General features: G+C 44.1%; 56 protein-coding genes (2 of these 56 running past the window's edge). 16 read left to right on the top strand and 40 right to left on the bottom strand.

Annotated features, from left to right (window positions below; genetic code table 11):
* On the top strand, window positions 1-213 hold the final stretch of the coding sequence (locus FGT79_RS02745) for a LysR family transcriptional regulator (RefSeq protein WP_138751250.1). It extends 669 nt beyond the left edge of the window; only the last 213 of its 882 coding nucleotides appear in the window; its start codon lies beyond the left edge, outside the window; the stop codon is at window positions 211-213.
* Window positions 214-376: 163 nt separating this feature from the next.
* Window positions 377-1,276, top strand: a complete 900-nt coding sequence (gene trhO / locus FGT79_RS02740) for an oxygen-dependent tRNA uridine(34) hydroxylase TrhO (RefSeq protein ID WP_138751249.1) — start codon at window positions 377-379, stop codon at window positions 1,274-1,276.
* Window positions 1,277-1,322: 46 nt separating this feature from the next.
* Here the strand turns inward: trhO and FGT79_RS02735 are convergent, their stop codons facing one another.
* From FGT79_RS02735 to FGT79_RS02720, 4 genes are read right to left on the bottom strand one after another with little or no spacing between them, the layout of a single operon-like run.
* Window positions 1,323-2,429 carry a GerAB/ArcD/ProY family transporter gene (locus FGT79_RS02735; protein WP_138751248.1) on the bottom strand — a complete coding sequence of 369 codons (1,107 nt, stop codon included), beginning with the start codon at window positions 2,427-2,429 and terminating at the stop codon, window positions 1,323-1,325.
* 58 nt (window positions 2,430-2,487) lie between these two features.
* Window positions 2,488-2,712: a hypothetical protein gene (locus FGT79_RS02730; protein WP_138751247.1), complete on the bottom strand. Its 225-nt coding sequence runs from the start codon at window positions 2,710-2,712 to the stop codon at window positions 2,488-2,490.
* A 1-nt stretch (window position 2,713) separates the two neighbouring features.
* A complete protein-coding gene (locus FGT79_RS02725) occupies window positions 2,714-3,934 on the bottom strand; it encodes a Ger(x)C family spore germination protein (RefSeq protein WP_138751246.1) in 1,221 nt (406 codons plus the stop codon).
* Window positions 3,935-3,944: 10 nt separating this feature from the next.
* Window positions 3,945-5,456: a spore germination protein gene (locus tag FGT79_RS02720; protein WP_138751245.1), complete on the bottom strand. Its 1,512-nt coding sequence runs from the start codon at window positions 5,454-5,456 to the stop codon at window positions 3,945-3,947.
* A gap of 167 nt (window positions 5,457-5,623) precedes the next feature.
* Here FGT79_RS02720 and FGT79_RS30920 point away from each other — a divergent pair, with 167 nt between their 5' ends.
* Window positions 5,624-5,770: a hypothetical protein gene (locus FGT79_RS30920; RefSeq protein ID WP_171056050.1), complete on the top strand. Its 147-nt coding sequence runs from the start codon at window positions 5,624-5,626 to the stop codon at window positions 5,768-5,770.
* 47 nt (window positions 5,771-5,817) lie between these two features.
* On the opposite strand, the gene FGT79_RS02715 is transcribed toward FGT79_RS30920, so the two are convergent.
* The 3 genes from FGT79_RS02715 to FGT79_RS02705 form a co-directional block, all read right to left on the bottom strand.
* On the bottom strand, window positions 5,818-6,345 hold the full coding sequence (locus tag FGT79_RS02715; protein WP_138751244.1) for a hypothetical protein: 528 nt from the start codon (window positions 6,343-6,345) through the stop codon (window positions 5,818-5,820).
* A gap of 77 nt (window positions 6,346-6,422) precedes the next feature.
* The gene (locus FGT79_RS02710; protein ID WP_138751243.1) at window positions 6,423-7,532 is read right to left on the bottom strand and encodes a glucosaminidase domain-containing protein; all 1,110 of its coding nucleotides are present in this window, start codon (window positions 7,530-7,532) and stop codon (window positions 6,423-6,425) included.
* A 394-nt stretch (window positions 7,533-7,926) separates the two neighbouring features.
* A complete protein-coding gene (locus tag FGT79_RS02705) occupies window positions 7,927-8,934 on the bottom strand; it encodes an SDR family oxidoreductase (RefSeq protein WP_138751242.1) in 1,008 nt (335 codons plus the stop codon).
* Window positions 8,935-9,187: 253 nt separating this feature from the next.
* On the opposite strand from FGT79_RS02705, the gene FGT79_RS02700 reads away from it, so the two are divergent.
* Genes FGT79_RS02700 through FGT79_RS02690 form a run of 3 tightly spaced genes read left to right on the top strand, consistent with a single transcriptional unit; the run spans window position 9,188 to window position 12,210 of the window.
* Window positions 9,188-9,967, top strand: a complete 780-nt coding sequence (locus FGT79_RS02700) for an SDR family NAD(P)-dependent oxidoreductase (RefSeq protein WP_138751241.1) — start codon at window positions 9,188-9,190, stop codon at window positions 9,965-9,967.
* 20 nt (window positions 9,968-9,987) lie between these two features.
* The gene (locus FGT79_RS02695) at window positions 9,988-10,773 is read left to right on the top strand and encodes an SDR family NAD(P)-dependent oxidoreductase (protein WP_138751240.1); all 786 of its coding nucleotides are present in this window, start codon (window positions 9,988-9,990) and stop codon (window positions 10,771-10,773) included.
* A gap of 48 nt (window positions 10,774-10,821) precedes the next feature.
* Window positions 10,822-12,210: a mandelate racemase/muconate lactonizing enzyme family protein gene (locus FGT79_RS02690; protein WP_138751239.1), complete on the top strand. Its 1,389-nt coding sequence runs from the start codon at window positions 10,822-10,824 to the stop codon at window positions 12,208-12,210.
* 47 nt (window positions 12,211-12,257) lie between these two features.
* On the opposite strand, the gene FGT79_RS02685 is transcribed toward FGT79_RS02690, so the two are convergent.
* The 6 genes from FGT79_RS02685 to FGT79_RS02660 form a co-directional block, all read right to left on the bottom strand.
* Window positions 12,258-12,653 carry a group-specific protein gene (locus FGT79_RS02685; protein ID WP_138751238.1) on the bottom strand — a complete coding sequence of 132 codons (396 nt, stop codon included), beginning with the start codon at window positions 12,651-12,653 and terminating at the stop codon, window positions 12,258-12,260.
* Between the two features lie 57 nt (window positions 12,654-12,710).
* Complete coding sequence (locus tag FGT79_RS02680; RefSeq protein WP_138751237.1) at window positions 12,711-13,352, bottom strand: hypothetical protein; 642 nt, start codon at window positions 13,350-13,352, stop codon at window positions 12,711-12,713.
* 870 nt (window positions 13,353-14,222) lie between these two features.
* Complete coding sequence (locus FGT79_RS02675; RefSeq protein ID WP_138751236.1) at window positions 14,223-15,218, bottom strand: mannonate dehydratase; 996 nt, start codon at window positions 15,216-15,218, stop codon at window positions 14,223-14,225.
* Window positions 15,219-15,244: 26 nt separating this feature from the next.
* Window positions 15,245-16,570: an ABC transporter substrate-binding protein gene (locus FGT79_RS02670; protein ID WP_138751235.1), complete on the bottom strand. Its 1,326-nt coding sequence runs from the start codon at window positions 16,568-16,570 to the stop codon at window positions 15,245-15,247.
* 39 nt (window positions 16,571-16,609) lie between these two features.
* A complete protein-coding gene (locus FGT79_RS02665) occupies window positions 16,610-17,440 on the bottom strand; it encodes a carbohydrate ABC transporter permease (protein WP_138751234.1) in 831 nt (276 codons plus the stop codon).
* Window positions 17,437-18,363, bottom strand: coding sequence for a carbohydrate ABC transporter permease (locus FGT79_RS02660; protein ID WP_138752900.1), 927 nt, complete (start codon window positions 18,361-18,363; stop codon window positions 17,437-17,439). Before FGT79_RS02660 ends, FGT79_RS02665 begins: the two co-directional genes overlap by 4 nt.
* Before the next feature lie 266 nt (window positions 18,364-18,629).
* Here FGT79_RS02660 and FGT79_RS02655 point away from each other — a divergent pair, with 266 nt between their 5' ends.
* Window positions 18,630-19,535 carry an RraA family protein gene (locus FGT79_RS02655; protein WP_138751233.1) on the top strand — a complete coding sequence of 302 codons (906 nt, stop codon included), beginning with the start codon at window positions 18,630-18,632 and terminating at the stop codon, window positions 19,533-19,535.
* A gap of 161 nt (window positions 19,536-19,696) precedes the next feature.
* Here the strand turns inward: FGT79_RS02655 and FGT79_RS02650 are convergent, their stop codons facing one another.
* Both FGT79_RS02650 and FGT79_RS02645 read right to left on the bottom strand, forming a co-directional pair.
* Window positions 19,697-20,866 carry a helix-turn-helix domain-containing protein gene (locus FGT79_RS02650; RefSeq protein ID WP_138751232.1) on the bottom strand — a complete coding sequence of 390 codons (1,170 nt, stop codon included), beginning with the start codon at window positions 20,864-20,866 and terminating at the stop codon, window positions 19,697-19,699.
* A 45-nt stretch (window positions 20,867-20,911) separates the two neighbouring features.
* Window positions 20,912-21,559 (bottom strand): GntR family transcriptional regulator, encoded by a 648-nt coding sequence (locus FGT79_RS02645; protein ID WP_138751231.1) that lies wholly within the window; start codon window positions 21,557-21,559, stop codon window positions 20,912-20,914.
* Between the two features lie 349 nt (window positions 21,560-21,908).
* Here FGT79_RS02645 and FGT79_RS02640 point away from each other — a divergent pair, with 349 nt between their 5' ends.
* On the top strand, window positions 21,909-23,096 hold the full coding sequence (locus FGT79_RS02640) for an ROK family protein (protein ID WP_138751230.1): 1,188 nt from the start codon (window positions 21,909-21,911) through the stop codon (window positions 23,094-23,096).
* A gap of 102 nt (window positions 23,097-23,198) precedes the next feature.
* Here the strand turns inward: FGT79_RS02640 and FGT79_RS02635 are convergent, their stop codons facing one another.
* Window positions 23,199-23,645 (bottom strand): DUF1801 domain-containing protein, encoded by a 447-nt coding sequence (locus FGT79_RS02635; RefSeq protein ID WP_138751229.1) that lies wholly within the window; start codon window positions 23,643-23,645, stop codon window positions 23,199-23,201.
* A 447-nt stretch (window positions 23,646-24,092) separates the two neighbouring features.
* Entirely contained in the window at window positions 24,093-25,097 is a 1,005-nt protein-coding gene (locus FGT79_RS02630; protein WP_138751228.1) for an aldo/keto reductase, read from the bottom strand.
* A gap of 180 nt (window positions 25,098-25,277) precedes the next feature.
* On the opposite strand from FGT79_RS02630, the gene FGT79_RS02625 reads away from it, so the two are divergent.
* Window positions 25,278-26,078, top strand: a complete 801-nt coding sequence (locus tag FGT79_RS02625) for an AraC family transcriptional regulator (RefSeq protein ID WP_246096110.1) — start codon at window positions 25,278-25,280, stop codon at window positions 26,076-26,078.
* 139 nt (window positions 26,079-26,217) lie between these two features.
* Here FGT79_RS02625 and FGT79_RS02620 read toward each other — a convergent pair whose 3' ends face one another.
* A complete protein-coding gene (locus FGT79_RS02620; RefSeq protein ID WP_138751227.1) occupies window positions 26,218-26,640 on the bottom strand; it encodes a GNAT family N-acetyltransferase in 423 nt (140 codons plus the stop codon).
* Window positions 26,641-26,865: 225 nt separating this feature from the next.
* Here FGT79_RS02620 and FGT79_RS02615 point away from each other — a divergent pair, with 225 nt between their 5' ends.
* Entirely contained in the window at window positions 26,866-27,705 is an 840-nt protein-coding gene (locus FGT79_RS02615) for a sugar phosphate isomerase/epimerase family protein (protein WP_138751226.1), read from the top strand.
* A gap of 102 nt (window positions 27,706-27,807) precedes the next feature.
* Entirely contained in the window at window positions 27,808-28,608 is an 801-nt protein-coding gene (locus FGT79_RS02610) for an IucA/IucC family C-terminal-domain containing protein (RefSeq protein WP_138751225.1), read from the top strand.
* A gap of 768 nt (window positions 28,609-29,376) precedes the next feature.
* Here the strand turns inward: FGT79_RS02610 and FGT79_RS02605 are convergent.
* The 3 genes from FGT79_RS02605 to FGT79_RS02595 form a co-directional block, all read right to left on the bottom strand.
* Complete coding sequence (locus FGT79_RS02605; protein ID WP_138751224.1) at window positions 29,377-30,306, bottom strand: tyrosine-type recombinase/integrase; 930 nt, start codon at window positions 30,304-30,306, stop codon at window positions 29,377-29,379.
* Window positions 30,307-30,546: 240 nt separating this feature from the next.
* Window positions 30,547-32,487, bottom strand: coding sequence for an ATP-dependent DNA helicase (locus FGT79_RS02600; protein WP_138751223.1), 1,941 nt, complete (start codon window positions 32,485-32,487; stop codon window positions 30,547-30,549).
* A gap of 139 nt (window positions 32,488-32,626) precedes the next feature.
* Window positions 32,627-34,198, bottom strand: a complete 1,572-nt coding sequence (locus tag FGT79_RS02595) for a glycosyltransferase (protein WP_138751222.1) — start codon at window positions 34,196-34,198, stop codon at window positions 32,627-32,629.
* Between the two features lie 50 nt (window positions 34,199-34,248).
* On the opposite strand from FGT79_RS02595, the gene FGT79_RS02590 reads away from it, so the two are divergent.
* Both FGT79_RS02590 and FGT79_RS02585 read left to right on the top strand, forming a co-directional pair.
* On the top strand, window positions 34,249-34,617 hold the full coding sequence (locus FGT79_RS02590) for a DUF5658 family protein (protein WP_138751221.1): 369 nt from the start codon (window positions 34,249-34,251) through the stop codon (window positions 34,615-34,617).
* 104 nt (window positions 34,618-34,721) lie between these two features.
* Window positions 34,722-35,951, top strand: coding sequence for a voltage-gated chloride channel family protein (locus FGT79_RS02585; protein WP_138751220.1), 1,230 nt, complete (start codon window positions 34,722-34,724; stop codon window positions 35,949-35,951).
* Window positions 35,952-35,991: 40 nt separating this feature from the next.
* Here the strand turns inward: FGT79_RS02585 and FGT79_RS02580 are convergent, their stop codons facing one another.
* The 14 genes from FGT79_RS02580 to FGT79_RS02515 form a co-directional block, all read right to left on the bottom strand.
* Window positions 35,992-36,834: an undecaprenyl-diphosphate phosphatase gene (locus FGT79_RS02580; RefSeq protein WP_138751219.1), complete on the bottom strand. Its 843-nt coding sequence runs from the start codon at window positions 36,832-36,834 to the stop codon at window positions 35,992-35,994.
* A gap of 213 nt (window positions 36,835-37,047) precedes the next feature.
* Complete coding sequence (locus FGT79_RS02575; protein ID WP_138751218.1) at window positions 37,048-37,923, bottom strand: radical SAM/SPASM domain-containing protein; 876 nt, start codon at window positions 37,921-37,923, stop codon at window positions 37,048-37,050.
* 130 nt (window positions 37,924-38,053) lie between these two features.
* On the bottom strand, window positions 38,054-38,731 hold the full coding sequence (locus FGT79_RS02570) for a DUF4166 domain-containing protein (RefSeq protein WP_138751217.1): 678 nt from the start codon (window positions 38,729-38,731) through the stop codon (window positions 38,054-38,056).
* Between the two features lie 2 nt (window positions 38,732-38,733).
* Window positions 38,734-39,663, bottom strand: a complete 930-nt coding sequence (locus tag FGT79_RS02565) for a DoxX-like family protein (protein WP_138751216.1) — start codon at window positions 39,661-39,663, stop codon at window positions 38,734-38,736.
* A complete protein-coding gene (locus FGT79_RS02560; RefSeq protein ID WP_171056049.1) occupies window positions 39,660-40,118 on the bottom strand; it encodes a thiol-disulfide oxidoreductase DCC family protein in 459 nt (152 codons plus the stop codon). The genes FGT79_RS02565 and FGT79_RS02560 overlap by 4 nt, the downstream gene beginning before the upstream one ends.
* Window positions 40,119-40,249: 131 nt before the next feature.
* Window positions 40,250-40,891: a response regulator transcription factor gene (locus FGT79_RS02555; RefSeq protein WP_138751214.1), complete on the bottom strand. Its 642-nt coding sequence runs from the start codon at window positions 40,889-40,891 to the stop codon at window positions 40,250-40,252.
* Complete coding sequence (locus FGT79_RS02550) at window positions 40,878-42,227, bottom strand: sensor histidine kinase (RefSeq protein ID WP_138751213.1); 1,350 nt, start codon at window positions 42,225-42,227, stop codon at window positions 40,878-40,880. The genes FGT79_RS02555 and FGT79_RS02550 overlap by 14 nt, the downstream gene beginning before the upstream one ends.
* Before the next feature lie 140 nt (window positions 42,228-42,367).
* Entirely contained in the window at window positions 42,368-42,583 is a 216-nt protein-coding gene (locus FGT79_RS02545; RefSeq protein WP_138751212.1) for a cold-inducible protein YdjO-related protein, read from the bottom strand.
* Window positions 42,584-42,629: 46 nt separating this feature from the next.
* Window positions 42,630-43,718 (bottom strand): lactonase family protein, encoded by a 1,089-nt coding sequence (locus FGT79_RS02540; RefSeq protein WP_138751211.1) that lies wholly within the window; start codon window positions 43,716-43,718, stop codon window positions 42,630-42,632.
* Between the two features lie 110 nt (window positions 43,719-43,828).
* Window positions 43,829-44,242, bottom strand: a complete 414-nt coding sequence (locus FGT79_RS02535) for a VOC family protein (RefSeq protein ID WP_138751210.1) — start codon at window positions 44,240-44,242, stop codon at window positions 43,829-43,831.
* Between the two features lie 52 nt (window positions 44,243-44,294).
* The gene (locus FGT79_RS02530) at window positions 44,295-45,014 is read right to left on the bottom strand and encodes a DsbA family oxidoreductase (protein ID WP_138751209.1); all 720 of its coding nucleotides are present in this window, start codon (window positions 45,012-45,014) and stop codon (window positions 44,295-44,297) included.
* 157 nt (window positions 45,015-45,171) lie between these two features.
* Window positions 45,172-45,828 (bottom strand): cell wall hydrolase, encoded by a 657-nt coding sequence (locus FGT79_RS02525; RefSeq protein WP_246096108.1) that lies wholly within the window; start codon window positions 45,826-45,828, stop codon window positions 45,172-45,174.
* A gap of 166 nt (window positions 45,829-45,994) precedes the next feature.
* On the bottom strand, window positions 45,995-47,608 hold the full coding sequence (locus FGT79_RS02520) for an AraC family transcriptional regulator (protein WP_171056048.1): 1,614 nt from the start codon (window positions 47,606-47,608) through the stop codon (window positions 45,995-45,997).
* Between the two features lie 100 nt (window positions 47,609-47,708).
* Window positions 47,709-48,731, bottom strand: coding sequence for an ABC transporter substrate-binding protein (locus tag FGT79_RS02515; RefSeq protein ID WP_171056047.1), 1,023 nt, complete (start codon window positions 48,729-48,731; stop codon window positions 47,709-47,711).
* A 291-nt stretch (window positions 48,732-49,022) separates the two neighbouring features.
* Between FGT79_RS02515 and FGT79_RS02510 the strand changes: the two genes are divergently transcribed.
* Both FGT79_RS02510 and xerS read left to right on the top strand, forming a co-directional pair.
* Window positions 49,023-49,652, top strand: coding sequence for an NAD(P)-dependent oxidoreductase (locus FGT79_RS02510; RefSeq protein WP_138751206.1), 630 nt, complete (start codon window positions 49,023-49,025; stop codon window positions 49,650-49,652).
* 219 nt (window positions 49,653-49,871) lie between these two features.
* Window positions 49,872-50,966, top strand: coding sequence for a tyrosine recombinase XerS (xerS, locus tag FGT79_RS02505; protein WP_138751205.1), 1,095 nt, complete (start codon window positions 49,872-49,874; stop codon window positions 50,964-50,966).
* A gap of 84 nt (window positions 50,967-51,050) precedes the next feature.
* Here the strand turns inward: xerS and FGT79_RS02500 are convergent, their stop codons facing one another.
* Window positions 51,051-51,593, bottom strand: a complete 543-nt coding sequence (locus FGT79_RS02500) for an ADP-heptose synthase (protein ID WP_138751204.1) — start codon at window positions 51,591-51,593, stop codon at window positions 51,051-51,053.
* Between the two features lie 216 nt (window positions 51,594-51,809).
* On the opposite strand from FGT79_RS02500, the gene FGT79_RS02495 reads away from it, so the two are divergent.
* A complete protein-coding gene (locus FGT79_RS02495) occupies window positions 51,810-52,784 on the top strand; it encodes a YpdA family putative bacillithiol disulfide reductase (RefSeq protein WP_138751203.1) in 975 nt (324 codons plus the stop codon).
* A 68-nt stretch (window positions 52,785-52,852) separates the two neighbouring features.
* Here the strand turns inward: FGT79_RS02495 and FGT79_RS02490 are convergent, their stop codons facing one another.
* From FGT79_RS02490 to FGT79_RS02475, 4 genes are all read right to left on the bottom strand, one after another.
* Complete coding sequence (locus tag FGT79_RS02490; protein ID WP_138751202.1) at window positions 52,853-53,995, bottom strand: SGNH/GDSL hydrolase family protein; 1,143 nt, start codon at window positions 53,993-53,995, stop codon at window positions 52,853-52,855.
* A gap of 300 nt (window positions 53,996-54,295) precedes the next feature.
* Window positions 54,296-55,513: an acyl-CoA dehydrogenase family protein gene (locus FGT79_RS02485; RefSeq protein ID WP_171056046.1), complete on the bottom strand. Its 1,218-nt coding sequence runs from the start codon at window positions 55,511-55,513 to the stop codon at window positions 54,296-54,298.
* Window positions 55,503-56,879 carry an LLM class flavin-dependent oxidoreductase gene (locus FGT79_RS02480; protein WP_138751200.1) on the bottom strand — a complete coding sequence of 459 codons (1,377 nt, stop codon included), beginning with the start codon at window positions 56,877-56,879 and terminating at the stop codon, window positions 55,503-55,505. The genes FGT79_RS02485 and FGT79_RS02480 overlap by 11 nt, the downstream gene beginning before the upstream one ends.
* Before the next feature lie 21 nt (window positions 56,880-56,900).
* Window positions 56,901-57,671, bottom strand: the 3' portion of a protein-coding gene (locus tag FGT79_RS02475) for an ABC transporter ATP-binding protein (protein WP_138751199.1). Its footprint extends 216 nt past the window's final position; only the last 771 of its 987 coding nucleotides appear in the window; the start codon falls outside the window, past its right edge — the gene reads right to left on this strand; it ends in the stop codon at window positions 56,901-56,903.

Raw genomic sequence — 57,671 nt, 5'->3', positions numbered from 1 at the left:
AGCAGTATGGACATGCTTGTTGAGGTTGCAATGAGAGGTTATGGCGCAGCATTTGTAACACAAGCTTTCATTCAACAGTTTGTAGACGAGGAGAAACTATTTATCTTGCAGCTAAGTGAAGCTGTCCCGTTCCGCTCCGTGGGCTTTGCTGTTCAGCGAGATGCTGCACAATCAATTGCGGCGAACCGATTCATCGAACTGCTGGAACATTGAGGAAGGGGCTATCTGTCTATCGGATCGAATGGGTGATTATCGTTTCCTAGAAGCTGTTTTTGTACTATAATGAAGTTCATTGTTGATATACATTGTATTTATGACATGATTCAACTATAATGTAGTATGATTTTTATTTGTTTACCGGAAAGGAACGACTATGATGAGCGAAGTTAAACCATACCGCGTGTTGTTGTATTATAAATTCGTAGCTGTGCCTGATGCCGAGCAATTTGCAGCCGAGCATCTTGCATATTGTAAGGAACTAAACGTGAAGGGGCGCATCCTGATTGCTGACGAAGGCATCAACGGTACGCTTTCTGGAACGGTAGAGCAAACGGAACAATATATCGAACATATGCGTGCTAACCCACTATTCTCGGATATGGTGTTCAAAATCGACGACGTCGATCAGCATGCCTTCAAAAAAATATTCGTTCGCTACAAGAAGGAGCTTGTTACGCTGCGTTACGACAAGCCTCTTGACCCGAACACATTAAGCGGAACCAGGCTATCACCAAAAGATTTCCACGATTACTTGCAAAGAGAAGATGTCATCGTACTTGACGGGCGCAGCGACTATGAATATGACCTCGGTCATTTCCGTAATGCGATCCGTCCTAGCCTTGAAACATTCAAGGAATTCCCAGAGTGGCTTCGTGAGAATATGGCTGAGTTCAAGGACAAGCCTATTCTAACCTATTGCACAGGCGGTATACGCTGCGAGAAGCTGACAGGCGTTATGCTTAGTGAGGGCTTCAAAGATGTTTACCAGCTTGAAGGCGGCATTGTTACGTATGGTAAAGACGAAGAAGTGCAAGGAAAGCTGTTCGATGGCAAATGTTACGTATTCGACGAGCGTACCTCAGTCGTCATCAACCAAACCGATGAGGCTGTTGTCGTAGGCAAATGCCACCATTGCAGCGAGCCTGCCGATACGTATATCAATTGCGCCGATGATTCCTGTCATCGCCAGCACATCGTATGTAGGGATTGTCTAGATACGAAGGATGGCTTCTGCTCTACAGCATGTGAAGAGCATGTCATTAGTATTCAAGCATAGCACAGCAATGATAAAGACCAGACAAAGCCTGACTTCTTCATTGAAGTCAGGCTTTGTTTTGAGCTTGTCCAGATCCTATCTTTCTCTTTATCCGCGCTATGCAATAAACGAGGAATGGGAAGATCACGTTTCCTGTTATGATATAAAGGGTTCCAGCATTGCTGATAAACTCCCCTATCATTCGGAAGTCTCTGGCGAGCCAGAAGGTCGAAGTAAACAACAGCAGGCCTACCGGCACAACCAATATCGCTGGCTTTGTAACCGTAAAGGTCTCTGCGATGCCTTTCTGTATGACAAAATAGTAAAAACTGATTTTGAAAAACTCCCCCAGCACCCACACCATCATGACAACAGCCTCTACATGTTCAAAAAATTCAGCATATGCAATATAACGCGAAGCGGTAAACAGCGGATAGTTGAAAAAAGCTGTGCTCTCCCCCATCAGCATAAAAACAGTTAAATTTGCAATGAGCATCATCACCGTAATTGCCGTTACCGTAAGATATCCCCATTTCCGGAATACCTTCACATCTTTCACAAGTGGCAAAATAAACAGGATGAGCGTGACTTGGCAAAACCAGCCTCCAACGACAATTGTACCTTTCATTATAGGCTGCACGCCTCGCTCAAACATCGGCAGAATTTCAGAAGGATTCAGCTCAGGAAAAAGCAATATGCAAATAATCAACGTGCAAAACGTGATAATTGGAATAAAAATTTGTCCCGTGCGGGCCATCACTTCGATTCCACCTTTTACAACCCAAGCGCAAAGCAGCAGCATGGCGCCGATAATCACTTGAATCGGCGTCTTCAAGTAAAAATTGGTTACGATAAATTCGCCATAATCTCTAGTCGTAATAGCTAGAATGTGAATTTGGAAAATGATAAAGGCAACGCTCATGCTTAATCCGATCCATTTCCCAAATGTCCCCACCAGCAGTTTGATAAACGAGCCGTTTGGTGATAGGTGGTGGAGCTTAAGAACAAGCCATATCGTCAAATATCCTGTCACAGATCCTAGTATAGGTGTCATCCACATATCCTTGCCTGACAAGGTTGTCGAGATCGAAGGCATTAACAGAACGGATGAGCTTAGGATGATCTGAAACATCAGAATCGCTAATTGAAACGCAGAAATTCTACCCTGTACCATAAGCTGCTGCGCCTCCCTCGTAAAGTTCTGTATGCCGGGTCATCTTGTACTCATGTCTTTAGGGTGCAAGCAAGCTTCTGAATGGACGATACAAACCATTAATAAGCTCAGTCAACCCTGGCAGCTCTGGATTTATCCCAAGACCAACGGATAACAACAATGCGATAACTAGGATAGTGAACATGAGTACTTTGTCTCTTGGAGCATATGACATCCATGAGCGGTCCAGTAAACCATACACGAAGGTTGTACCCCATACTACCGCAATGGTTGTCCAAGGCATGTTAATGGTTCCCTCCTTTCATTTGTCTGATCGTTTGGTTAAGCACGCCTGGGCGAGGAATGGATACTTGTACATCAAACTCGAGCTGTACCTGCTGAAATGTCTCATTCCAATTGGTTTTCACATTATTCCATTGTTTCGGATATTTTTTGCGAAAGGAATTGCCGAAATCGACAGCATCCACCTTAATCTTTTTCTGAAGCTCTCGCATTGTATTCTTGATACTTATTTGAACCTCTTCACTTACTAGCTCCACGAGCTCAGCATGTTCCTTAGGATTCATAAAATCGATTTCGGTCGTATTTTGCATCATATTTCCTTGACTTCGCACGATGATCTTCATAATCCACTTCCCACCGGGTGTGATGTGAGGGACAAGTTTTGTTTTGCTGTTAGTAAGTTGTACTGCAACGGTTTCGTTATGGGGATGATGACCTACTGCAATAATCGTATTGGCTTTAATTCGGTTCGTTATCCAGAAATAGCCCCAAGTTAGATCATTGTTCATCCAGCCGACCATCTTTGTTTTATTGAATATACTCATCCCCTGAAAATAGGAAACGTTCGGTTTGCGAATATGACTTTCACCCGTAAGCAAGCTGCCTGGATTAAGGTAGGGTACGCAAAATGTTTCTTCAGGCGTTTCGACGATACGCTCAATCACTTGTTTCAAATCGACGGTTGTGCTGATTTCTGTTTTGGAGAGTTCGCTTAGCGCCTCCATCGAATTAGGCTCCAAACGGGGGTTAATTCCTAAAATATCAACGGCTCTGCCCTCCGCTACGTACACGTTTGCTCTCTCCCGCATCCGCACATATCTCATAATAAAATCGAGATCATCATCTATGCCTTGTGCAGCTCTTTTCTGGCCAAAAACAAATATGTCATTATGTCCCCAATACAGCTTTCGCGATAGACGTTCTTGCAGCTTATACATCGCTTCGGACATGGATGAACCAGAAGCGCTGGAAACGAACGTTTTTCCATTACCGCTGGCGCTTTTGCTTCCTCCGCTCTGAGTTTCCGCATTGCTCTCTTCAGGTATATAAATTTCAGCTGAAAGCTTCACTTGATTCGCACTCACTTGATCGATGCCAGCACCAACAATAATCGCTATATCATTTACTTCGACGCGATCCCAGCACCCTGTCAACTGCAATACACTGATTACAGATAAGCCGCATAAAATCAAACGAGATCGAATAGATCGGGAACGATTCAATGCTGATCACTCACTCTCTCCTGTTGGAAGTGCCGACGTTTTTGCGCCTTTCGCCTTTGCGAAAGCCTCCCCCGCTTCTTGTAAGACGAGGCCGTTGACGCGATAACCAGCCTTGTGGTCGCATCACTACATCTTTCCATTCTCCAACCATCATCGGGGCGATAGGCGATAAGTAAGGCACCCCGAAGGAGCGCAGTCCACTCAAATGGATGACAATGCCAATAACGCCTATTAATAACCCCAGCAGACCAAGCATGCCTGCCATGAGCATAATTGGAAATCGGAGCAGCCGAATGGAAATACCAATCGAATAATGAGGCAGCAGAAATGATGCGATGCCCGTTATCGCCACGACCATGACCATTGGCGAGGAGACCAGTCCTGCCGACGTAGCTGCTTGCCCGATGACCAAAGCGCCTACGATACTAACCGCTGCGCCGACCTGTTTGGGAAGCCTTACGCCTGCTTCTCTAAGCGCCTCGAACATGGTCTCCATAATAAATGCTTCGACTAATGCAGGAAATGGGATCGACTCTCGCGATTTAGCAATACTAAGCAGCAATGCCGAAGGAATCATCTCTTGATGGTAGGTTAACAGCGCCACGTAAGCAGATGGTGCAAGTAAGGCAACTAGGAAAAACAAATAACGAAGCCAACGAATAAAGGTAGAAATCATAAAGCGTTGATAATAGTCTTCTGGTGATTGCATTAGGGAAAACAAGCTAATCGGCGCGATTAAAGCAAACGGTGTATGGTCTGTGAAGATGACCGCACGTCCTTCTAGCAAGTTGCCCGCTACCGTATCAGGCCGTTCCGTAGATATTAATTGAGGAAACGGTGAGTAAGGCTGATCCTCAATATATTCCTCGATATTACCGCTCTCAAGCACGCCATCTATCACAATCGCTGACAGACGCTCTTCAATCTCCTGAATCAATTCGGGAGCAGCAAGTCCTTCAATAAAGCCAATGACTACGCGTGTTTTCGTATATTCTCCGATTTCGATCCCTTTCATCTTCAAGGAAGACTTACGAATTCTACGGCGAAGCATGGCGATGTTGTCATCAAGTGATTCTGTAAAGCCTTCTCTTGGTCCACGAATGACCGATTCGGCAACGGGGTCCTCAATCGCACGTTTCCGCCATTCGGAGAGCGAGAATACATAGCCGAAATCATTGCCGTCTACGAGAAGAATTGCATTGCCTAGTGTCATTTGATCCATCATATCTGTGAATGAATCCGTTCTTGAACAATTGAAGGCTGTCACTTCTTGAGCAATAGATTCCAACCACTCTGATCCTTCGTCAATGTTCCAATCCGCAATGTCGTACCTAATTTCATTCAACCGCTCTTCATTCGTTAAGCCATTGAAATAGTAAAAAAAGCCCTTCACTTTTTTGCCTATCATGCATTCGAGATAAGCAGCATCGCTGCAGTCTGCAAGCAGTGCTTCCATCTGAGCACGAACTTGATCGATATGTGGTGAAATAGCTTGGTCATGTGAATGGAAAGCTGCTGTCATATCATAGGTCCCTTTCTTTAGAAGCAGGGTAAAAGGTTTGTTTATTATTTTCCAATGTTTCGTTTTCTATCCAATGAAGGACACTCGCAAATGAATTCATACGAACATGGATAACCTATATGAGCTCGCGCATGAGCTAGGCAATTGAATATCTGGAGGGATAAACGATGGGAAAGCACAAAAATCAATCCATACCCGCAAAAAATAAAGCGTTCAAAGCGAGCTCAAGCGAAGCAGAGAACAACGTAGCGGCTTCCACAGAGGAGAACCGTAATCAGAAAGGCCATGTACCAAACAGCCCTTCTACAGGCTAGCATTTCAAAAAAAGAGCCGCTCACGAGTTTTCGTGAACGGCTCTCTTCTATGTATGAACGATGGATTCCCATCTATGCCTGTTTGCAATAAGTTTAGGATGCAAGCCAGCCGATTCGTTTGTAAGCAACAACCTGACTTTGACAATCCACTCGTCGAACGAGGAGTAGGATGCGAATAGGTTAGCCAGCTCACCGGTCATAAGGATAAACAAGGGTTTGGGGTACGTCTCAGATAAATGACGAAGTGCCGAGTCAATCGGCGTATATTTTTTACGTTTAATTTCCAATCTCTCTACGATAACCTCTGTGGCACCTCGTTCCCGCTTCCAATCATGAAGCCGGTCCTCCCGCTTATAGAAAGGCTTAACCTCCTCCTTGGACATTCGTCTTATACTTTGCTCGTGCAGCGGATATAGAACCAGCTTGCGGAAAGAACGAGCCTTGGTGATGGCGTACGCAAGATCCAGTTCTCGGTCAGTCGTATGCTCGAACGAATCATAATAAACAATTGTCCCTTTGAGCTCGTCTACTGGCGGTTCATAGCCGAACGGCACTTTTTGAACGATATCGCTCATCGCAGGCAACCTCCTTTAGCTTGTTATCATCAGCTTCTTTGAAATTGAAAATAACATAATCTAAAACAAATTGCCATCTAGAGCTTTCGATAATCGCTTTTCATAATGTTTTTAACCAAGCTCGACCACTTCGAATTGGCAGGACAATATTTCCTTGCTACCTTCTCTATGGTCGTAAGCCCTTTGCCTACATAGTTTTTGGATAGAAGCTGGCCGAACTTACGGACACTGTCACTTTTGGTTTCGAAGCTGAACGCTTTATTATATTTATCTCCATCGATGGCGTTTAAACCGAATAAATTATTTTTCCTCTTTGCGAGGCTGCTTTTACCGTTCCCGCTTTCTAGCTTCATAACAGCAATTGTGAAATAAGCGTTAATTCCGTATTCATCTTCGATTTCGAGGATAGCTTGTTCCAAATCATGTCCGGATAACGCCGTGTTTTCGAATATTTTAGAGATGTGCTCTACGGTTAGACCTGAATCAGATTTAACCAGTGAGGTCGGAGCTTGAAGCTCTTCCACTTCACTTATTTCAAGATCAGGTATAGTGATCTCTTCTTCTATATGTTCAGATTGCTGCGCGATCTCTGCGCCGCGATCAACGATTGCGTTGGTAGGCTGACGATTATTATCGAGTGCGCTGGAAAGTATGGTCACCTCTCTTTTCACCCTCTCAGCGTAGCCGCCATGCACATAACCGCGGTCTTTTAGCTGTAGCCAGCCATTTTCTGTTTCCGCTGCAACGGTCAATAAGGTGCCTTGCTTAACTACTTTGATGATTTCGGATTTTGCATTTGGTTCCGTACGTATGTTTAAGTAAAAAGCGGTAACTTCATATGTAGGCAAAGGAATTTCACTGATTTCCGGCAGGGCTTCAGGCTGCTGCTCGGATAAAGAATCTGTTTTGGAATCGGATGAAATAGGTTGATCGATGAGGCTGAGAGTTGCTTTGAGTTGAGGTGATTCAGGCGCAGACGCAGGTGTTGAAGTAGGTGACGGAGCCGGATGAAAGCTTGTTGCGGCAAGCACGGGATGAGCTGAAGGAAGTGAAACAACCGTAAGCGGCGAGTCTGTTGCAGGAGCTTCCGGTTCATTATTTAAAGGTTGAACATACATACCCAATGTGACGACCAACGATAAAATAAGCAAATAAAAAAATAGATGCTGACTCAACTTTTTTCGCATGATTATACCTCTCCCTTTAAGTTAATGAAGTATACCTGTTACGATATAAGTTAGAATGCGATTATAAGCAGGCACCAGGAAAAAACGACTGTCGCCCTCCTTCGGCGGCGCGGCGCGTGCCATTCGGAGAAATATAGAGAAGGTATAGCCTAAAGATATACTTTCCTATATTTCAATAAAAAGTGGACGGTCTGTGATGAGTATATGTCGGTCATTCCACCAAAAGACGAGTTTCCTTCCCCTTTTTTCGGGTAACTGCTATTTCTGAGAATATTTTCAGACAATGCTATATGACGATCTTCGCTTGATTTATGGGTGGAACGAACGAAAAAAGCTCCTATCCCGTAAGGAATAAGAGCTTTTTCATTTATTGTTAGCTGTTAGAGTATGGAGCTTAACGTTTGAACCCCGATTCATGTGCGGCAATGATCAAATCCATTTGTTCATTCCACTCTAGATCCTCTGTACAGCGGTCGGGATGGGCTTCAAACCATGCAACGGTACGCTTAATGCCTTCCGCGAATGATAGTGATGCCTCGAAATCCGGAACCAATGCTTTGATTTTGCTGTTGTCAAACACGCTGGTGACCGATTTGTCCCCGAGCAGGCCGCCTTCAAGCTCCGGATCATGAGAAATAAGGAACGATGTTGAAATATGAGCCAGCTTTGGTGGTGTACCCGCAGCAGCACCAATCGCTTCATAGATTTGATTCCAGGTAAGCACTTCATCCGATGTAATATGGTAAGCTTGTCCGATTGTCTCTTTTTGGCCTAGAAGACCGATGAATCCTTTAGCAAAATCGGAGTTATGCGTCATCGTCCATAAAGACGATCCATCGCCATGTACGATGACAGGTTTGCCGGCCCTAATTCTAGCGATCAGCGACCAAGGATGATTCCAGCTATTAAGCGCAGCAGGAATCATCGTATCTCCGTAAGTGAATGATGGCCTGACGATCGTTACAGGGAATCCGCTCCTCGCATACTCGTCTAGCAGCAGCTTCTCGCATGCAATTTTGTCTTGTGAATAAGGCCAGTATGGATTGTCGAGTGGAGTCGTATCTTCTTTGATCATGTAATGCTGAGGTGGTTTTTGATAGGCAGACGCAGAGCTGATAAATATGAATTGCTTGGTTTTACCTCGGAACAGCTCGATGTCTACACGGACATGCTCAGGTGTGAATGAAATCCAATCTACGACTACGTCGAATTGCTTATCAGCCAGAACGGCCGCAGCGCTTTCAGGATCTCTTATATCTCCTTGAATAACATGTGCACCTTCAGGCACAAACTCATCGCGATAACCCCTATTAAATAAATAAAGCTCAACGCCGCGCGATATTGCCAGCTTGGAAACCGCTTGACTAATGACTCCTGTTCCACCTATAAACAACACCTTCATCGTTATCACTCCTATTCGCACGAATACTGTCTATCACTTATTCATAGTAGCATAAGTTTTGCTATTTTTATATTTTCGAATGCATTGCCTTTCCATTCAGGATGATGCGAATAATAGAATGGCATAGCCGCCCTACGGTTTGCAAAAAAACAAACAAAATCATAACTTTACGGCATCCCTTCAAAGCAACAAACTCACTACTATTAAACTATGCGTACACCTGTTATTGAAGTCTTCTGTGTGGAGGGGATCTATGTCAGTGCATAACCAGGTTGTTTTTATTACAGACGCAGATTGCGCAAGCGGAAAAGCGATCATCCGGAGGTTTGTTTCCGAAGGTAGCCATTTCATATTAAACAGCGAATCTGGCGGTCTTGCATTATGGGAGGAGCGCAGGCTCATTGAGAATTCAGGAAAGCTAGCAATCATTGTGAATATTGATTTATGCAGCTTCGATGAGGTTTGGGACATGCTTCAATCTACCGAGCAGCAAATCGGCACGGTCAGTGTGCTTGTCCATAATAACAATGTCGTATATCCGAGTACAATCGAGTCCTGTGACGAAGCTATATTCGCAAAGAGTATAGCCATCAACGCCAAATCCGCTTTTATCTGTACGCAAGCGGCGGGAAAACACATGATGAAGAGCCAGCACGGCAGCATCATTTATGTCTCTTCTATTCACGCAGAGAAACCGACTGGCAGTGCATTCACCTACAGCATCGCCAAAGGAGCGGTCAGCATGCTTGCGAAGGAAGCCGCACTTGTGCTCGGGCGTTCCAGCATACGCGTGAATTCGATTGAACGAGGTCCGCTTGAAGGTGATGACGTGTTGTTCGAAAGCACTTTAACTCCCCTTTATGATCATTACAATTACAAGGTACCTAATGCCGAACTTGGCACCTATGAGGACCTTGCCGAATTGGTTCTCTTCCTTGCTTCGGATAGCTCGAAGTATATCAATGGTGCAGACATCAGATTCGATGGCGGTTTTTTGCTCCATTATATGAACTTCAGGATGAAACAGCCCTAATGCCATAATGGAGGTGTAGCATGAGTATTGCAGGAAAAGTTGCAATCATTACTGGCGCAGGTACTGGGATTGGCAAAGGTGTTGCCATTGAACTCGCAAATCGCGGCGTCCATGTTGCTGTCCACTACAATCAAAGCGATGCAGGTGCACTTCACACGAAGGAGCAGATTGATGAGCTCGGTGGAAGCTCCTTTCTCGTACAAGCCGATGTGTCGAAGAAGACTGACATCGAGCGAATGGTCAACTCTGTTGCTGAGAAGTATGGCGGAATTGATATTTTGGTTAATAATGCTGCACTTCAGCTCAATTTCGATTTTTTCGATTATGATGAAACAGCTTTTGATCGTATGTTCAACATCAATCTCAAGGGCTATTGGCAATGCATACAGGCTGTAGTCCCTTATATGAAAGCAAAGCAATCAGGGCGCATCATTAATATGTCATCTGTGCATAGCAAGCGTCCTACTGATTTCGATGCGGTGTATGCCATGACCAAGGGCGGCATACGAATGCTTGGCAGAGAAAGTGCGATCGAGTTAGCCCACTACGGGATTACCGTCAATACGATTGAGCCTGGAGAAATTCAGGTCGGCAAGCAAAGCTCCCGTGAATCTAAGCCAATCTTGACAGAAGAAGAAATACAAAAATATAAGCGGTTTTCGCGTACCGAACGCGAAAAATTCCCAGTTGGGCGCGTAGGTCGTCCACTCGATGTTGCACAGCTCGTTTGTTTTCTCGCATCCGATGAGAGCGAATTCATGACTGGCTCGGCCATTAGACTAGATGGTGGCAGCATGCTGATCTAGTCCCTTCTCTCTCACATTTTCCACACTACTAACCAAGGAGTGACCATCATGTCCAACAATCCATCCTATGAGGAAACACTTGCCCATGTCAGCACCTATTCCAGCCCCTCGACGCTGCGTATTACCGATATCCGGTTCACAGACATTGTAGGCGGCCCGTTCCACAGCAGCTTGATCAAAGTGTATACTAATCAGGGCTTGATCGGGTTCGGTGAAGTACGTGACGGTGCGGATAAGGTTTATGCGCAAATGCTGAAAGGACGTCTACTAGGTGAGAATCCTTGCAATATCGATAAAATTTTTCGGCGTATCAAGCAGTTTGGCGGTCATGCCAGACAAGGAGGCGGGGTAAGCGGCCTTGAGATTGCGCTGTGGGATTTGGCTGGAAAAGCTTATGGCATCCCCATCTATCAAATGCTGGGTGGCAAATTCCGCGAAAAAATCCGAATGTATTGCGATACTGAAGTTGTCGGCAAGGACACTGGAACTGCTATGGGGCAAGCGCTGAAGAAACGCATGGAGCAAGGCTTCACGTTTCTCAAAATGGATCTAGGCATCGGACAAATTATAAACGAGCCTGGTACATTAAGTGCACCGGTCGGCTTCATAGACGAGATGCGCAATGCATCTAAGAATCGATACAGCAACAACCATGATACGCTGACTGAGGAAGAGATCCGAAATATCCGTAACCAGCATTACGATATTCACAACATCCCTCACCCTTTTACCGCAATTCACGTTACGGAGAAAGGTCTCGATATGCTGGAGCAATACGTCGCTGACGTTCGCGCGGTAATCGGCTATGAAGTGCCGCTGGCTGTGGATCATTTCGGACATATCGGACTAGAGGATTGTATTAAGCTGGGAAGACGTGTCGATAAGTTCAATCTCGCTTGGATGGAGGATATGCTCCCATGGCAATACACGGAACAATACGCGAAACTCGCGCGAGCCGTCGCTACTCCGATCTGCACGGGTGAGGATATTTATTTGAAAGAAAACTTCCGTCCACTTCTGCAAGCAGGCGGTGTTTCCGTTATTCACCCCGATGTACTTACAACAGGAGGTATTCTGGAGACGAAAAAAATCGGTGACATGGCGCAGGAGTACGGCGTAGCAATGGCCATTCATATGGCTGAGAGCCCCATTGCATGCCTTGCTGCCGCTCATGTTGCAGCTGCTACGGAAAATTTTCTTGCACTTGAATACCACTCCTGTGAAGTGCCTTGGTGGGATGATATTATCATTAGCAGCAAGCTGCCTAACAAGCTAGTTCAAGATGGCTTCATTCACATTAGTGATGCACCAGGACTTGGCATTGACGATCTGAATGATGAGGTGCTAGCGCAGCATCTGCATCCCCAAATCCCAGGCCTATGGGAATCGACCGACAATTGGAACCATTTTCATTCGAATGACCGGTTATGGAGCTAACGGTATAACAAGCAGTAAGCGGGGGCGCTAATGCGCCCCCGCTTTGCTTAATGATGCTTGTAATCAAAACAGACCGAATTGATTAAATCATCTATGGATCCAATCCTCTGCTTAACGGAATCTATATGATAGAATGTACATGTGTTTTCGATCTCATTCATTTCATTTGTTGAGGAATACAAATAAAGGTCCTTCCCAGCCCCCAGAGCAATTCCGAGTTCAACATGACTCCCTTTCCCTGCTGGAATCATGACGATTACAACATCTGCATCCAAAACCCCGGATACTTCTTCATGGCCAATCTCTCCAAGCTTAGATATCGAATCTATCTCCGAATGTATTGTCCAATCGTAAGTTTGTTGAAAACCACGAGCTATTAATTCGTCTGAAACTTGTCTTACATTGTCTATATTTTTGCGACTAGACGCTATATAAAATTTCATACTTTTCCCCCGATATAGTCAAAAAGAAATTGTGATTCAACACTCGTTCCATGCTAATCAGAGATATATGATTTCATCAACGGTATTTTCAATATAGCGTGCACTATCTGTAGGAATAATCATTATTTTATTATTTGCTCTTAAAACATCTGCACAATATTTCAGCCGAAAATGGATTATACTCTTCCAATCTGTATTGAACCATGGAAAACAGTATACATGCTTTGAATGTGCTAAACCTATAGCGACTGATGCATTCCATCGTTCATTACTAATATATTTTATGGAACGGTCCAGCCTTGAAGGAGCAAGATCTAATAACGCTATTAGATCATTAATTGAATAGGAGCTATCCCCTTCTTCTAATTGTTGCCTTATCGTTTTTTTACTATCAACTATTAACCATCGTTTAGGATTAAGCCCCTCACCAATATGGATGCTATTGGATCCCAGTAATTTAGAGTTGGCTATCTCACCATTTATTTTGATAATGCCCGAATATTTTTTGACCCTGCCTGCTAATAAATAGGATATCGCCCAAGCCCCGTTACCCGGTTGGCTTATGACTCCATATACATGGCCTTCTTTAAATGTGTAGCTAAATGAATTAATCTCATCTCTCATAGCTTTGATATTCAGAATATATGGTTTACAATGAACTGAAATATTCTCAAGAGACACTTCGCTTAACTTATCCATGCTTATTCAATCTCCTTATTAAGGTGAAATGCCTATATTGCGAAAATACCACCATTCTTTCTTTACTGTATTCAAGTAAGATTCTACGTTATCCTGCCTGAATCACATCCAGGCAGCGGTTTCGTGGCAGCAGCCTGGTATAGGTACTAGGTAATACACTCAAATCCACGTTTGAAACGATTTGTTGACCATCTTTACATTATTTATTTTTGCCCAACTCTTTAGATCCGAGATACCTCTATCTTCATCTTTTAAATATCTAAATGCCATATTCATTGGGACGATTCTCCTACTGTAAGGTAATAACCCGATCACAGGTTTAAAGTAGCCTCTGATCATGATTACTTTGATATCTCTAGAATTAATAATATTCCCATCTAATACAATTTGCTCTTTAGAGAGGCATAACTCGATTGGTTCCATGAAAAATCTTCTGTACAATGCGAGTAACAGTCCAACTAAACATAGCAGTATAACCGTTAACGAAGCGTAAAACACACCACTCTGATCCCATGATCTAAATACAAGAATAGATTGACTCATTATAATAGCAGTCATGCCTATAATGGTTCTGATCCTTGCAGCACTCTTTACTGGATGCTTTATTTCCCTCAACATTTCCCCCCCTGGTAAAATTACTTTTCTAAATATACCACATATTGGAACTGACCTGTCTTTTCGTATATTGAGGTCACTAGATCTTTCTGGTGAACCACTGCTCTTTGTAGAAATGGTTCATGCACTTTAGCTAAGGATTCATAGAAAAGTTGAAAAGCAAAAAAAGAAAAGCATCTCCCCGCCGCAAAAGTCTACATGCGGCTAGGGAGATACTCTTCTATATTCAGCTCCAAGATTATAATGTGCCTTGACTCAAAAGCTCGTGTTTGCCAAAGTTCCTTTTGCCGTTTTAGCCGCTGCTGCCTCCATTAAGCCTCGAATGTAACCAATGCCATATAATCGACCTAGCAGCTCATAACCTGGATTTGCATTATCCTCGCCTTCAAGCGTTGGAACGTGATCTGGTCTTGCTGGACCATCAAAGCCGACATCATAATACGTTCGCATTGCTTCCAGCATATTCGTTTTTCCGTCGTCATGGAACGTTTCTTCAAACTTCTCCGGCGTTCCCTGTACATCGCGGAAATGGACGAAAAACAATTTGTTTTGCTTAGCAAATTGACTAATTACGCTTGGTATATCATCCCCTGCGGTTGCTAAAGTTCCTTGACATAATGTAATGCCGCTATATTCACTAGGAACAAGATCGATAGCCCTCTGCAATGCAGAAGCGCTAGTAAGAATACGGGAGATACCGCGAATAGGCGTAATTGGCGGATCATCCGGATGAAGGGCTAGCTTCACTTTTGCCTTCTCTGCAACGGGAACGATGCGTTCCAAGAAATAATGGAGATTATCCCACAGCTGTTCTTCACTTACTAATCCTGCTTCCGTGAGAGGAGCGTCCTTCATTAAGCTGTGGTCGTAGCTGGACACGAGTGCCCCGCCACGTGCGCGTGTCGTTGTAGAAGTACGAAACCAATTGAACTGTGCCATGAAATTATAGCAAAGTACAGGAATACCCGCTGCTCCCATGTTGATAATGAATTGCTCGAACACTTCAAGCTCCGCATCACGCCCCGCTGTTCCGAGCTTGATTTCGTTGCTCGGCGGCATGGATTCAATGACTCTAAGCGAAAGTCCTGCATCTGCGAATCGCTGCTTCATACGAATAAGCGGCATGAGGTCCCAAGGCTTTTCAACCTTTTCCTCCCATGGTAGTCCTCCAACAGCATCGTTTACACCAAGCTGTTTGGCTAATGTCCACAGCTGGTTAGGCTGAGAGGAGAAAAATTCAGCTAGCTGCATCTCTTGTGCCCCTCTTTCTATAATTGTTATTTGCTGCCTACTTTCGCTGCTAGCTCCTTGCCCATTTTGTCGAGCTTATTGTAGGCTTCTTCAATTGATTGTTGACCGAATGTGACGGCTTCCATTTCCTTCTTGTACGTATCGACCCATTCCGCGAAGCCAGCAGCTGTCGGAAAGAAAGGCAGCGCCTTATCCAGTGATAGATCATAAATTTCTTTGCCTAGCTTATCTTTATTCTCAAGGGTCGGCTCAAGCTCTTTGTAGATGTCCGGGTTAATCGGAATGCCGCGTGTCAGACCAAGTGCCTTGCCAGCTTCTTTATCCGTTATAAACCATCTTAGAAACTTCTTCGCTTCGGCCTTATTCTTCGAATTAGCGCTTACACTGAGGAAAATAGTAGATTGCGCCCAGCCGCCGCCAGCAGGACCTACCGGCATATTAACGACGCCGACATTACCAGGCATTAGCTGTTCTAATGCGCTGACAGAGCCCGTTGTCGCACCACGCGTCATGACGACACCTGAAGCCATAGGATCTGCTTGGGGATCGTTCTCCAGGAAAGCAGCTGCTTTCTCGGCTGGCGGAACGATTTTGGCTTTGCGGAATTCCTCATACGTTTGGTAGAACGCCATAAAGGATTCCTTATCGAGCGTGAAGATTTTGCCGCCATCTGACATAATAGAAGGCTTGCCCATCGCGGTTTGATAAGCGTTATAGAAATCCCAGGTAGTAGTGTCGCCAATTGGATATTTTCCTTCTGGCAGCTTAGCTTTCGCATCTCTCGCCCATTGGAAATACTCCTCGTAGGTCCAATCCTTATGCGGAAGCGGGATACTGAGTTTTTCCAGCTCGGTTTTGTTGAACGCAATGCCTTGCGCATTCTGACTAAGCGGAATGCCGTAGAGCTTCCCGTCTATTTGCAAGTTGGAAATAACAGTCGGATCGACAATGCCGCTAAGATCAATATCAGTGAGATCCTCTAATTGTCCGCGAGAAACATACTCTTGGATATAGGCTGCATCCATCTGCAGTACGTCTGTTATGGATTTGGAGGCAGCAAGCGTCGGCAGCTTCTGCCAGAAGGCATCCCATGCCATAAATTCCGGCTTGAACGTTACGTTCGTATTCTGCTTGGAATAGATATCGAGCGCTTGCTTCGTAGCCTCATGACGCGCGTCAGGACCCCACCACATGATGCTAAGTGTTGTTGCTGTGCTGCTATCCGATCCTTGATTGTCCGTTCCTACGCTAGCCGGCTTGTTATTCCCGCCTCCCCCATTGCTGCAAGCCGTCATTACCAAAATCAAAGCCAACATTACCAAACTAGCGCCTTTGGACCAACCTTTGATCATAGCCATTCATCCCCTTTATATGGTTGAAATAGAATGCCGTTATCCTTTTAACCCGGTTGTCGCAATACCTTCTACAAAGTGCTTTTGCGCTAGAAAAAAGATGATTACCGAAGGCATAATCGAGAGCAATGACATAGCAAGCAGCTGCCCCCATTGGATATCAAACTGGTCAATGAACATGCGCAGCGCAAGACCTACCGTAAACTTATCTACTGAGCTCAAATAAAGCACTTGAGCGAAGAAATCATCCCAACTCCATATGAATGTAAAGATGGCTACCGTAACTAGAGCAGGCTTGAGCAAAGGCAAGATAACGCGCCCAAATATGCCATAAACACTTGCTCCGTCAATTGTCGCTGCCTCGTCAAGATCTCGTGGGATACTGCGAATGAATTGCACGAGCAGGAAGATGAAAAAGGCTCCTCCCCCGAAAAAATGCGGCAGCACGAGCGGAACGTAGCTGTCTACAAAACCAAGCTTATTAAACAAAATGTATTGTGGAACAACGGTTACTTGTCCAGGCAGCATCATGGTCAACAGCAAAATCGAAAACCAAACGCCGCGAAACTTAAAATTTAATCTTCCAAAGCCATAGGCAACGATTGCCGCGGTTGCAACTCCCCCAATGACGTTGCCAAGTTCCATCAGCAGCGTATTGCCAAAGAAATGCGCGAAAGTATATTCGGATGAGAAGTGCCAGCCATCCCAATAATTGCTCCACATTGGCTTGGAAGGCCAGATGGTCGGCAGACTAAGCTCCTCCGTTTTTTTGAGCGAAGCACCTGCCCACCAAATAACCGGATATAGCATGAGGAAGGAGAACAGAGTCAAATACAAATGAGTTGACAGCTTGTAGCGCAGCGCATTCATTTGGTTTTCCCCCCATCCGACTCATAGAAAACCCAGTACTTCGAAGCCATGAAATTAATGATTGTCAGAATAGCGACAATGGTGAGCAATATCCAGGCAAGTGCCGATGCATAGCCCATTTGATAATGCTTGAATGCTTTCTCATATAGGAACATGGCGTACATATAAGTGGAATTAATCGGCCCTCCCTTTGTAATGATGAATGCCGAGGTGAAGGTTTGGAAGGAACCAATCATGCCAAGCACAAGATTGAAGAACATAACTGGTGAGAGCATGGGCAATGTAATACTAATAAACTTCCTTACTTTTCCTGCCCCGTCTACAGAAGCGGATTCGTAAAGCTCCTGCGGCACCTGCTTGAGCCCCGCAAGGAAAATAACCATTGTGGAACCGAACTGCCATGTGTTCAACAGAATTAATGTACCGAGCGACGTATCGGGATTGGAAATCCAACCAATGCCCTCTACACCGAACCAAGCAAGCACTTGGTTGATATAGCCGTCAATACCGAACATATTCCGCCAAAGCGCTGCGACCGCAATACTGCCCCCGATTAGTGATGGGAAATAAATCGCTGTTCGATAGAGGTTCATGCCTCTTATGCTTTTGTTAAGCGCCAAAGCGACCATGAGCGAGAAAAATAGCTTTAATGGTACCGAGAACAAGACAAACATGAATGTGACGCTAAGCGATTTCGTAAAGGTCGTGTCGTTTGTGAATATTTTTGTATAATTGTCGGCACCAGTCCATACAGGTTCCTCTAGCAAGGAATAATCGGTAAAGGATAAATAAAACGATTGTGCGATAGGCCACAGCGTCAAGAGCAAAAACCCGATTAGCCATGGTGAAATGAACACATAGCCCGCTAAGTGAAGAGATCCCTTCAGCTTTCGTTTTGGCTTCGTCCGTTTCTCTGTTTGCATGGAAGATATCGCGCGCTCCGTTTTCACCTAAATCATCTCCTCCCCTTTCTTACATAATGTTCTCTAACTTTATACGAAAGCGGTTACATTGTTGTAGGAGAATATCTTATGAAATGGTTTGATTTTATATAGGGTGAATATTTCATAGACTAGCGAAAAATGCCGTAAGAAAGTCGCATCGACAAAAAGACCGATGTCCTCAACAATAGATATATGATGGAAGTCAACATGGACTTCAATACTACAATGCGAAAGAGGTGCTCCTGATGAAATTTGATAATCCAGAAGACATCATCCAGCTTACGCCGCTATGGGAGGGCGAACGGTTTCCGAATGGACGTCCCAAAGTAGCTGAGGATGTTCTTAGACGCATGCGAAAGATTACGCTCGAGGAAGCCTGGGGTCCGCTATGGAACAGAGGTTATGCTTTTCAATTCGAAGGTGATTTCAAAATCATCCATCCCAATAAAGTGATGGTCGGAAGAGCCGTCACAGCCGTCATGGTGCCTAAGCGGCCTGATTTGCATGACACGCTGCTAAAGCATGGCCATGAGCATGAAGGTCGTAAAGGTTTTTTCAATCAATGGGTCATTGACGAGCTCGTTGAAGATGATGTTGCAGTCGTAGATATGTTCGATAAGGTTCATCTCGGAACCTATGTAGGCGGTAATTTGTCGACTGCTATTTCTACACGAACAAAGCGCGGCGGAGCAGTCATTTGGGGCGGCGTTCGCGACAATCAACAGATCGTCGAGATCGACAATATTAACGTTTTCTATCGCGGAAGTGATCCGACTGCCATTGCTGATGTAACGATGGTTGGCATGAACGTACCTACTCGCATCGGCAAAGCAATCTGCATGCCTGGCGATGTCGTGCTCGGAACACCTTCAGGTGTTATATTTATCCCGCCTCATCTTGCTGAATTGACGGTTGTTCAGGCGGAGAAATCACAGGTTCGAGACGTATTCGGCTTCGTTCGGCTTCGTGACAGCGTCTATACGACAGCACAAATCGATGCAGCCTGGGATGTTGCGCTTTGGTCAGATTTCTTGGACTGGTTCGAGCATGATCCTGCCGCGTCGGAATACCGTCATCTGTCTTGGGAAACCGAGCTGGCTGATGCGAAGAAGAACGAGCGCAATGGCCCGCAAAGCGACGTTCGCTTATAAAGATGTTCAAAGTGAAACGGCTGTCGCCGTCCTTTTGCGGCGCGTCGCGTTTCATTCCGAGAAATATAGTGAAAGAATGGTGAAATCCTATCCGTTCCTATAGTTCAAAAAAAGGACTCTGATGGCGCTTGCTGGCCGCTAGAGTCCTTCTTTATGATCTGCTATTTCACGATGGATTCTCGGTACTCACTGGGCGAGAGTCCAACTTTCTTCTTGAAGATTTGGCTGAAATAACGCGGGTCCTGGTATCCCACTCTCTCCGCAACCTCGTAATTTTTGAAATGCGTGCTCTTGAGCATATGCTTGGCCTTATCGATGCGAATATCGGTCAAATGCTCGATAAACGTTTTCCCCGTATTCATTTTGAACAGCAGACTCAAATAGGTCGGTGTCATATAAACCTTCTGTGCCACACTTTGCAACGAAGCATATTGGCATTCCTGCTCCATATGAAGAATTGTCTTTTTAATAATGCTGCGATGGCTCTCTTTCTGACTGCGTGAGAGTACCTCTCTCAGCCCAATAAAGAAACGAATCACATATTGCTTTGTCTCCTCAAGCGTTTCAAGCTTAATAATCGACATGACGTCAAACTTCTCATAAGCTGTGACATTCTCTGTTTCCGACAGCACTCGCTTCTCAATACCGACTAGCAGTCTGATTGTCAGATCAAAGATGCTTTGAGTATCCAGCGGACCACTCAGCAGCATACACGCATAGAAATGCTCAACAGCTTGCTCAATTTCATCAATCGTCTCCGACGCTTTGAAGGTATCATACAGCTCCTTTTCCTTATTGGAAGGATACTGCTTCAATGATTCCAATCGTCCAAGCTCGTTGTCATAAATAATCGTGCCTGTACCGCGGTAGAATTTGAATTGCAGCGCGCGTGCAGCTTGACGGTAGGATTGAACGACATCGCACAAATGGCTGCAGGGCTTGCCAACCCCAATGTTTACCTGTATCTGCAGCTTCTCTTTCAGCATAATCTGTATCTTTTGGAGCTGATCCTTGGTAGCCCATGAGAATAACAGCCCGATTCTACCCTCTTCACCGACAAATGCGACACTGCCATCCGATATATTTTTTTGCAAATAATCACGCATACGCTCCAAATAAAGTACCTTCTCATGCTCATCCTCGAAGCACGCGTTAGGCTCCAGCAGCGCCATCGCTGGGAAGGTGTAATAAGGATTCAATTGCAAAAGGGACAAGCTTTCCTTCAGATCCTCTTTCACTAATCCAGAACCTGCCACCAAATTTTGAAAGAATCGGTCTCTCATCCACGTTAGAATAACATCTTCTTTAAAAAGTAATCCTTCGCTCAGCATACTCCACTTCCCCTTTTGTAAGGTTATCTTGCGAGATGCATGAAACTAGTTAAGATGAATACTTTTGTAGGAATGCATATGTTCGATGAAAATTTGCTCGGCCAGCTCGGTATCACCTGTGCGAAGCACGTCAACGAGTCTAAGATGCCAATCAGCTAGCCCTTCTGTTGAGTAATGGCGGTTAGAGATAGCCATGAAGCGCATCACCTTCATTCGCATGCGTGTCCATAGCTCCATAATCATATGATTGTCGCACCGTTTGTAGAAAAAACCATGGAACTCCATATCTAGCTCCAGAATGGCAAGAATGTCCTCCTGCTCATGTGCAGCGTGCATCTGACGAGTAATACGTTCCAAGTATTGAAAGTCATCCTCGTTTAATCGCTCCATCGACTTCCTTACTGCAAACCCTTCAATAATTTCACGCAGTTCAAAAATATCTTTGATTTCCTTAGACGTTATCGTAGACACAACTGAGCCTTTGTTCGGTACACCCGTTATGTAGCCGTCAGATTTCAGACGTTCGAGTGCTTCTCGAACCGGCGCTTGGCTGATGTTGAATTTTTTAGCAATTTCAAGCACTAACAGCCTAGCACCTGGCTGCAGCTCTCCAGACAGAATTTCTTTTTTAATCGCTGTACTTACTTGTTCGCTGATTGAGTTTACTGGTGATATCGGAATGTTTCCGAGCATCCTACTCACGTCCCCGTTTCATTATCGATTATCGATAATATCTAACAAAAAAGAAAGCGTTATCAATAACTGTTCCAAAAAGAGTCCATTACGAGCCTCCCTCATATAGATTATCGATAATGCAGCTCATAAGGTCATTATAGAACGGATTTCTTCATCTGACAACGGGATTATTTGTCGAAATTTAACAACAATGATCGCATTCAGCAAAAGTTCACGGGGCTGACTATTTCATCCCCTTCATTTTGCTGAAAATTCGTTCTTTAACTAGTTATTCAGCTGTCAAAAGCATATAATAGAGATTGGTTTATATCCGATATAATTACTTGGACAAAATGGAGATCACATAATGAATATGAAGCATCCTACAATAAAAAAACAAGTTTTTGATTTTATTATGCGCTATGGCTTAGTATCCAAAGCTTCTTTGATGGAGAAAATGACCGTCACGAGTACTAGCTTATCCCGTCTGCTCGAGGAGCTGCTGAATGATGGCTTGATTCTCGCATCAGAACTCGGACGTTCCACTGGCGGGCGAAAACCGATTCTCTACAGAGTTAACCCGGCTCATCGAGCGGTGTTCGGCTTGGAAATATCACGTTTCTCCTCCTCCATCGGTTTATATGACTTGAATCTGAAGCCGCTGGCTTTCGAACGCTGGAAGATGGATGAACGGATGACGCCTGAAGCTCTTCTAACCAAAATTACTAATCTGGTCGAGAAAATGCTGAAGGACTGCGATGTGGAAAAGAGCAAGGTGATTGGAATCGGCATTGGTGCAGTTGGCCCACTTAGCCGCGAGGATGGCATTATCGTTAAACCTCGTTATTTCCCGGCAGAAGGCTGGAGCGACGTACCAATATGCGAATGGCTGGAGCATCAAACTGGTCTGCCCGCCAAGCTTGATAATGGTGCCAACACTGCAATCATTGGTGAGCATTGGGCACTTCGCAATGAAGAGGTTAAGCATATGCTCTATGTGCATGTAGGCGTAGGTATTAGAACCGCGATGATTGCAAGCGGCCAGATTGTAAGAGGGGCCGTTGATATGGAAGGCTCATTCGGACAAATGATTATTCAAACCGACGGACCCAGGCTTGGTGACGAAGGCAACTATGGCGCGCTTGAGGCACTTGTATCTATTCCGGCGCTTGAGAAAAAAATCCGCTCGCAGCTCAAACTTGGCCGTTCAAGCTCGCTATCTGGCATACCACCGGAAGAAATTCAGTTCGATGCGTTGCAGAAAGCTTATCGATCAAAGGATGCCTTTATTACGGAGCAATTTTTACAAACTGCGTCCTATTTGGGAATCGGGATTGCCAATCTCATCAATATTTTGCATCCAGAAGCTGTTATTCTAGGCGGACCTCTAGTGAATGCGCATAAGTCGATATATGAAACCGTCATTCAGGTTGCACGCAGCAATATTTATTATTCACCGCAGTATGAGCCAAAGTTCACACAAGGTCAGCTGACCGAAGACGCGGTTACCGCAGGTGCCGCTATTATGCTTTTGCAGGAATGGGAACTTAATTAACGATATTCGTTAAGACGATGCAGACCGCTGCATCGTCTTTTTGTGTTAATGCCAAACCTTAACGATAAGAGCAGCTTGCCTTCATCAGCTATATAAGCTCAATTATTCGAAAGATGTATTTGTCGCTTCAAGCCACTTTGCAGCAATCTCCCATATTCTCTCTTTTTTGGATTGCACATCATTCATATCAGTCAACTTAATAACGGCTCTATCGTTAGTGATCCACTCCAATATTCCGGTTTGGTCACTGATTATACGTTCGTTCTCAGCATGCTCCTTCACCTTCGACCCACAATGAAATATCAAACGAAAAAAGCCCTTACCTTGCAAATTAAAAGTGATCCGATCCTCATTATGGTAACAAAAGCTTGGCGCATTCCATTTCAAATGCTCCGTTATATGCTCATTAACGCTTAATATGATGGTTCGAACCTCCTCTATCTCACTCTTTAGGGGATGCTCCAAAGCCTGCATAAATGCATTTACTTGCTGCTTGCCAGACTGTTTGATCTTTGTACTCTTTTCAGGTTTTTTTCGATTCTCTGCCATAGCTGTTTCACTCACTCCTTCATCATCTCTATCATGATCTACCATCATTTAACCATTAAGGATTAGTATGTCTTGTCCTATTTAATTCGCTGGACGTTTTGTATTCCCTTTCTAAGCAAACCACTGTAAATTAAAAAAGGGCAAAACACCCATTTGGATGCTTTGCCTTCCTTCATTACGAATCTTTGGATCGGTTAGCCATATCGATGATCATTACGACCAGTATGAGCAGTTGAATGAGCAGGTCTGCACTCATTGCACTCCCTCCCAGCAGCAGGTAATGCTCCTTCGATGCGGCTTCTCCTCTCGCTATGATAAGCGGACTGAACGTCTCCCATTCTATAATTATGAAACCATATTAAAGGTTATGACGAAAATTCGCATAACGACTGTAGTTCAAGTAAGGCTTGAATCTTTTCGTCCTCCCTATTTGACCCGCCAGTCAAATTACCACGGAATATCTCCAATGTTCTGCATAATCGCGTCAATTTCTATCAATTCTTGTTCTGACAATGGTGCACCTTCAAGTGCTTTCACGTTTTCTTCAATTTGACTCACGCGGCTTACGCCGATTAGTGCGGATGTAACACCACCCTCGCGAAGAGCCCAAGTTAGAGCCATCTGCGACAAGGTTTGTCCTCTGCCTGCTGCCAATGTTTCTAGACGGCGGAATTTTTGCACGCGTTCTGCAGCTATCGCCTCTGGCTTCATCGTACTCATAGACAAGGCGGACTCTGCTTCGATTCTATCTACGTACTTATTTGTCAATTGCCCTCGTCCGAGCGGACAATACGCAATAGAACCCACACCATTATCATTCAGCACATCCTGTAATCCATCTTCAATCCAGCGATTCAGCATGGAATAATTAGGTTGGTGAATTAAGCATGGAGTACCTAGAGCTTTCAAGATGCTCACAGCTTCTTTTGTTTGCTCCGCGCTGTAATTCGATAAACCTACATATAACGCTTTCCCTTGTCTAACCGCGTGGTCAAGCGCTCCCATCGTTTCTTCCATCGGTGTTTCTGGATCTGGGCGGTGAGAATAAAAGATGTCGACATAATCCAGACCCATGCGCGCTAAGCTGCGGTCGAGGCTATTCAGCATATTTTTGCGGGAGCCCCACTCGCCGTAAGGGCCTTCCCACATGTAATAACCAGCCTTAGTCGAAATGAGGAGCTCATCCCGATACGGTACAAGGTCTTTTTTATAAACCGCACCGAATGTTTCCTCGGCAGAGCCGGCAGGCGGTCCATAATTGTTTGCAAGGTCGAAATGGGTAATGCCAAGATCGAATGCTTTGACAATCATCGCCCGTGAATTTTCCAGCGGCTGATTACCGCCGAAGTTTTGCCAAAGTCCCAGTGAGATAGCTGGCAGTTTAATTCCACTTTTCCCTGCGCGTCTATATGGCATATTAGAATAACGTGATGAATCGGCTGTGTAAGGCATTGTCAATCAGTCCCCTATCATGATGTTTTATAATTGATCTTCAACATGCTATTATGTGTTCTTACTCACTAGCTTTCTTTCAAATTATAGTTATTAACAAACAAATAAGGAATATCCACAAGCAAGGTTTATATGGCATAATGTAAGTTGTACTATTCTAACCAACAGGAGCTGACTACAGTGTGTGAGCCTATCCATTTGAACTACTACTATCATGGGAAGCAGTTTTGCGAACCCAATTACAGCTGGGGACCCGGTGTGAAGGACCATTATAAGATCCTATTTATCCATGAGGGCCAAGGCAGTTATTTGATTAACGGTGTGAACTATTATTTGAAAAAAGGGCAAGGCTTTATGGTTTTTCCAAACACGATCTGCCACATGAAGGCGGATGAGGATGAGCCGTGGGTCTATTCCTGGATAGCCTTCCAAGGCAAAAGCGTAGACAGCCTTCTTGCACAAGTGAAGCTTAGCAAAGAACATCCTCATTTCACCTATGCACCTGCGAATTGGTTTGATTCATGGCTCGAGCTTTTCGCACATGCGGAAGCACTCGAGAAGAACAGCGAGTTTATTCTTCACAGCTTGTTATTCCGTCTGTTGCCACAATGGATTGATATGTTGATGGAGCCTGATCAGCCTTTCAATCTACCCAAAGCTAAGGATGAATACGTACGCAAAGCAGTCGAATATATTAAAGCTAATTATTATACGAAGATCAGTATTACCGAGCTCGCCAAACGGATTGGCATCGATCGTATCTATTTTTCTTCTCTATTTAAAGAAGTGGAGCAGCTATCACCCCAAATGTATTTGCTCCATTATCGTATGGATAAAGCCTGTGATTTAATGCGTAATCATCAGCTTAGCGTATCTGACATTTCTCATTCCGTAGGGTATGCCGATCCGCTGCTATTCTCGAAAATGTTCAAAAAAGTGAAAGGCGAGTCTCCGACTCATTACCGCCGCAAGCTTGTCTGAGCATAGAAAAGAGCCTGTTTATACAGGCTCTTTATACCATATAGGAAAGTATATTTTAATCTGACATTCTCTATATTTCTCGGAATGAAACGCGCTTTGCCGCCAAAGTACGGCGATAGCCGTTACCTTTTATTTAACGTTATAAACTTTTAACCATCTTAACGTGAGGAATATTTTCTTCCATAAACACTGTCGAGGCGATTTCGTAGCCTTGTTTTTCATAAAATGTTGCTGCCTGTACCTGCCCATGCAGCTTTGCTTGCGTGGCTCCTTTGTCCCTAGCAATCGCCTCAAGCTCGTCCATTATCGCTTTTCCGAGCTTATGCTTCCGGTGGCTGGCTAGCACACATATGCGTTCTAATTTGGCTATGCCATCCACGATTCTTAGTCTACCCGTTCCAACCGGCTCATTCTCGAAATAGACCAGCACATGATCTGCTGCATCTTCGAACTCATCCAGCTCTACTTCCTCCGCTACACCTTGCTCCTTCACAAACACCGCTTTTCGAATACGAAAGGCTTCTTCCAGCTGTTCATCATTTGTTATACGTATCGTTTCCATGCTCTCTGTCCACTCCCGCCAGCATCTCTTTTCACTGCTTAATCACAGTCTATAGTCTTATTATAAAGCAAACTGCCTATTTAGCAAAAATGCTTATGCGTGATGTTGCAATCGTCCATAATCACTATACTGAGGAATAAAAGAACAAATTCGAAGCATTTTTATTCCCTCTTAAATGATATGCTTATAAGAGTTTGAACCACTATACAAAAGGCGGGATTACACATGTCATACTTATCCATTAGCACTTGGAGCCTGCATAGACTATTAGGACCTCTTCGCTGGACTGAATGGAATTCAGAAACAAAAAGCCACACCACTAGAGAACAAGAACAGCCAGAAATAACGACTTTATTAAATCTTCCGCAGGAAGCAGCTAAAAGAGGCTTTCAGGCACTTGAGATTTGTCATTTCCATTTCCCTTCCACCAAGACGGAATATTTACAGCAGTTGAAAACCTCCTTTCATGCTGCAAATATGAAGTTTGACACGCTGCTTGTCGACTATGGAGATCTTACAAGTTCGGATGAGAGTAAACGTGTCGCTGATTTCTCCTACATCCGAAAATGGATCGATATTGCTTCCATATGCGGTGCCAAGCAAATTAGAGTGATTGCAGGAGATGCTGCTCCTACCGATGAAGCAGCAATCGCGAAATCTGCTGCCGCATTAACGGAACTAGCCGCTTACGGGAAAAGTAAATCCGTACATGTCATCTCAGAAAACTTCAGACTGCTTACTTCAACCGCAGAGAGCAGCCTCAAGCTGCTTGAGCTAACGAACCATTCCGTTGGTTTCATTACAGATTTCGGTAACTATCATGGCGCGGGTAAAATCGAGGAAATCGGTGCAACGACCCCCTATAGTGTTTCCGTACATGTGAAGCCTACCTATGATCAAGCAGGAATCCCCGATCGAGATGAGCTTATCAATTATCTAAACAAGGTTAAGTCTACTGGATTTGATGGCGCTTACGTACTTATTTATGACGGTCCAGGCGACATGTGGGAAGGACTGGAGCGCGTAAAAGCGATCGTATCCCCTATTTTATTGACAGAGTGCTAGCACCCTCCTATACTTGAAAAGTAAATAGAATGATTATTGTTATCACTTTATCATCTGCGGACAATACTTCCTATTTCAATATGATACATAAGGAGCACGCTGATGCCGAATTTAATTGATTTTACGCTAGTTGAAAGCTTCTTTCATATTTCGCCGCAAGGTGCAGCTCGTCCTTTGCTTGAGCTTCCTGCAACCGATTTTCATAACCGAGAAGTTGCACATCACACTCTAGTTAGAGCTGGAGAAATGGTTCAAGCTACAAGCATACAATTAGCTGCCTCCTTTGTCGGGATCTCTTTTTTCAATCTTTGTATTACGAATCTTATTTTTGCTGCACAATATAACCGTTTTTTGGATTTATCGCTGCAAAATTTAACCTACCAGTTGGAATCTCATGATGATCACGCCCATTTAGGCTTCAAAATCAATGAACTCCGCTGGGTAGATGTTCCATTAGCGCAAGATGAACGCAAAGCCTTTCTAGAAGAAGCGTTTAGTTCTTCTTTTAGAAATGAAATCAATGCAATTGTTGAAGCGGTTGCGTTAGGCGCTGATGTGAAGTCTGGCATGATTTGGAGTCAAGTCGGCGGCCATATTAACGAAGTTCACCATTATGTGGTTCATAACATTAAACACCCTGCATTAGTGGAAGCATTCGAACGGGATTTGAACGTATTACTTGGGCTTGCACCCGACGTTTTCAACCGTAAGCGCAATCCTTTTGTACATAAGCCTCGTTACATTGACAATCCATGGGCTCCAGAAGGCGGTCAACTGATGATGCGTTCCTCCTGCTGTATGTATGATTGCAAAGTTGATGGCCAGAAATGCTATACCTGTCCGCGTATGCTCCCAGATGAGCGTGAAGAAAGACGAAAGCTGGCTTTAGCAGGCGCTCACTAACAAAAAACGGTTGACGAGATACACTTGTATCTCATCAGCCGTTTTTTGTTGTATATCCAAGACTCACCAAGGTAATTCTCCAACCAATGGCAGCACATAATACATATTCTAATCTGCATTTCCATTATAAAAAATAGTTATCGCAGCAATTATGTATATCAAAAAGATGATAAAATTACTTTTAATTTTCGTTTTGAACATTCGTAACAAGATGAATAACGACATTAAAATGAAAAATACTACAAAATTAACATCGACATTTCCTTTGAATGTGAAATAGAGATATAGAACAATATAAAATACAAAGATAATTTCCAAAACCATAAATATAACATTACGTTTTTTTGTTTCTTTCATGAGCATCAACATCCACTCCCTTCATTTTGATTTTTAATATGATTATGGTTTTAATAAGTCAACATAACTATAGTTATGTTGACATTAGCGTAATTAAAACAGAATTTGATATGTATCATTTCTTGTTCTAAATTGCATGTTGCTCAACTACCTCACAAAGGTAGTTCAAGCTTCCTTCAACATCCACTCCATTTTAATTAATACTTCTTCATCGAGTTCCACTCCATAAATATCTGGTTTTGAAATCCCTAACCGTTTTTAGTGATTCTCCGTGTCTAATCCTATAAATATAGGTTTTCATACATATCCCCCTGTGAAAACTCTCAAATGACTATTCTCAATCTTATCAATCATTTAATATCCAATATTTTCTGTATATCCTCCAATCAAGTTAACATAACTATAATTACGTTATCTATTCTGAAACTGAACCGGAATTTTATCAGAAATGTTATTCATCGCACTTCTAAGCTGTTTATTGTCGATATGCGTATAAATTTGTGTCGTCTCTATGCTTGCATGTCCGAGCAGCTCTTGTAGTGTTCGAATATCTGTTCCGCTGCGAATCTGCATCGTCGCGAAGGAATGGCGCAGCTTATGACTCGAGAGTCGTTTGTCTGCAAGTGCAGGCATCTTTTCTTTCAGCTGTTTAATCGTATCATCGGCTATAGTCTGAATCATACGAATCGATAGCCTTCTTCCAAACTGAGAAACAAAGAACGGATGCTCCTTGCCCTGCTTTGAATCCACGCGATCTGCGAGCGCCTCCTTCAGCATCTGGCGGAGCGCATCAGGGAGAGGCACAATTCGCCATTTCCTTCCCTTTCCCAAAATATGAATCGAGCCATCCTGCTGCAAATCCTGCACGTTCATTCGATGGATCTCTCCCACCCGCAGTCCCGCATAGGCCATTAACAATACGATGGATACATTGCGTATGTAATATTTACCCTTCATATTGAGCAGCAGCGCCTCAAGCTCATTCTCCTCCAAATAAACAGGAATACGATTTTTCTCCTGCTTCGACTTTGCAATAAGCGCGGCTGGATTGTGATTCAGATGCTCCATTTCGATCATCGCTTTGAAAAACGAGCGCAGTGAAGACAGCTTCCGATTTCGCGCCTCATCCCCCGCCCCCTTCTCTCGGCAGGCAGCCATATATCTCATAATTTCCATCTTAGAAATATGTTTCGTCTCAGTAGGGTGTATCGTCTGCAGAAAATAGTTGACGTCGCTCATATACGCTCGGTGCGTCGATTTTGTCATACCTTTATTTTTCATCCAAATGGAAAAGAGCTCGAGCTCAAGCCCATAACTATCGACAATCTCATGTTGTCCCATACGTTTTCATAACCTCCAAGTTTATCCATAAAAAACGCGCTATTTATATGATCACTACTCTAGTATTATAGTAGATTAATGGATTTGAAAGCAAACTGCGTGAAATATGTATTTCACGCAGTTTTTAGATCCTGTTTTTTCCTGCAAATAGCCGTCTGTCATACCATATATCTCGCCTTCCATCCCAAAATAAAAAAGAAGAAAGGTTTCCCCTTCTCCTTCATCCAGCTTCAGAAAGTATTAATGGCTAAGCACAACGCCTTTGGGTAAAATTCGCTCAACCTGTTCAAACACATAGCTATCATTCATCTTCTCACCAAATATGATGATCGACCCGCTATCCTCGCGCTTCCGAATCAAGCGACCGATTCCTTGTCTTAATCGCAGCAGCATATACGGCATATCTACCTGCTCGAATGGATGATCGGCATCAGTCCTTCTCGCGGCGAACAATGGATCATTCGGTGGAAATGGCAATTCCCAGACGATAACCTGCGAAAGCGACGGGCCTGGAATATCGAGTCCTTCCCAGAGAGTGACAGCACACAATATACTAGCTTCATCGTTCTGGAATTGCTCGATCAAATAACTGATCTCACTAGATCCTTCATAATAGAAGGTAAAGGCGGTTGCCGCAGCGTGCATACTAGCTTCTGCCTTAAACTGTTCAAGCTGCTCCATGGACGGGAATAGCAGAAGCGATCTTCCGCCGCTTTTCTCGAGTAGACGGAAGATTTCATCCGTCTTTTCTTTAATTCCTGGCAGCAACGCCATATCAGCATAAGCAACAGTCATTTGCTCTTCGTAGTCATATGGTGATGGGACTGAGAAGGATAACGCACTATCCATACCGAGATTATCCATCGTGTAATCGAATGAACCATTTACGGAAAGTGTAGCTGAAGAGAATACGATTGGCATTTTGCGTGAGAATACCTGCTCCTTCAGCACTTCCTTCACCCACTTAGGCATGATGACAAGCGAGGTTCCTTCTTTATCTTCAGATACCCAGCTGATAGGCTTGTCTTCCTTCTTAAATAGGGAAAGGGCGAATTGGATCATTTCCAAATGCTCTTCAACAATTTTCAGTTGATACGTATCGATGGTGTATAAACCACTTTCAAACACAAGCTCCTCTTCGATGACAGAGAGCGTGTCCTGCAAGCGATTGATTTCACGAATGAGCTCTGCGCTCCATATAATTTCGCGTCGTTCCGACGCCGGAACCTTCTGACTGTGTCGATTCATCATTTTGAATAAAAATTCACTTTGCGTAATCGCATCTTCGACAGCAACTGCCAAAGATTCACGAATCTCTTCTTGCAGCAGTCGCGTTACAATTCCTTCGAATACCGCGTGATTCAGCTTATAGGTTAACGCTTGCTGCGCTGCAGTTTCCAGCAAATGCCCTTCATCGAACACGACAGAGCTATGCTCTGGAAGTAACGGAAGCTGGCCTTCTCGTTTCCTTGCCTCGTAGGTCCAAACATGCTCCATATAGAAATCATGAGAGCATATGATGACATCGGCCGCTTTTCGATAATGATCACGCGATAACGTTTGGCCACAGCGATGGCGAACATCACAAACTAAGCAATCCTGAAATACATCCCAACCAAGCTCATTCCACTGCTCATCGTTCAAATTCGGATAATCCTTGCGATTGCCATAGGGGTGGAAACTCTGCATGGAGTCCTGCTTATGCACGAAGCTAGGAAGCTCACGATAGATGCTGTCGTACAGCTCTGCATCGTCTTGTCCGGACCTTGCTTGATCCAGCTTCTTCAAACAAATATATTGATCGGCCGATTTGCCTAATCGTGCATCGATCGTTAATTCCAAATACTTCGCCAGCTTAGCAATATCCCCTTCGGGCTTCACAAGCTGCTCAATCAGCGATTCATCGGCACATGCAATGATTGCCGGTTTTCTCGTATATCTTGCATAGGTGATCGCATACAGCAAATACACAAACGTTTTACCGGTTCCTACGCCTGCCTCTGCAAATATAGTCTGTTTGTCCGCATACGCGCGTTCCAGTTGGAAAGCCATATAAATCTGTTCATCTCGAATTTCAAATCCGGCTTCGGGAAGCTTCTCGTAGAATACGTCTGCAATCCAGTCGCTTGCTTGTGAAATAAATGATTGTTTCGGGTCAAAATCAAATGGATATTTATTCAAGGGTAGCTTGCCTCCATATAGTAGGCACAGCCGGCTGCGTATTGGCAAGCAGCCGGCTGTGAAATCTCCTTCACTTAACGTACATTCAAATATAGCACTAGAATATATGCTAAGTCAAAACATATCTATTTTATACCTGTTATTCGACCCATTTTATAAGATTTGGCGCTTCATCCAGTATGGATTCGTATTGCTCTTTCCAGCCATAAACAGCATTCGGATCAAGCTGCTTGTAGCGTTCATATTTGTGAAGACGGTCTTCAGGTCGCGCCCAACCCCAATGTTTGACACGCAGTTCAGAGGTTTGATGCGGAACGGAATATATATTTTGTGGGAATCTGCCGCAGTGCTGCGGGGTTTGTTTCCATTCGTAAGGATATCCCTCCACGTATTTGAGTAGAAAAGGTCGGTAGACGGCATGTGCATTCCAGTAAAAATCTTCACGATAATGGTCCTCCGACCAGAAATCATAGAGTCGAAACATATAAGCGAGCGTATTCTGACCCTCCAGTAACGCGGGGATTGCATCCTTGAATTTGTCCTCGAAATATTCATCCGCATCCATATTAAGAATCCACTGCGGCTGAATACGAATCGTTTCCTGCCATTGCTGTGTTCTAAGCTTGACTTCGTTATGAAACTGCGAACTTTCATTCCTGATATAGACCAAAGGGATACCTGCCAAATACTCATGAACGATATCGCCAGTATGATCTGTGCTCCCATCGTCAATAATGACCGCATGGTCGATGTATTCTCGATGATGCTCAAGCGCTTCGCGCAAATAGCGGTCCGCTTCGTTTTTCACAATCATAGATAGCACGAGCCTTGGCCCCGTCTTCGCAGCAGCAAAGATTGGTTGTCTGATCGAAGACTCCACTCTCTCTTGTTCGTGACTAACTTCTTGACTCGACTCCATGAATAGCTGCGCCCTCTCCAAATCTGAATCACGGTAAACGTGGAACGCTGGATATCGTGTGTCTACACTGAGACCAATTCCGAGGGCTGCTGCGCGAATACAGAAATGGCGGTCTTCGCCCCATATCGATAAATTCGGAATCGTTCGGAACGAAATCGGTTTCTCTAGTGCTATCCGGTTAATGTAGGTGCATGCGCCAAGGCCCCCAACCTCGTAGACGCCAGGCTGACGCAGCATCATGATGAATTGAACGGCAGCTTCGGCACCGTCCCCCGCTTTCAAAGTGGCATCGTTTTGAAAAGGCCAATACGTATCTTTCAGCCACACTTGCGGAAGCTCCATCGTATTTGGCTGCCACTGTGTCCAAAATATAGCGGATACAATTTCTTTGTCTGCTGTGACCAGAGACTGGAGCGCTTGAGGTTGCAGCAAAAGATCGGAATCGATTAGAAATAATCCATCATAATGCTGATCTCTAGCCGTATGAATGATGTCATCCTTCCAACTGGCGACTTTATCAATGAGATCATTGCTCCAGTAATGAGTAAACTCATCTCTCGCATAAGGCGTAATTGCATCACTTCTTCGCAAAGTCGCCTGACTGCCTTTCGACTGCTGCTGTAGCGTGATGAAATCATTTAGCATCCGCGATGATTCCTCATCATCGTTGTCATCAATGAAATAATAATCTAACGTAAACCCACTCGTCGAAATTCGCTCAAGTGAGGATAAAAAATAGCGTAAAACGGTCGGCCTTTGTCGGATCGGGCTTCCTATTAAAATTCGCTTCAACGTAACGCCTCCTTTATTCCAAGGAAATTGCCAAAGGAATGATAATCCTTATGAGGCATATGCATCTAATATGCGAATTTATTCAGATTGGAGGGAAATTTGCCATCGCTGCTATTCAGAAGTGGGATATGCAAGCTATCTTGATTGGCTTGTTGCTGCTTTGTTTCACCGACGCTGCTTTAACCGATATCGGCTTGCGTTTTTTGCTGATTGAAGAAATGAACCCCTTCGTTAAGCATATTTATGAATGGAATATTACTGGTTATTACACCATGAAGTTAGTACTCCCGCTGCTGCTTCTAGTTATCTACTATCATATGAAGAATCGAAAATGGATCAACCCATGCATTCTAGTGACAGTGGTTCTCTATTTTCTAGTTAACGTCTACCATCTCGTTTGGATATCCTATGGCATATGAACGAATGTAATAACACTTTTTCCGAATTGCTGTCACCTAGATGGTATGTCCTGTATAATTAGGAACAAACGCGTTCGTCAACTGAGTACAAGGAGTCTTACAGGATGTTAGACAAGCAGCAATTATCTCCAGATAAGCTTATGAAATACGTATCGAAATGGCTGCTCATCGCTGGAGCCGTCGGCCTCTTAGCTGGAACAGCAGCCGCTTTGTTCCTAGCCTCGCTTGAATGGGTGACGGAAGCTCGCGGCAATTACCCCTGGCTTCTCTGGCTCCTTCCTGCAGGAGGAGCCTTCATCAGCTTCCTTTATATGAAGTTCGGGAAAGAAGCTGGCAGAGGAAATCATCTCATTATTGAACAAATTCATTCAGGAGAAGGAAATATTCCACTTCGAATGGCTCCTCTCGTCTTGCTTGGAACACTCGTAACACATCTATTCGGTGGTTCTGCGGGCCGTGAAGGAACGGCTGTCCAGATGGGTGGCAGCTTGTCCGAATGGCTGGGCAAGCAGATCGGATTGAAGCAGAAAGACCGTCGAATCATCCTCATGTGTGGTATTAGCAGCGGATTCGGAGCCGTATTCGGCACACCGCTTGCAGGAACGATGTTCGGCCTAGAGGTTCTGGCAATCGGAGTAATTAGTTATGAGGCGCTGCTTCCTTGCTTTATTGCGAGTGTGGCGGGACATTTGGTCACAAGCGCGTGGGGAATTAATCATATCCATTATGCCATGGGTATAATTCCTCCATTCCACTGGCTGCTTATTATAAAAGTTGTTGTCGCAGCTGTTTTGTTCGGTCTAGCTGCTTCCTTCTTTACTCTTCTCACTCGTACTCTCAAACAGCTGTTCAGCAAATGGCTGATAAACCCTATGCTAAGAAGTACTGCCGGGGGCTTGCTCATCATTGCTTTCGTTTACGCACTAGGTACGCGTGACTATTTAGGCCTCGGCATACCGCTCATTCAACAAGGCTTTCAAGAAGCGGTATCCCCGTTTGTTTTTCTGCTCAAAACATTGTTTACAGCCCTTACGTTGGGGACAGGCTTTCAAGGAGGAGAGGTTACCCCGCTATTTGTAATTGGTGCGACTCTCGGAAGTGCGCTTGGCGGACTACTGCATGTTTCCGTCCCTTTCCTTGCAGCGATTGGCTTCGTCTCCGTATTCAGCGGTGCAGCCAAAACACCGATTGCCTGTTTTATTATGGGAATTGAGCTGTTTGGTTCCGAAGGTGCCATCTATCTTTTCATTGGTTGCATGCTTGCTTTTCTTTGTTCAGGCCACAGAGGAATCTATGAATCACAGAAACCTCTTGCTTATCGATTAACCGAATGAAAAATGGCTTGCTCCTTATAACGGGAGCAAGCCATTTTTATTAGAAGTAAACGATATATACGACCACCGCTAGTACGATGCGATATATCGCAAACGGCACCAGTTTGATTCTATTAATGAGCTTCAAGAAGAAACGAATGGATAGGAGAGCAAAAACAAATGCGCTTATAAAGCCTGCTATGAAAAACGGAAGCGTATCAAGCGTGAAGTACTCCCAGTTTTTGGCTAGTGATAGTAAGCTGGCACCTGTCATGATCGGAACTGCCATGATAAAGGTGAAATCCGCCGCAGCACGATGGCTCATGCCAAGTAGAACACCACCTGAGATGGTGGACCCAGAACGAGAAAATCCAGGCCATAAGGAAATACATTGAATCAAGCCAACTGATAGTGCCTGTTTATAAGTAATTTGATCCACCGACTCCACCTTCGTTTGAGCTGGACGGAACCGGTCGGCAATGATCATGAATATCGCACCAACAACAAGACCGATTAATACCGTTTTAATTGAAAATAAATAATCATCAATGTAATCATCGAACAATAATCCAAATACGCCTGCTGGTATGAGTCCAACGAATACATGTGTAAGCTTAAGCTTGCGTTTCGGTTCTGACAAGTCCTGCGTCTCTGCGCTTGCTCCACGGCGTAATCCCAGCAAATCAATAAAGCGATTTCGGAAAATAATGACAACCGCTAGTATGGAACCTAACTGGATGATGATTTTGAACGTATTTGCTACGTATTTCGTCAAAAACTGCTCCGACTGCAGCCACATGTCATCAACGATAACCATATGACCCGTCGAGGATACGGGGGCGAACTCCGTGAGCCCTTCTACAATACCCAAAATAATCGCTTTTAAAATCGTAAAAAAGTCCATTTGTCGTTGAATCTCCTAACTCTTGTAGATTAATGGTATTAGAAAATAGAAAGGCATGGAACAAATCATAACATAAATCGACCTCGCTCAACAATCCGCCTAAGGAAGTGAGCCCCTAGTTGTAATTGTGCTAGCTTACATGAAAAATCGCCGCAAGCTCTTGGTTAGAGCGACAGCGATTTTGATGAATCAAATAACGTTCTTTAGTAACAATCAACCGAAACGCTGGCGGTAGCCGCATTTCCGGCACAGCTCCTCCACTGCTTCTCGCCTGGAGAAGCCCTCATAAAGCTTTGTCGACCGATCGTTCTCGATAATCTCAGAGAAATGTGTGTCATGAATATTCCCGAGATTAATGACGCCCTCACCATCAAGGCAGCATGGAATAACGGTGCCATCAATAAGAATGCCCGCTTGATTGCGCAGTGCATGGCAGAACCCTTTTCCGTTGTACTCCGGCTCCTTCAGGTCGGGCCATTTGAACTCTGGATCTTGGTTTAAATAAATACGTTCAGCGATTTTGACACCGGAACCAGGAATGAATTTTTCTTCGATTTTAAAATCCAGAGCGAATGCTTTCTCGATCATACCGAGCAATTCGCGGTTTTTATTTTTTTGCTGATTCGTTTCATTATCCATTTCCAGATTCCATAGCCGAAACGAAATAATAATCTTGCTGTTTGCTACAGCTTCCTTCACGAAGGATAGAATCTCAGCTAAATAGCCTTCTTTATTCGTCGAACCTGCATGGCCGTCAAAGCTGTGCAAGGAGAAATTAATCTGCCTTAGGGCAGGCTTGTTCAGTAGTTTTTCTTTGTTTTTCGTAATGAGCGTGCCGTTCGACGTTATATTCACTTTGAAGCCCAGCTCATGGCTAATATCGAGCAGCTCGTCCATCTTTGGATGCAGCATCGGCTCACCTTTTACGTGGAAGTAAATATAATCGGTGTGAGGCTTAATCTGCAGAAGCGTTTTGCGGAAATCCTCTACTTTTATGAAGCCTTTCGCGCGCAGGGTCGGTGGACAGAAGCTGCAGGATAAGTTGCAAATGCTTGTCGTCTCTATATAAAACTTTTTAAACTTTTTCATTGGTAGTAAGCTCCGTTTCCTAATGACCCAGCAGCCTGAGTCTCGCTAGCTTGAATCTTGCTATGTTGTCTTATGCTATTATACAACGCCGAAGTGGAAGTGACAAAAAGGAATAAACAGCCTCTGCCGTCTATTCCCTTCTTTCTTCTCGTATTGGTCGAATGCCGATCGGCTCGCTACCGGGCTTGATCTCTATAAATGCGGCTTGAAAGGAGCCTTTATACCGAAATATCGGACCAAGCCATGGATGGCGAACATCGACTGTTATTTTGTAACAACCCTCATCGTCATCATACCACTCATGGACTTCTGCAGCTCCTGTGAAATAATCTGGAATACGGAACTGCAATAATCCTTCATAAAATCGTTGTTGCTTGGAATGAAATTTAATGCCTTTTTTATCAGAAACAGAAAGTGCCAAATCCACAGCCATATGCTGTTTATTACCCAAATAGTCAACAATCCCGCCATGCTCACCACTAAAAATCATCGTCGCATCGAAATGCCTTACTTTTCGCGGGAACTGAAACTTCCTAATCCAAGTAACCGTTTCTCTCCCATATTGATCTCTATAAGCATAATTCTCGATCGAGAATGGAACGTTGGTACCGCTATGCGGAAACATAATATGACGAGTTGCCCCTGCCAATAACGGCAGATTGACAAGCTTGTTGTGCCAAATTAGCTTCATGACCCCACTTCCGATTGAAGCGGTGTTGCTTGAACTGCTCATGCCAAATCGCTGCTGAATGCGGGGATGGAGTTCAAGAAATGCTGAACCGAGTACTTGCTCATAAATGGAAAGCATGCTTATTCTCCTTCCTTTCGTTTCATTGATTTAAAACGCCTTATACAACGACTGGCAAGTGGCAGATGTTTGATGCTCCATATTGAAACGAAGCATAATACGATCATAGGAACAGATAACGTTAGTGGATTAAATGGCGCTGTCAGCGAATAAGGAGTTGCTGCTATCATCGGGATGGATAATAAGAGCAGCAGAGCGATTTGTCCATAAAACAATCGTTTTTGTCGATGCAAACATACTGTCAAGATGCCTATTATGATTTCGAGAATGCCGATCCCCTTAATAAGCTGTAATTCAAATCCAGTAAACCAACCTAATTGTTGCAGCATTGGCAGCTCGCCAGTTTCCGGAAAGAGCAGCTTGGGAACAATACCTTCAAAGATCCACAGCAGCATGAGCGCTATAACACATAGATAGTGAACCATCGCTCTCTCCGCTATGACTGAAGGCGGAACCTTCTCCTCTAACCAAATACGAAGTCTATCAAAGCTCCATGCTGTAGCATAGCTGAATAATGGTCTAAACAAATAAAGATCGACCAGCCAGCCAACAACACCAAAGCGGGTTTTATAGTCAAATAATGTGCTAAACCTCAGCTTCCCCTCCTTTTCTTCGTACTTCCAGTAGCCTCCGCCCGAGGATATTAGTGATAAGGGCTGCGCGGAAGAAAAAGATAGGGTGGACCTATGCTCTCCGTTTTGACCGTGTGATGTATGACTCGTTTCGCCTGTTCCTGTTATTTGAAGTCCAAAACCAATTCGTGTTGTATAACGAAAGGTTTGTATTTGTGCTTCACCTGTTCTAGGCAAATAATCAATTGCCGAGAAACGCAGGTCCCATTGCTCATGAAGCTCCGGTATTTGCGTATGCTTCCATAGCTCAGCGAAAGATGTTTGCATAACAAGCTCCACAAAGATCGGCTTTCTTCTCATCTTTTATCCATCTCCTTCTCAGCCCCATAGATGCCACCTGTTATGAATCTACCCGACAGCTCATGCATCGGCAGGATGCATGTTTCCGTATTCCTAAAGAAACGGTAACGATTAAAGGCTACAAAATCATAGATCACATCACGCAATGAAAGCGGGAAATAAAAGAGCGGATTACAGTACTTCCACCAGCCATCAAGTCTTACTAATACACGCAGCGCAGCTTCTGATTTCACATTATATTGCCCTGCATGAATCATCACGAATGTATGGATATCGCTAACTGGAAGATTGCCTTCCTTAAGCAGTTTCTGCCCTGCAGCTGATTGAAGCGCAGCAAATCGAAATTGATTTTTTTTATCCCGTTTAGCTACAAACTGAGTAATACCATTGCATAACAGGCAATTTCCGTCTATGAGAAGTATAATCGGCAAAGATTTATCTACAGCTGTTTTCACTTTAATCCCGCCCTCTCTTCCTTCATTGTAACGGCATATTCTAGCCTTCCGGCAGTCCTATCTTTATTAGAACGACAAATAGGGAGGTACTACGAATCGTAGTACCTCCCTATGCACATAGACTATCCTGATTATTTTCTTTGATTATCCCTCATCATTAAGCCTTTTCTTCTAACCTTCTCGACAGCTTCCCGACTGCTTCGCACACCGATTTTTTTCAACATTTTATTCACTTGATTTTTGAGCGTGCTTTCTGCTTTGAATAGCTTCTCTTCAATTTGCGATTGTGTGTAACCAGCCTCTATACGCTCGAACACCTCACGCTCAGCACCAGTCAAGTCCTTCAATTGCTCTTCACGCTTCAACCGAGATAGTTCTTTGAGCAATGCTTCCATCGGTGCAGGATGATGATAGACGCTGCGTATGACTTGCGGAAGCTCTTTGTAACGCGTTTTCTCCAAATAGTGCACGGCGCCCGCTGTAAAAGCTTGCGTCATCGTCTTCTCGTCATTTAAAGAAGTTAACATAATGATCTTAGCTGAGGAGTGCTCATGCATCAATATCGAAGTTTGAATGCCGTCTAACTTGCTGCCATCAAGCTGAATGTCCATTAGAATGACATCAACAGGGATAGAGCTTGCTAGTTGTATCGCATCCGTTGAATTCGACGCTGTACCAACTACCATCAGATCCGGTTCTTGACTTAAGAAAAAGGTTAGCGCCTTTATCCAGTCCTCGTCATCCTCAACGATAACCATTTTAATTGTGCTCATGCCCGTCTCCTCCTTCAAAAACACGAACGACTTTTCGCTTCGGCCAAAGCAATGTAACCCTCGTTCCCTTACCAAGCTCACTTGTCAATGTGACTCTGGCTCCGCTTTTTTGAATGACGTTATATACATAAGAAAGGCCAAGTCCGAAATTACGACCAGTTTTGCCGCTGCTAAAAAATGGATCAAATACTAAACTGAGCTTATCTGCTGGTATGCCAGCACCGCTATCTTGAATAGAAAGCTCTACGCTGTTTTTATGTGCTGCAAGCCTCACTTTAATCAAACCGCCCTGTGGCATCGCTTCACTTGCATTCATCAAAAGATTGCCAATTGCTTCGCTTATATGTACGGGATCGCACTGGATTACTGGCTTTATCAAGTATTCAGAATGAATGGTAATGTTCTGTCGCACAAGCAAAGCGTTGTGCTGGTTTAGCGTATTCTTGACAAGATGTCTAAGTCGAACAGGCTTCTCCTGCAAACGAATGTCTTTGATTTGGCTCTGAATCCGATCCATCATATCAAGCAAATGATTCGTTGCATTCGTAATTATTTGTGTATGCTGTTTGGATTGCTCGTTCGAATCCAGCAGTATACGATTTAAATTTTCAGTACTGATCGAGATTTTGCCAACCTCATTCTTAATCGTATGATTGAGCAGCGCAGCTCCCGAGCTGACAGCTCGCATCGTACTCTCCATTGGATCATGCTCGAATCGAAGACGAACCCCAAGCACACCATACATAAACGTGAATAGCAGTGCTGCAGCGAGGGAATATATGATAAACACCGATATATAATTAAAAAACTCAAATTCAGGAGAAATGACCTTAGCTACATAAATAAAAAATAACACAGCCAGCAGCGTAGGAACAATAATGACGGTAGTGATAAATCTATTACGTCTAAGCCGAGAATCCCTTTCTCTCCAGAAGGAATGAATTAATAAATAACAGGAAAGTAAATAGTAAGGAGCGCTCCACAGCAGAAGCAACTGAAAGAACCTTTGCTGACTAATCGACAACAACATAGCGATCAGCATCAACAGAATAGGGATCGCAAAATATAGTTTGGTAAAGTCTTTCTTGTGGATCGTTTTTAACCTATTCGTATAAATGAAACTAAATATAAGGATGCAATAAGGGGTTACGGTATAATTTATAAATTGCAAGATATGGGATATGAACGTATGTCCATTTCCTGAAATGAGATCAGCTAGACCACCGACAGAAGCTGCCGCCAAGAAATAGGCTGCCCAGCGATTTGATCCGCTCTTTGGATTATTAACGTAGACGATTACTCCAGCCATAAATAAAGCGATAAAATACAACAGCATAAGGCTTTACCTTCCTGTCATTGTTTGGTACATCTATACTACCATAATGAGCGCGTCGTTCGTCCATTGTTTCGCTAGTCGCACAAAAAAATCCCAATCTGCTCGATTGCGCAGAATTGGGATTTCTAGTGAAGCTGTTATTAATAATCTGATTTCGGCTTGCGCGGCTGTGGTTTTGGCTTGTTCTGTACGGCCGGCAAATGACGCATGCTTCTAAGCATAGGCCCTTTGCATATTGGGCAACTTTGCTCGCTTGCAGCAAACTCGTCTCTTACCCATGCTTTGCAATCCGGATTTTTGCATTTGAAAATTTTAGTCGCTTTTAGTTTCGGTTTATCGTCTTCAGTTGTAGCCACGCTGTGGTATTCCCCTTTTCGTCTCTATGCATATGCCATTAATCATTTATGTCGTTAAGTAAACAGGAAGCACGCAAACCGGCTTGGATAACTTAACGTTATTTCCTGTTGAAGCTAGTTTTCCGCTATCGCGATCAACTGTGAATGTTACGATATTATCTGTATCTCGATTAGCTGCAAGCAAAAATCTTCCGCTTGGTGTTAAGGCAAAGTGGCGCGGATGACCACCTTCAACAGAAAAATGCTGAACAAGCGAAAGACTGCCACTTTGATCATCAATCGCAAATACGACAATACTGTCATGACCGCGGTTGGAGCCATACAAATAACGGCCATCTGTTGATACAGTAATTTCTGCACATGAATTCTCGCCTTCAAAGTCAGCAGGAAGCGTGCTTACTGTTTGCAGTGTAATTAACTGACCTGTCTCCTTATCATATGTAAAAGAAGTAATCGAAGAATCCACTTCATTAATGACGTAGACAAATTTGCCGTTCGGATGGAAGGTCAAGTGACGCGGGCCTGCACCAGGGTGCAGCGCTGCGCTTGATTGATGAACCAGCTTACCTGCCTCTGCGTCAAGCTTATACGTCACGATTCGATCGAGTCCCAAATCAGAGACGAGCAGGAAGCGGCCATCCGGACTATAAAACGACGAGTGAGGATGAGGACGATCCTGACGCTCAGGATGTTTACTGCTGCCTTCATGCTGTTGAACATCCAGATCTCTGCCAATCGTACCGTCTTCGTTAATGCCGAAGAGTCCGATCATTCCGCCGTGGTAGCTCGTCACAGTCAAAAACCGGCTTTCCGCATCACGCTGAATGTGGCAGGTTGTAGAATCGACTGTTATTTTACGATTCAATAGGCTTAGACTACCTTTGCTTGGATTGATAGCGAATGCTGCGGCTTCACCAACCTTTTGTCCAGCGTCATTAACGGTTTCAGCGATCGCATATAACAGGTTGCGGTCTGCATCTACATTCAGAAAAGTAGGATTTTTAAGTCCATCCACCGAGTCAGTTAGCTGTAATATACCCGTTTCCTCATCGAATACATACACATGCACGCCTTTTTCTTCTGCTTCCGCATAAGATCCAGCGAATACAAACAATCGTTGTTTTTCAACTGTCAAATAAATTCCCCCCTCAACATGTGCGAGTCATTGATTATGAATCAACGACTTATCATAATACCGTTATCTATTATAAGACTTGATGGCTCAACAGACAAATGGATTATGAATTATAATTTCTTATCAGTTGTACTTTCAAATAATTCAATAATTTCGCCATCCGGGCCTTTGAAAAACGCGATACGAACAGGGATATCATGAATAACAATTTCCTTCGGTTCAACCGTTATCTCCATCCCTGCTTCTCTAGCGAGCTCAATCGCATCCGTAACATTATCAGAGCGTAATGCGAAATGCAGAAACGCACCTTCATCCTTCTGTCCTTCCTTGCCGCCTGCAAAAACCTCTAAATAATTGCCGTCACCTGTGTCCAGCATAATGCCGCGTGAATCACCTTCACCCCAGCGGATGCGTTCTGTAAAACCTAAAACCTCTGTATAGAAGGCTACCGTCTTATCGAAATCATACACGCGAATGGCAATATGGTGAAAGCCGCCGCCGCCAATTTTTGTGTTTGTCCCCATTATGAACAACTCCCCAATTTTAAATTTGTTAATTTCCTTAATTCAAACGAAATTAAGACTTAGAGGAATCAGGTGCACAATAGCCATCTGTACAAAGAGCGTCCTTATCCGTTTCATTGACTTGAATGAAGGTAGGATGCTTCTCTTCCCAGGCTTTGTTCAGGGTATCCAGAAATACTTCTGGAGATTGTGCACCGGAAACCGCATATTTGCGATCAACGACATAGAATGGTACACCTTTTATGCCGAGGCTGCTGCCCTCTTCTTCTTCATCACGTACGACATCAGAGAATTGGCTTGTTTGAAGCATAGCTAATACTTCTTTGGCATTCAAACCTGCTTCCGAGGCAAGATTAACGAGTTGATCATGGTTTCCAATGTTATGTCCATCTGTGAAATGTGCTTTGAATAATCGTTCAGACATTTCTATTTCCTTGCCATGTTGGGCAGCATATTTAACGAGTCGGTGCGCATCGAACGTATTCGTTGATACAGCTAACTCGAAATGGAATTCCAATCCGACAGCTGCAGCTTGTTCTGCAACATTCAGCGTCATTTCCTTAGCTTTCTCCAAGCTCATGCCGTATTTGGCTGCAAGCATGCTATAGGTACTGATATTTGAATTCGGATCAGCACCCGGATCAAGCTCGAAGCTCTTGTATGTCATTTCAATGCTGTCCTTATGAGTGAATTTCTCAAACGCAAGCTCGAACTTTCTTTTACCTATATAACAGAACGGACACACATAATCCGACCAAATTTCTACTTTCAACTTGAACACCTCCGGCAGTTTTAAAAAAAGTTGGATACTTTCTTTCTTATTGTAACATGATTGAATTCATTATTGATAATCTGTGCTCGAATCAATTAACATAAAAAAATCCTTACCGTAAGCCGCACTGCAGCTAAACGATAAGGATACAGAAACCTTATACGGCAAATATATGGCGACCGATTTGGATCGTCTGCTTACGAGACCATATCCAATCTGACGTTGCGGTTACTGGATTGAAGTAGTAGAGCGCACCATTCGTTGGATCATAGCCTTTGACTGCTTCCTGCGCTGCTTGATAAGCAAGCTTATTAGGTGTAAGTTTGTACTGCCCGTCATCAACGGCTGTGAATGCTTGCGGCTGCTCAATGACTTCTCTGATCGAATTAGGGAAGCTTGGGGAGGCTAGCCGATTCATCACGACAGCTCCGACTGCAACTTGTCCCTTATACGATTCGCCACGTGCCTCTGCATATATAATTCTGGCAAGCAAATCAAGCTCCACTTTATTCACCGACACCTTTTTGAGTGCTTCCCATGTACGAGCACCAGCAATTCCATCAACAGCTAAGCCATATTCCTTCTGAAACCGTTTCAGAGAATCGAGTGTAGTCGTTCCGAAATAAGTAGTTACGTCCGTATTAAAGTACCCTATTGTCTTTAATCGATATTGCAAATCAGGAACATCAGCACCTGAATTCCCGACCTTTAGTGTAGCCGGTTCAGCAGCATGAGCTGCTTCCGCAGGCAATTGGAATATCAACATCATACTAAGAAAAAGCGACATACTATATGTGATTAATTTGTTGTTCATCGTTAGAATGAACCTCCCTTTTCAATTGCGCGTGCACGTTCCTCGCAAATTGGAATAAGATTGGCAACCTGTCGACTGGCTCGTTCGAGTTTAGCACAGTAATTGTCAGAATGTAACCGCGTTGCAGGAATTGCATAGATTTACCAAGCAGCATGCCTATCATAAATCATCGTTTGGCAAGTATGCTGATGCCATCATCCAATTGCCCTGAAAGCGATAGCACATCATAATAAATCCATTTTTCGGGATCAATACTTTGCACCTTTCCTTGACGGACAGCATTCAGCTGTTTCCATGCAGGCTTCTTCTGCAACTCCTTATAAGTCAGGGCAGCTTCAACCCCATATACAATGATAAATAACCGATCAGCGTCATATTGCCAGAGCTGTTCGACTGATACCTTCCTGCCATACTGGTTAGGGTGTTCTACAAGCAAGCTTTGAACGATCGGAGGCGGCTGCAAACCGAAGGAACGATACATAACCTCGCCTACATTGCGGTCTCCCAGTACGAATAGTTCATTCCCTTCAATTACAATAAGTCCAACGGTCTCATCTGTATTTATAAAAGGCTTAATCTGCCGATTTGCTTCTTCTCGCTTTCGTTCATAACTGTCAACCCAGCTTTTTGCCTGCTTTCCCATTCCAAGTAAATCGCCGATTGTCTGTAAATGTTCTGTCGCTTGCAGTCCCATCCATGGAATCGTTACAATCGGTGCTAAACGCTCAAGCTGTTGTTGTATTTCAAGATCTAGCGTGTCGCAACCGATAATTAAATCAGGTTTTAACGCATTTATTTTGTCAAAATAGAGAATGGATTTATCTCCAATGCTAGTAATGTTTTCTCCTAAATGTTGGGCGTAATAACCCAAATGATAAGCAGGTGCGCCTATCGGCTTAATGCCAAGCGCCAGCAAAGAACATACATAACTCATGGACATAATTTTATATTGACGCGTGTTCACATATACCCTCGGCGGAACGCCAGTTATTTGCTTGAAACGACGGTTAAAATAGTAACTATCAAGGTATCCGACCTGTTCTGCAATATCTGCAAGCGGCTGCCTAGATACAAGCAGCAGTTCCTTTGCCTTCCGTATGCGCAGTGACGATATGTATTCATGAGGCGTTAAGCCTGTTATTTTTTTGAACAGTTGTATGTATTGCTTGGTGCCAATCCCACTCCGTTCAGCTAACTGCTTCGTGCTTATATCCTTATTATAGTGGTCTTTCAAAAAAGAAACGCTCCGTTCCACGGCTTGCATGGAAGTAATCGTTTCAGATACAGCCTTGTTTTGATTAAGCAATGCAAACATTAGTTTCTGGAAACGAAAATGATAGCTAAGCTGTTCGTCCTCGCTTTCAGAATTTTTCATGGCAACCAGCTTCCGCATGACTGCAAGCGTACGAGCAATAGGCTCAATTATGATTTCAATATTCGGGAAATGAAAAGGCATGCCGCTATTAGGCTGATCACAAATAATATCAAATGACACGCTTATATAATGTATGTCTTTCTTGTCTTCTCTCGCTGGATCAACGACAAGCTTCGCGCCGGGCATTATTCCATAACAACTTCCAATAGCCGCGTCATAACGTCTATCATCTATATAGATATTGCCTGAGCCGCTAGCTACTACAATCAGCCTGTAGTTAATACTGTCACTGGGGAGCATTTCGCGAGTATAGGTGTTTGTAAGGGATACAATATCAACAAGTCTGAAGAAATAGGTATGAAAAGGAGTTGGTTGGGAACTCATATTCGGAGTGCTTTCAATCATTAAGGTCACGTTGCCTCCTGCATACATTGAGAATTATTATCATTATTCTAATAACAAAGAAGAAGCTAGTCAACCATTAGGTTAACTAGCTTCTTCTTTGTTATTTATTTGGGATGAACGCATTCATGACATTCTCCAGCTTTTTCTCATACGCAAGTGGACCGTTGGTGATCCATACATCGCCGCGAACTTCATAAACATGGCCTTGCTGGACGGCTGGAACGTTCTTCCATAAGGTACTTTCTTTAAGCTCCTTAGCCTGCTCTTCTCTTCCTTCATCTACAGCGAGGAATATATAATCTGCATCGATCTGTGGAATGATTTCCATTGAGATCGTTTGGATATCCATATCTTCTCCCCAAGCCAACTTGCGAACAATTGGAGCGGGCTCTATCCCAAAATCACCATACAAGGCTGTCCCCACTTGGCCTCCAGGACCTCCATATAATCTAAGCTCCTTACTTGCGTGAATGCGAATCATAGCTGCGGTTTTCCCTTTAGCAGCAACCTGCAATTGCTCTTTAGCCTGCTTCGTTTCCGCTTCACGCTTTTGAATAACCGCTTCTGCTTGCTCCGTCTTTCCTAGCAAATCAGCTACAATAAGCAGATTTTTTTTCCAATTTTCCGGATATTGAATTTCACTTCCTGTAAATACATAAGTTGGCGCAATTTTTGACAATTTGTCATAAACGCCTTCCTCTGCCCAACCTTGGAAGCCTAAAATAATGAGATCCGGCTGTGCTGCCATGATTGCTTCAAAATTAAAAGCAGTTGTGTCCAGCTTAGGTACATCTTTTAAATAGTCTTCAAGATAAGTCTGGTAGTAGTCTCCACTTGAGTATTGCATAATTGGCTTAACACCAAGCGCACTCATTTCATCCTCGACGAATAATCCAATAACGTTCTGAGGCTGCACAGGAACTTCAATTTTACCAAGAACATGCTCAACGGTGCGCAGCTCCGTGGATTGATTTTCTGGTGATGGCGATGCTTGCTCTGTCTGTACAGCACCTGCTTCTTCTTTCAACGTTTTATTCGTGTTTCCCCCGCCACATGCTGCAAGCACCAAGACAAGCACTATGATCATGCTTAATATGGACAAGCCTTTTGTACGTATTGCCATTTCTTTCCCACTCCTTCTATTGATAGTTATTCTCATTTACTAGCCTTGCTTATCATAAATAGCAGAACTGATTAATTCAATGGACTTTTGAGTCATAATGATCTTTTTTCGAATCATGCCCGAAATGTACAGTTTCATAAACCAGAAACATCATGTTGACAAACTCACACACTTGTAACTATAATAGTTACAAGAAGTGAACAACATAGCTTTTCATTTTTGCATTATATGTAACTCGAATTGTTACAAGATTAAGGTAGAAAAAATCAGATAAAATAGGAGTTTTTTATAATGAAAATAGCTGTTATAGGTGCTACTGGACGTGTAGGAAGCCGTATTGTTGAGGAAGCAAAAAGTCGTGGTCATCAAGTTACTGCTATCGTAAGAAATTCTGCTAAGCTTACCCAAACAGATGGGCTTCATATTCTGGAGAAGGATGTATACGAGCTAGGAGCAGAGCTTAGTGAATTCGATGCTGTTATCAACTCTTTCTCGGCTAAGCAAGGCTCCGAGCAGCAGCATGTAGATGTCATCAAACATTTGATTGCGCAACTCAAGCAGTCCCCTTCTACTGTCTTGTATAACGTTGGCGGCGCCGGTAGCCTTCTTGTAGATGATAAAGGTACACGGCTGCTGGATACACCACAGTTTCCTGAGATCTATTATGCAACTGCCAAAGCACAAAGCGATCAATTGGATGTGCTTCGCGGTGAAAAAGAACTGAAATGGACGTTCTTCAGCCCGGCTGCGATGTTCGAACCAGGCGAAAAAACGGGAAAAGTTCAGCTCGGACAAGATCACTTTATTCTGAATGAAAAGCATGAAAGCAAAATTAGTATGGAAGACTATGCTTCTGTATTGCTGGATGAAATCGAAAATCCTCAGTACTTGAACAGTCGCTTTACGGCTATCAATCTATAAGCTATGCTCAATTTCAGAGGCTGTCTCATAAGTCACCTATCGTGACTTGGGACCGCCTCTTTTTGCATTTTAGATATAAAATCGCTATTTTAGATCCGGTATAATTGATACAATGTATAGGTGATATCAATAGTTCAAGAAATTTGTTTACATAATAATTATTGCGTTTATTTAATCACACTTATAGTTTATGACATTAACCAAAGGAGATGATCAAGTATCAATATTTTAAAACAGAAAGATCGTCAAGAGCTGGATAGGAAACTTCCCGCTATGCCTTGGTATATCGAGAAATTCATCAACTACAAGCTTCCTGATTTATCGCCTTCTTCATTGGTAGAATATATGCGTGATTATGAGACCTTCCTGAACTGGCTGATGGCTGAAGGCTTGTCCGAAGCGACTCAGATTCGGGATGTAGCCCTAATTGAGCTGGAACGGCTGCATATGGATAGTATTGATGGCTTCCGAATGTACCTATCTACCTATAAAGAAGAACGAAATAGCAAAACGACCATCGCACGTAAGCTCTCCTCTCTCCGCTCTTTATTCCATTATTTGAGCCAGATTGCAGAGGATGAGCAGTTTTATCCTTTGCTGAGGCGAAACGTCATGGCAAAGGTAGCGATTAAGCGAACGCATAAACCGAAGGATACTGCGGCTAAGCTTGAAGGAAAGCTTTTGCAAGAAGATGAAATCATTGAATTTATGGACTATATTAAACAGCATTACGGAACGGACATTGCTGATAACAAGCAGGCGTTATACGCTTATGAGCTCAATTGCATCAGAGATGCATGCATTATTAGCTTTATTTTGCATTCCGGCCTGCGCGTTTCAGAACTCGTAAATCTAAACGTAGACGATATTGATATGAAGAAGAAGCTGTCCTATGTCTATCGCAAAGGCAAGAACGACGATTCGTTCAAAACGCCCGTTTACTTTCGGCAAGAGGCGGTCGAGGATCTGCAAGCGTATATGCTGCTTCGGGAAGTGCGCTACAAAGCGCCAAAACGTGAGAAGGCTCTCTTCCTAGCTATCGCGAATGGCAAGAGCGAAGGCTCACGTATGACGAAACGCGCCATACAAGAAATGGTCATGAAATATGCGAAACGTTTCGGCAAGCCTTATTTGTCGGTGCATAAGCTGAGGCATAGCTTCGCTACTGATTATTACTTACGCAATGATATCTATAAAACGCAGGAACAGCTAGGTCATGCATCGCCGGAAACGACCCAAATCTATGCACATTTGACAGACAAAACGATGGCTAAGGCTATCGATCAGCTCAAAAAAGAGGAAGATCCGCAATAAACGGTTCCTCCTCTTCCCTTCGCCTATCTATACAATAGTAGACTTAAAGATAAACAAAATCTACTCAGATGCCGCATAATACGATTAAAATCGGTCTGACTCAATCGGAAAATCGAAATCGGTTGCGGAGATCCCCTCTTCAACTGCAAACTCGAAATCCTCGATGTCGTAAATTTGTACGGGCACCTCTGCTTCGATCAACTTATCCTCAAACTCGAATTGATCAGAGAGCAACGGCACGTTGAGCCTCAAGCTTGTAAGCAGCAATTCTGTCTCAATCGGATCGAATAAATCACCGTAATGAGCGTTATCGACAGCGTGAACAACGGTAAATTGGATGAATTCATTGAGCAACAAGGGCGAGCTTTCCCGCCAAGGCACCTGCATGGCCTTCTCAATTTTTTTGCGATTGAGCGAATCCTCAAAAAAAGTGATCAGCTCGTTTATTTTATTTTTCACATGCCCATCATCGTCAGGATCATCCATGACGGGATCGACACCGTCTCTCATTTCATAAAGCTCTGCTATGGAAGAATACGGTACGACATATTCAATCGGGCGGCTTGGTACAAGAAGATGTCCATACGTTGCCACCATTACTGCCTCTATTACAAAACGCCGACGCATGTGATCTCCTCCTATCTTTGTTCAAAACAATCAATCTATCAATGTACTTCCTTATTATGAACGCTTCCACATTATTATACAATATTCATATGCCTGTACAAGAGAGTCAATCATCCAAATTTGCACAATATGTGCGCAGCGCAGTAAAATGGTCGTTAAGCATCTTTATTTCACTAGAAAGTCAGCATTGTTACATTCCCGAGGAGGATACGATTTATGCAAGTAGAAGAAGCTATTATTATCGGAGCCGGACCTTGCGGCTTGGCAGCAGCCATAGAGCTCGAACGAATAGGATTAAAACCGCTCGTCATAGAAAAAAGAAATATCGTGCATTCGATTTCACAATATCCGACCTATATGCATTTTTTCAGTACACCGGATCGGCTTGAGATTGGTGATATTCCCTTCACGTCGGCGCATGACAAGCCCTCTAGGCTTGAAGCTCTGAACTATTACCGAACAGCAGCCCAGCGGAAACAGCTTCGTGTTAAAGCTTATGAGTCTATTACGGCAATTACACCTGACAATGGTTCTTTTATCTTGCATGGTGAGAACCGTTTTGGTGAGAAATCGCAATACAAAAGTCGATATGTCATCATAGCGACTGGTTATTTCGATCATCCAAACAGGCTCGGCATTCCAGGTGAGCAGCTAGATAAGGTAAGTCATTTCTTCCGAGAGTCTCATCCTTATGTAGGTATGAAGGTAGCTATAATCGGCGGCAGCAACTCAGCGATTGATGCTGCACTTGAGCTTGAGCGTGTAGGCGCTGAAGTAACGATCGTCTACCGGGGGGATGACTATTCTAGAAGCATTAAGCCCTGGGTTAAACCTACTCTTCAGGCTAAGGTAACAAATGGCTCTATTCGCATGCTGTTTCAGTCTAGAGTCACGAGCATTGATAATACGTTTATAACTGTAAATGGATCGGAAGGCGATATGAGGCTCGACAATGATTTCGTGCTTGCCTTGACCGGCTTCCACCCTGATCGTCAGTTTCTGAATGAAACCGGCGTAACGATTGAGGAAGAAGGATTCCCTACGTTCAACGAAGAGACGATGGAAACGAATGTTCCAGGCATTTATTTGGCCGGAGTCGTAGCATCTAGGCATGAAGCGAATGAAATTTTCATTGAATCTGGCAGGTATCATGGCTGTAAGATCGCTGAGCACATTAATAAAAACCTTTAACATAGTTCCCCTGCTTGGAACCTCATCATTTAGAGCGCTACCTGAAAGGTAAGCGCTCTTTAATGTGGTTAAGAAACGGCTTGCTTTTTCACTGGCAAAATACCTCTGATATATTCCGCTAACGCTTTTGCCGCTTGCTGATGAGCGAATACGCCTGGGTGATTTCTTGCACCTATCGTTTCATCCGTGGTAATAGGGAGCTGAAACACGGATACTCTGCGATCTCCCGATTTCTTCACGTACGCATCCACCGCACGGGCTATTGCCGGCATCATCGGTATTCCTATCATGCCATAGGCCCATACGAGTTGTGCATGTTTGTTATATTTTCTAAGTTTAACAAGGAAATGCTCGGCTGCTCGTTCAAAGGCTAGTAAATCCTCTGCTACAAAACTTCCATCCTCATTTAGCCTTTGTTTGTAGGTTTTACCTGTGGACTCATCTTGCCATTCCGGCGAATAGAAAGCCCCGCCATCATTTGTTCCGAGATTGATGACTACGACATCCGGCTGCCAGGCAGCAAAGTTATTTTCATCAAATGCTCCGAGTGCTTTATTCTTATCACCGGTAAGAAGGCCGCAAACCTGTTCATAATAATCAGGAATATTCGCATGCGGATTATTATCCCAACTTGTCAGAACACCCCATCCGCTTTGGGAAATAACACGATAATCCGCATTCAACGTCTCAGCGGTTATATGGGTGTAATTATGAATAGCGCTGAACCACATCGGAATCCAGTCTTCTTCGACATTTGCTCCTACAGTGCCTTCACCTGATGTTATGCTGTCACCGATGAACTCCAGCTTATAAGGCTTGTCTTCAACTGGCATAAACTTACCATCGCTCTTCACAGCATGAATCTGTAGTGAACAGCCCGGATCTACGTTCATCGCCTGCAGCTCCTTAACCACACGCACACTTTTTAAAGCGCTCTCATTCATCCCTCTAAACAAACACACCCAGTACCTTCCGGCGATTAGCATTTGTCTGCTTACTGGAACCTCATTAATCAAAACGCTTATCCAAGGCTCATATTGATCATATTCAACCTCAACTTCAATCCATAGTTCAGAACCTTTTACATGAAATTCAATCGCACTCCCCGTCCAAAATAATGCTAAGGGAGAACGCTGCCCCGTTGTACGGCCATGCACCTTCAAATGTTCGACTTTCGATAATGGATATACTTCCAGTTTAGTGTTGCTCATTGTTTTTTCCTCCTCTTATTAAAAAATGATGGATGACGCAGTCTTGCTATATCCTTAATTAGATTAGCTCACAAGTTGTGCCTTTTTCTGATACCTGTTTGTGCAATCAATTACGCTGGCTAATGTTCCCATTATACGTTTAACGAAAGGGAAACTTCTACCATAATATTCATGTCCGTCTGCACACTTCTCAAACCACTCAAATTGCCTTTCAGAAATTACCCCCCCAAGCTGGCACACATGCTGAGCACACAAAAAAAGGAACCAGCCTAGTCATGGCTAATTCCTGTTTATAATCTTTTATTCCTGCAACACGGATCGACCGAGCCATTCGCGCTGCTTGTCGACCGGATCATGCAGCGTCAGCGTGCGTGCGTTTCTCCAGTAACGGTCAAATCCATATTTTCGAGCAGCGGCCCGAGCACCCATTAATTGAAAAACATCCGATGTCACTTCAAGTGAAACCGTTGTCGCAACAACCTTTGCCTGTGAGGCAGCAATGGCTGCACTAGGATAAAGCTCAGTATTGGCTTGAGCAGCCTGCAGAAGCCTAGCTGCTCGCAGAACAAGCTGTCGCGCTGACTCCAGCTTGGCATCCATCTCGCCTATTCTCACTTGTATCAACGACTCTTCTATCACAGGTATTCCGGCTGTAATACTTCGACTTTTCGCCTTCAAATACTGAACCGCTTCGCGAAGTGCTCCGTCAGCGATTCCAACATATTGTGCGGCGAAATGAATGTGGAACTGCGTATTGAAAAATAACTGCACTTTGCCATAACCAGCAGTATCACCGATTAGATGCTCGTTAGGTACAAATACGTTAACCGCAACAACTGTACCGCTTCCAGTCCCTCGTTGACCTATTCCATCCCAGTCATCTTTAATCGTTATTCCCGATGCTTCCAAATCAACAATAGGCATCCTGAAACGTTCTTCCTGGCTGCCTGATGCTTCTGACAAGACCGAACGCCATATAGCCCATTTCGCAGCAGGCGAACCTGTTGCAAATATTTTGGTACCATTGAGCAAATAACCGCCTTGTATGATACTCAGCTCACTACCTAGCTTGAAGCGATCCGCACTCGCTTCACTTCCAAAGCTTGCAAACAGCTGCCCCTTGCCAATAACCTCATTGAACAAAAAGCTCTGCTGCTTCTCGCTTCCTAAAGCATGTACGAGCTGAACGCCAGTATTGTGTAAGGCAAATACCTGTGAAGCAGAAGAACACCAAGAAGCAAGCTCCATAAGAAGGAGCGGAAGCAGCACCACATCACCGCCATAACCTGCACCATGACCACCTGCTGCTTCCGGAACAGCTGCACCGATGAGACCTGCTGCTTTCAACGCCTCCATCGCTTCTTGCGGATAACGAGCTTCATGATCCACCAGCCATGCTGCAGGTCCAATTTCATGCTCTGCTATTTTCCGTACTTGTTGGAGCAACGCCCATTGTCGTTCTGACAGCTCCGCACGAATTGCCGCATCTCGAATGACTAGCTTCTCTTCAATCGCCATTAGGTTTTGCCTTATTCTCTGCATGACGGTAGCTTATGCCTGGATGACCCTCTGGAAGTCTAGCGCTGCCGAACAGCTTCTCACGGAAGGTACCTGTCTCATACTCTCGTTTGAATAAGCCGCGTTCCTGTAGAACAGGGATGACCAGCTCAATAAAGTCGGTATAGGAATCAGGCAGTACGTATGGCTCTAGATTGAAACCATCTACATTAGTAAGGGCAACCACCTCTGCAATGCGGTCTGCCACTTCCTCAGGAGAACCGACAATCGTTACGCCGCGAAACCCTTTTTCCAAGAAATCGTCACGTACTTCGCCCACCGTTTTTTTGTTTTTCGCATGCTTCGTGAAACGATCTGTATGGGTTTGTCCCATTTCCGTATGGATATTCTCGAAATAAGAATCAGGATCCAGCTTGGTCAAATCAATTCCAGTTACGGAAGCGTAGCTTGCAAGGGTCGCCTCAGCACTTTGGTAGCTTAGGTATTCTTTATATTTCCGCTGCGCTTCTTCACTTGTTGACGCTGTAACGACGGATAAACCTGTAAACACTTTAACAGAATCTGCTGTCCTGCCGTATTCGACTGCGCGGCGACGAATATCGGCGATTTGATCACGCAGTACTTCAAGTGTTGGAGCTTTCAGAAAAACGCCTTCGGCATGCTTCGCTGCAAATGCACGCCCTCTCTCCGAGCTTCCTGCTTGGAAAATCACTGGAGTCCTCTGCGGGGAAGGAGAGCTGGAGAAGTAGCCTTCTGATTTGAAATATTTCCCTTCATGCAGAACGCGATGAACTTTAGCCGGGTCCGTGAATACTCTCTTCTCACGATCGATCTGCAACGCATCCTCTTCCCAGCTGCCTTCCCAATATTTGTAGCTGACATCGAGGAACTCATCTGCAATATCATATCGCTCGTCATGCGGCACAAACTCGCTGCGTCCGAACAATGCTGCTGCAGTTGGCGTACTCGTCGTTACCACATTCCAACCAATGCGACCTTTAGATAAGTGATCCAGCGTAGCGAACCTTCTCGCGTTTGCGTAAGGAGCTTCATAAGTCGTAGACGTTGTCATTGCAAAGGATAAATGCTCTGTAACTGCCGCTAATGCAGGCAATAACAGCATAGGATCATTGCCGGGAGGTCCCGAGGCTTCTCGAAATGCAAGCTCAGCGTTTTTGCCGGGAGAGCCATAAGAATCAGCGAAAAACATAAAATCAAATTTTCCCTTTTCCAATAATTTAGCTATGTTAATCCAATAATCTAAACTATTGAAATGTATGCGGTTTTGCGCAGGATGTGTCCATATCCCTTGAGTGAGGTGATTGACACTGTTCACCTCAAATACGCCCAAATGGATCTGTTTCATTAAGATTATCCCCTCTCTATTTCAGGCTAAATGACAAGCTACATAATGGTTCGCTGCTGCCTCCCGCTTTTGCGGAAGCTTCTCACGGCAGATATTTGTCGCAAGCGGACAGCGTGGATGAAAGGAACAGCCAGACGGAGGATTCAGCGGAGACGGAATGTCTCCTTTCAGCAATATCCGCTCCCTCTTCGAAGCTGGATCAGGATTCGGAACGGCTGAGAGCAGTGCTCTCGTGTAGGGATGCAATGGATTTGCAAATAATTCATCAGTTGGAGCCTCTTCTACGAGCTTGCCTAAATACATGACGCCAATTCGATCTGATATGTGACGAACAACGCCTACATCATGCGCGATAAACAAATAAGTAAGCCCCAGATCCTGCTGAAGCTGTTTCATCAAGTTAAGGATTTGGGCTTGAATAATGACGTCCAATGCTGAGACCGGCTCATCACATATAACGAGCTTAGGCTCTAGTATTAAGGCGCGCGCCAATACGACGCGCTGCCGCTGTCCGCCGGACAGCTCATGAGGAAGTCGATCATAATGATCAGGCTGGAGGCCGACGATTCGCAGCATGTTGATTACACGTGAATATCGATCCGCCTGCGTTCCGATTTGATGAATGACTAAAGGTTCAGTGAGTGCTGAGCCTATTGTTTTACGTGGATGCAGCGAGGCAAATGGATCTTGGAATACCATTTGCAGCTGTTTACGGTAAGTTTGAAGTGATTTGCTGGATAAGGTAAACAGCTCTTCACCCTGGTAAACCGCTGACCCTGCGGTCGGCTCAGT

It is taken from the genome of Paenibacillus sinopodophylli, from assembly GCF_005930355.1.
In the GTDB taxonomy this organism is placed as follows: domain Bacteria; phylum Bacillota; class Bacilli; order Paenibacillales; family Paenibacillaceae; genus Pristimantibacillus; species Pristimantibacillus sinopodophylli.
This window is presented reverse-complemented; position numbering and strand designations above follow the sequence as displayed.

Coding starts and splice junctions, on each gene's coding strand:
- trhO (WP_138751249.1), top strand. CDS start 377: ATGAGCGAAGTTAAACCATACCGCGTGTTGTTGTATTATAAATTCGTA.
- FGT79_RS02735 (WP_138751248.1), bottom strand. CDS start 2,429: ATGGTACAGGGTAGAATTTCTGCGTTTCAATTAGCGATTCTGATGTTT.
- FGT79_RS02730 (WP_138751247.1), bottom strand. CDS start 2,712: ATGCCTTGGACAACCATTGCGGTAGTATGGGGTACAACCTTCGTGTAT.
- FGT79_RS02720 (WP_138751245.1), bottom strand. CDS start 5,456: ATGACAGCAGCTTTCCATTCACATGACCAAGCTATTTCACCACATATC.
- FGT79_RS30920 (WP_171056050.1), top strand. CDS start 5,624: ATGGGAAAGCACAAAAATCAATCCATACCCGCAAAAAATAAAGCGTTC.
- FGT79_RS02715 (WP_138751244.1), bottom strand. CDS start 6,345: ATGAGCGATATCGTTCAAAAAGTGCCGTTCGGCTATGAACCGCCAGTA.
- FGT79_RS02710 (WP_138751243.1), bottom strand. CDS start 7,532: ATGCGAAAAAAGTTGAGTCAGCATCTATTTTTTTATTTGCTTATTTTA.
- FGT79_RS02705 (WP_138751242.1), bottom strand. CDS start 8,934: ATGAAGGTGTTGTTTATAGGTGGAACAGGAGTCATTAGTCAAGCGGTT.
- FGT79_RS02700 (WP_138751241.1), top strand. CDS start 9,188: ATGTCAGTGCATAACCAGGTTGTTTTTATTACAGACGCAGATTGCGCA.
- FGT79_RS02695 (WP_138751240.1), top strand. CDS start 9,988: ATGAGTATTGCAGGAAAAGTTGCAATCATTACTGGCGCAGGTACTGGG.
- FGT79_RS02690 (WP_138751239.1), top strand. CDS start 10,822: ATGTCCAACAATCCATCCTATGAGGAAACACTTGCCCATGTCAGCACC.
- FGT79_RS02685 (WP_138751238.1), bottom strand. CDS start 12,653: ATGAAATTTTATATAGCGTCTAGTCGCAAAAATATAGACAATGTAAGA.
- FGT79_RS02680 (WP_138751237.1), bottom strand. CDS start 13,352: ATGGATAAGTTAAGCGAAGTGTCTCTTGAGAATATTTCAGTTCATTGT.
- FGT79_RS02675 (WP_138751236.1), bottom strand. CDS start 15,218: ATGCAGCTAGCTGAATTTTTCTCCTCTCAGCCTAACCAGCTGTGGACA.
- FGT79_RS02670 (WP_138751235.1), bottom strand. CDS start 16,570: ATGATCAAAGGTTGGTCCAAAGGCGCTAGTTTGGTAATGTTGGCTTTG.
- FGT79_RS02665 (WP_138751234.1), bottom strand. CDS start 17,440: ATGAATGCGCTGCGCTACAAGCTGTCAACTCATTTGTATTTGACTCTG.
- FGT79_RS02660 (WP_138752900.1), bottom strand. CDS start 18,363: ATGCAAACAGAGAAACGGACGAAGCCAAAACGAAAGCTGAAGGGATCT.
- FGT79_RS02655 (WP_138751233.1), top strand. CDS start 18,630: ATGAAATTTGATAATCCAGAAGACATCATCCAGCTTACGCCGCTATGG.
- FGT79_RS02650 (WP_138751232.1), bottom strand. CDS start 20,866: ATGCTGAGCGAAGGATTACTTTTTAAAGAAGATGTTATTCTAACGTGG.
- FGT79_RS02645 (WP_138751231.1), bottom strand. CDS start 21,559: ATGCTCGGAAACATTCCGATATCACCAGTAAACTCAATCAGCGAACAA.
- FGT79_RS02640 (WP_138751230.1), top strand. CDS start 21,909: ATGAATATGAAGCATCCTACAATAAAAAAACAAGTTTTTGATTTTATT.
- FGT79_RS02635 (WP_138751229.1), bottom strand. CDS start 23,645: ATGGCAGAGAATCGAAAAAAACCTGAAAAGAGTACAAAGATCAAACAG.
- FGT79_RS02630 (WP_138751228.1), bottom strand. CDS start 25,097: ATGCCTTACACAGCCGATTCATCACGTTATTCTAATATGCCATATAGA.
- FGT79_RS02620 (WP_138751227.1), bottom strand. CDS start 26,640: ATGGAAACGATACGTATAACAAATGATGAACAGCTGGAAGAAGCCTTT.
- FGT79_RS02615 (WP_138751226.1), top strand. CDS start 26,866: ATGTCATACTTATCCATTAGCACTTGGAGCCTGCATAGACTATTAGGA.
- FGT79_RS02610 (WP_138751225.1), top strand. CDS start 27,808: ATGCCGAATTTAATTGATTTTACGCTAGTTGAAAGCTTCTTTCATATT.
- FGT79_RS02605 (WP_138751224.1), bottom strand. CDS start 30,306: ATGGGACAACATGAGATTGTCGATAGTTATGGGCTTGAGCTCGAGCTC.
- FGT79_RS02590 (WP_138751221.1), top strand. CDS start 34,249: ATGAGGCATATGCATCTAATATGCGAATTTATTCAGATTGGAGGGAAA.
- FGT79_RS02585 (WP_138751220.1), top strand. CDS start 34,722: ATGTTAGACAAGCAGCAATTATCTCCAGATAAGCTTATGAAATACGTA.
- FGT79_RS02580 (WP_138751219.1), bottom strand. CDS start 36,834: ATGGACTTTTTTACGATTTTAAAAGCGATTATTTTGGGTATTGTAGAA.
- FGT79_RS02575 (WP_138751218.1), bottom strand. CDS start 37,923: ATGAAAAAGTTTAAAAAGTTTTATATAGAGACGACAAGCATTTGCAAC.
- FGT79_RS02570 (WP_138751217.1), bottom strand. CDS start 38,731: ATGCTTTCCATTTATGAGCAAGTACTCGGTTCAGCATTTCTTGAACTC.
- FGT79_RS02565 (WP_138751216.1), bottom strand. CDS start 39,663: ATGAGAAGAAAGCCGATCTTTGTGGAGCTTGTTATGCAAACATCTTTC.
- FGT79_RS02555 (WP_138751214.1), bottom strand. CDS start 40,891: ATGAGCACAATTAAAATGGTTATCGTTGAGGATGACGAGGACTGGATA.
- FGT79_RS02550 (WP_138751213.1), bottom strand. CDS start 42,227: ATGCTGTTGTATTTTATCGCTTTATTTATGGCTGGAGTAATCGTCTAC.
- FGT79_RS02535 (WP_138751210.1), bottom strand. CDS start 44,242: ATGGGGACAAACACAAAAATTGGCGGCGGCGGCTTTCACCATATTGCC.
- FGT79_RS02525 (WP_246096108.1), bottom strand. CDS start 45,828: ATGAACAACAAATTAATCACATATAGTATGTCGCTTTTTCTTAGTATG.
- FGT79_RS02520 (WP_171056048.1), bottom strand. CDS start 47,608: ATGATTGAAAGCACTCCGAATATGAGTTCCCAACCAACTCCTTTTCAT.
- FGT79_RS02515 (WP_171056047.1), bottom strand. CDS start 48,731: ATGGCAATACGTACAAAAGGCTTGTCCATATTAAGCATGATCATAGTG.
- FGT79_RS02510 (WP_138751206.1), top strand. CDS start 49,023: ATGAAAATAGCTGTTATAGGTGCTACTGGACGTGTAGGAAGCCGTATT.
- FGT79_RS02500 (WP_138751204.1), bottom strand. CDS start 51,593: ATGCGTCGGCGTTTTGTAATAGAGGCAGTAATGGTGGCAACGTATGGA.
- FGT79_RS02495 (WP_138751203.1), top strand. CDS start 51,810: ATGCAAGTAGAAGAAGCTATTATTATCGGAGCCGGACCTTGCGGCTTG.
- FGT79_RS02490 (WP_138751202.1), bottom strand. CDS start 53,995: ATGAGCAACACTAAACTGGAAGTATATCCATTATCGAAAGTCGAACAT.
- FGT79_RS02485 (WP_171056046.1), bottom strand. CDS start 55,513: ATGGCGATTGAAGAGAAGCTAGTCATTCGAGATGCGGCAATTCGTGCG.
- FGT79_RS02480 (WP_138751200.1), bottom strand. CDS start 56,879: ATGAAACAGATCCATTTGGGCGTATTTGAGGTGAACAGTGTCAATCAC.